Here is a 55,503-nt window from a genome sequence, read left to right as displayed (position 1 = left end):
AACCTGGCCGGGGTGCTGGACGGCTACACCGACGCCGGCGGATTCCACCTCAACGTCAACGTGCTGGACCGCGACACGCTGGTCGACGCGATGGCCCACCCGGAGCGTTACCCGCAGCTCACCGTGCGGGTCTCCGGGTACGCGGTGAACTTCGTCCGGCTCACCCCGGAGCAGCAGCGGGACGTGATCTCGCGGACCTTCCACGGGTCGCTGTGACCGGCCGGCCCTCCTCGGCGCGCCCCGCCGCCACCCCGGCGGCGGGGCCGCGCGAGGCCGCGCCGATCGGGGCGGTGCACTCCTGGGACACCTCGGTCGGGGTGGACGGGCCGGGCACCCGCTTCGTCGTCTTCCTGGCCGGCTGCCCGCTGCGCTGCCGGTACTGCCACAGCCCGGACACCTGGTACCGGCGCAGCGGGCGGACCCGGACGGTGGACGAGGTGCTGGCCGAGGTGGCCCGCTACCGGCGGTTCATCGAGGTGGCCGGCGGCGGCGTCACGATCAGTGGTGGGGAGCCGCTGCTGCAACCCCGGTTCACCGGGGAGGTGCTGCGCCGCTGCCACGCGCTGGGCCTGCACACCGCGCTGGACACCTCCGGCTTCCTCGGCGTGCGCGCCGACGACGCCCTGCTGGACGCCACCGACCTGGTGCTGCTGGACATCAAGGCCGGGAACCCGGTGACGTACCGGCGGGTCACCGGCACCGGCCGGCTGGCGCCGACGCTGCGCTTCGCCCGCCGGCTGGCGGACCGGGGCACCCCGATCTGGATCCGGTACGTGCTGGTGCCGGGGCTGACCGACGACGCCGACGACGTGGCGCGGGTGGCCGACGTGGCGGCCGGGCTGGCCACCGTGGACCGGGTCGAGGTGCTGCCGTTCCACCGGCTGGGCGCGCACAAGTACGCCGAGCTGGGCCTGGCCTTCCCGCTGGCGGACACCGCGCCGCCGAGCCCGGAGCTGCTGGCCCGGGTGCGCGGCCAGTTCGCGGCCCGCGGCCTGACCGTCACCTGAGCGACCGCGGCCGGGCGCGACTACGATCACCGCATGTTCACCGCCCGGCCGCGCCGCCGCCCGACCTCACGGTTCAGGACCCTCGTCGCGAGCGCGACCGGCGCGAAGGCGACCGGCGCAAAGGCCACCGGGGCGCAGGCCACCGGCGCCCGGGCCACCGGCGCGCAGGCGACCGGCGCGGGCGCCGTCGGCGCCGCGGCCACCGGCGCGCTGGCTCTGGGGGCCGCCGCCCTGGGCGCCGCCGCGCTCGGCGCCGCGGCGGTGGGCGCGCTCGCCATCGGCCGGCTGGCCGTGCGCCGCGCGGTGATCCGGGAGCTGCGCATCGGCCGCCTGGAGGTCACCGAACTGGTCGTCCGGCGCGACGCCGGCTCCGGCGACGGCTACAACGACGGCGACAACTCCGACGGCGGCAACGACGGCGACAACTCCGACGGCGGCTGAGCCGGTCGCGGCTCAGCTCGCCGCGGACGTCGGGTAGCCGTACAGGTCCAGCAGCCGGACCCGGGAGGCGTGCAGCCGGTCCACCACCACGCTCATGAAGCGGGTGGTGAGCTGCCGGCCGAGCGCGTCGTCCGACTCCATCAGCCGGCGTACCCCCGCCGCGGTGAACTCGACCGCGGTGCAGCGCTGCACGGCGACCGCGCCGAACTGCCAGCGGTAGGGCGGGAAGAGCCAGGACCAGCCGAGCACCCCGCCCGGGCCGATCGTCTCGATCCCCACGTCACCGCGGCCGGGCACCGGGAAGTCCAGCGCCACCTCGCCGCCGCGGACCAGCCAGAACCGTTCCGCGGGCTGGCCGGTACGGAAGAGCCGCTGCCCGGGGTGCCAGGCCACCGGCCGGGCGTAGCCGGTCAGCCGGGGCAGCCACTCCTGTGGCAGCCCGGCGAGGAACGGGTGCGCCCGAAGCATCTCCAACGGGGTCATCACGCCTCCACGATGGGAAGAGGGACCCGGCGTCGCGGCCGGGCCCCTCGGGTGGGTTCACTTCTTCGTGTCGTGCTCCACGGTGATCGGGATCTCCCGGGTGATCGGCTCGATCGTGCCGACCGACGCGGTGATCTCGAGGATGCCGTCCGCGTAGCGGGCCGTGATCGTCTCCTCCTTCACCTCGGGCGGCAGCGGGATCAGGCGGGAGAACGAGCCGTAGTGGAACTCGGAGTGGACCTTGTCGGTGTGGCTCTCCCGACGGACCACGTCCAGCCGCAGGTTCTCGCCGGTCCGGGTGATCCGCACGTCCTTCGCCGGGTCGATGCCCGGCAGTTCGGCGCGGACGACGTACCGGTCGCCGTCGAGGTAGTCCTCGACCCGAATGGTCGGCGCCAGCATCGGCAGCCAGGACAGGTTCGTCCAGTCGAACGGCGCCAACGCGCCGCCCCGGAACTTGGTGACAGTGGACATTGTCGACCTCCTTGTCGATCGTCCTGACTCCATCCCACCTCGGAAGAACCCGGGCGGGCAGGGCCGATGGTCCCGGCCGCCGGGGCGGACCGGCCCTGCCGGCGCACGGCCGGCGGGCGCAGGCTGGAGGTGGACGAAGGAGGACGTGATGACCGACAGATCCGGTGCCCCCGTCGTGGTGGGCGTGGACGGTTCCCCCTCGGCGCTGCACGCGGTGCGGGTGGCCGCCCGGGAGGCGGCGGCCCGGCACCGGCCGCTGCGGGTGGTGCACGCGTTCCTGTGGCCGATGCTCGGCACCCCGCTCGGCCCGGTCGCGGCCGCGCTGCCCGACTCCGAACTGCGGGACGAGGCCGGCAAGCTGGTCCAGGAGGCCGTCGACGAGGCCCGCAAGGTCGACGCCGAGCTGGTGGTCTCCGGTGACGTGGTGGAGGGCGGCCCGATCCCGGTGCTGCTGCGGGCGGGCCGGGACGCGGCGCTGCTCGTGCTGGGCCACCGCGGCCTGGGCGGTTTCGCCGAGCTGCTGGTCGGCTCGGCCGCGGTGCAGCTCGCCGCGCGGGCCGACTGCCCGGTGCTGGTGGTGCGGGACGAACCGCGCGCCGACGGCCCCGTGGTGGTCGGCGTGGACGGCTCGGCGCTGTCGAACGAGGCGATCGCCTTCGCCTTCGCCGAGGCGGCGCAGCGCGGCACCGACCTGGTCGCCGTGCACGCCTGGCTCTACCCGGCGACCCCGGCGTTCCGGGAGGCGTACGGCGACATCATGCCGCTGGTGTACGACCCGCAGGAGCTGCGCGCCGAGGAGGAGCGGGTGCTCGCCGAGGCGATGGCCGGTTGGGCCGAGCGCTACCCGCAGGTGCGGGTCCGGCAGAAGCTGGTGGCCGCCAACGCGGCCCGGGCACTGGTGGAGGAGTCCACCGGGGCGCAGCTGACCGTGGTCGGCGCGCACGGCCGGGGCAGCCTGGGCGGGCTGCTGCTCGGCTCGATCAGCCACGCCGTGCTGCACCACGCGCGCAGCCCGCTGGCCATCGTGCGGCACCGGCGGGGAGCTGACGCCGACTGATCCCCCACCACCGTTCCGCCGGCCGGCTGCTGCCGACCGGCGGATCCGGCGTCGCACCCCGGCCCGGCGGCAGCCGGCGGGCGTGCCGGCGGGCCGGCCGGAGGTGACGGCGGCCGGGCGGTGCGACGGCGGGCCCTGCGACCGCCGGGCGTTCCGGGCAAAGCCGGGTGCGACGCGGACGGTAGGACGAGAATGACCTGAGCCGACGGGAGGGGAAGGACCGATGGACCGACCTGTCGTGGTGGGTGTCGACGGTTCGCCGACCAGCCTGACCGCCGCCGGGTACGCGGCGGACGTCGCCGTGGCCCGGTCCCGCCCGCTGCTGGTGGTGCACGGCTACCTGCACCCGCTGGGCTACGGCGTGCCGCTGAACCCGTACGACCTCGGGGTGCCGGCACCCACCGAGGAGTCGCGGCAGATGCTCGACCGGGTGGCCGCCGAGCTGGCCGAGGCCCGCCCCGGCCTGCGGGTGGCGGTCCGCCAGGTGGCCGGCGGGCCGGGCGCCACCCTGGTCGAGGAGTCCCGCCGGGCCGACCTGGTCGTGGTGGGCAGCCGGGGCATCGGCGGCTTCACCGGGCTGCTGCTCGGCTCGGTCAGCGGGCAGGTGACCCAGCACGCGCACTGCCCGGTCCTGGTGGTCCGCCCCGCCGAGCAACCGCTTCCCCGGCAGGGACCGGTGCTGGTCGGGGTGGACGGCTCGGCGTCGGCCGCGTTCGCCGTCCAGCTCGCCGCCGAGGAGGCCGGCCGCCGGGACACCGACCTGGTGCTGGTGCACGTCGGGCCGGCGGACCGGGGCCGGGCCGAGCCCGGCGGGGCGTCGGGCGAGGCCGGAGGGCTGCTGGCCGAGGCGGCGGCCCGGGTGCGGTCGGACCACCCGGCGCTGCGGGTGGTCGAGCGGGCGCTCGAGGCGGACTCCCCGGAGCAGGCGTTGATCGGGGCCAGCGGCGAGGCCGCCCTGCTGGTGGTCGGGTCACGCGGGCGGGGCGGCTTCGCCGGTCTGCTGCTCGGCTCGGTCAGCCAGGCCGTGGTGCAGCACGCGCGCTGCCCGGTGCTGGTCGCCCACCCGCACGAGCCGGCGCCGTGACCGGGCGCCGGCCGGCCCGGCTCAGGACGGGTCGCGGCCGGCGAGCAGCTGCTCGAAGCTGGTGGTGAGCGCGAACGGGTCGGCCGGTCCGGTCGCGGCCGGCCGCCGCTCCACCTGCTCGGCCAGCTCGGCGCCGGCCCGGCGGATCCGGGCCCGCAGCGCGCTCTCGTCGCCCTCCCCGGACCAGTCCTCCGGGGCGGCGAAGACCGCCGTGGGCACCACCGCGGCCCGCAGATAGCCGAACATCGGCCGGACCGCGTGTTCCAGGGCGAGCGAGTGCCGGGCGGTGCCGCCGGTGGCGCCGATCAGCACCGGCCGGTCCGCCAGGGCCTCCCGGTCGAGCACGTCGAAGAACGACTTGAACAGCCCGTTGTACGAGGCGTTGAAGATCGGGGTGACCGCGATCAGCCCGTCCGCGCCGGTCACGGTGGCCAGCACCTCGCGCAGCGCGGCCGAGGGGAAGCCGGTGAGCAGGTGGTTCACCACGTCGTGGGCGTGTTCGCGCAGCTCCACCGTACGGACCTCCACCTCGGCGCCGCGCCGGACCAGCTCGTCGCGGGCGGCCGCGGCGAGCTGGTCGGCGAGCAGCCGGGTGGATGAGGGCTGGCCGAGGCCGGCCGAGATCACCACGAGGGTGCGCCGGGTCATCGGGCCTCCTCGGGGGCCTTGCCGGTCACGTCGTCGACGGCGTGCACGGTGGCGTCGGTGCCGCCGCCGGCCGCGGCCAGCAGCGAGGCGTGCGTCGGCGCCTCCGGCACGTGCGCCGGGCGCAGCGTGTCGAACTCCTTGCGCAGCACCGGGATGACCTCCTCGCCGAGCAGGTCGAGCTGCTCCAGCACGGTCTTCAACGGCAGGCCGGCGTGGTCGACCAGGAAGAGCTGGCGCTGGTAGTCGCCGACGTACTCGCGGAAGCTCAGCGTCCGGTCGATGACCTGCTGCGGGCTGCCCACGGTCAGCGGCGTCTCCCGGGTGAACTCCTCCAGCGACGGGCCGTGCCCGTAGACCGGGGCGTTGTCGAAGTACGGCCGGAACTCGCGTACCGCGTCCTGCGAGTTGCGCCGTAGGAAGACCTGCCCGCCCAGGCCGACGATCGCCTGGTCGGCGGAGCCGTGGCCGTAGTGCTCGAAGCGCTGCCGGTAGAGGCCCACCATCCGCTGGGTGTGCTCCTTGGGCCAGAAGATGTGGTTGGCGAAGAAGCCGTCCCCGTAGTACGCGGCCTGCTCGGCGATCTCCGGGCTGCGGATCGAGCCGTGCCAGACGAACGGCGGCACGCCGTCGAGCGGGCGCGGCGTCGAGGTGAACGCCTGCAGCGGGGTGCGGAACCGCCCCTTCCAGTCGACCACGTCCTCACGCCAGAGCCGGCGCAACAGGTCGTAGTTCTCGATCGCGAGCGGGATGCCGTTGCGGATGTCCTGGCCGAACCACGGGTAGACCGGCCCGGTGTTGCCGCGCCCCATCATCAGGTCGACCCGGCCGTCGGCCAGGTGCTGAAGCATCGCGTAGTCCTCGGCGATCTTCACCGGGTCGTTGGTGGTGATCAGCGTGGTCGCGGTGGAGAGCAGCAGCCGCTCGGTGCGGGCCGCGATGTAGCCGAGCATGGTGGTCGGCGACGAGGGCACGAACGGCGGGTTGTGGTGCTCGCCGGTGGCGAAGACGTCGAGCCCGACCTCCTCGGCCTTGAGCGCGATGGCCACCATGGCCTTGATGCGCTCACGCTCGGACGGCATCCGCCCGTTGGTCGGGTCGACCGTGACGTCGCCGACGGTGAAGACTCCGAACTGCATGACCGCTCCTCGCGTGCCGTCCGGGTCGGTCGACCCGGAGTCGTACCGCACAACATATTTGACGAGTCAACTATTCCGCCACGTACCCCACCCCGGGTGGTGCGGCTCACCCGCCCCGCGGCCGAGCGGGGCCGCCGGGCCCGGGACGGCGCCGGGCGCCCCACACCATGCCACGGGGTCAGCGCCGGGCGCGGGGCACGTGCCGGCGGTAGGCGCTCACCGTCGGGTCGCCGGCGAGCCAGAAACGCCAGGGCAGGTCGTGCGCGCCGGTGACACCGACCCGGGGTCCGGCCTCCACCGCCGCCGCCGGCACCGGCGCGACCGGGGGCCGCAGCCGGACCGGGCCGTCGCCGAGCAGGTCCGCGCCGTAGCCGGACCGGTCGATGCCGAGCGCCGCGCAGAGCCGGGCGGGCCCGCGGGCGAGATCCACATCCCGGCGTACGGCCGGCCGGCGGGACCGAGCGAGGTCGAGGCCGTCGACCACCTCACCGGCCCGCAGCAGCACCGCCGAGGCCTCGCCGTCCGCTCCGGTGACCACATTCATGCACCAGTGCATGCCATAGGTGAAGTAGACGTAGGCGTGCCCCGCCGGGCCGAACATCACCGCGTTGCGGGGAGTGCGCCCGCGGTGGGCGTGCGAGGCCGGGTCGCCCGCGGTGCCGGCGTACGCCTCCACCTCGGTGATCCGCACGGTCACCCCGTGACCGGTGAGGCGGCAGCCGAGCAGACCCCGGGCGGCGGGCAGGACCGGCCCGGCGAGCAGATCGGCGAGGCTGGCGAGGTCGCTTGCGGTCACGGACCGACCCTATCCGGCGTCCCGAGGGCCCGCACAATCCGCTTTCAATAGGCTGTTGACAAAAAGTTGTTCAACCGATTCCATGATGGGCATGGTCACGCTGGACAACGACCCGTTCACCGCTCCGGATGCTGCCCAGGCCCGGGCGCACCGCAACTACGCCGCGCTGATGCGGATCGCCGAGCGGCACGCCGGCACCGACGCCGGTCGCCGGCGGTACGCGCACCCCGACGTCCCCGATGCCTACGAGGCGGCCACCCTGGTGATGGCCCTGGCCGGCGGAGCCGAACTGGAGCCGGGCGAGGAGCCGGTCGACCAGGCCGATCTGATGGCCGCGCTGACCCTGATCCCGCACGTGCGAGCCGAGGTCGACGCGCTCGAGGCCGGGCTGCTGCAGGTGGCCCGCGGCCGGGGCCTCACCTGGCAGGCGATCGCCTTCGGGCTGGGGCTGGGCAGCGCCCAGGCCGCCCGGCAGCGCTACGAGCGACTGGCCGTCCGCACCGGCACCGGCGACTGAGCGGTCCGGCCGACGGCGCGGCGGCTGCGGAACGCCGCTTGCCGGGGCATACGCCTGCCGCCGGCACCGGCGGACGCCTGCGGGCGGCACCGCCGCGGCTTGCCAAGGCCGACGGCCGCGGGCGGCGCCGTCGGCGACAGGCCACGGCTTGCCAAGGCCGACGGCCCCGGGCGGCGCCGTCGGCGACAGGCCGCGGCTTGTCAGGGCCGACGGCTGCGAGTGGCGGCCTGCCAGGGGGTCGTGACGGGCGGCGGCCGGTCAGGGGTCGCGGCGGGTCAGGGGGTCGCGGCAGACTGGCCGGCGACCGACAGGGAGGACGCGATGCGGCGCGACGAGATGCGGGCCTACTGCCTGGCCAAGCCGGGTGCCTGGCTGGACCAGCCGTGGGAGGGCGACGAGGTGGTCAAGGTGGGCAGCCGGATCTTCGCGTTCCTCGGCGCGCCCGACGGCGAGGCGCGGGTGGGGGTCAAGTGCGGCCCGACCCGGGAGGTGGCCGACGAGTGGCTGCACCGCTTCCCGGACGACGCCCGCTCCTCCCCCTACATCGGCCGGTCCGGCTGGAACACGCTGCGCCTGGCCGGCGCCATCCCGGACGAGGAGCTGCGCGAGGCGGTCGACGGGTCGTACGACGCGGTGGTGGCGAAGCTGCCCAAGCGCGAGCGACCGACCAGCTAGGGCCTGCCCTGCCCGATCACGGAAGCCAGCTGATGGCGGACGATGATGCAGGGGCACCGGCTGGCGGATCCATGTCATGGACCCGCCAGCCGGTGCGTGCTGGGGTGCTGCGGCCGGCCCGGGTGTCAGCCGACCGACCGGGTCACTTACGAACGCCGAAGCACTTGTCGTGCGCGGATCCCCACTCCTCCCCGTTGGGACCGTAGACGCTGAGGAAGACGTCGTACTCGCCCTCCTGCGCCTCGGTCTCGGTCTCGCGGACACTCCACCAACCGGTGCTCGACGTGTTGACCCAGTTCTGCCAGGTGATCCAGAGCCGGCCGTTGGAGTAGAGCTTGCGGACCACCTTGATCCTGACGTTGTCGTCGCCGCCCACTCCGTCGGCATTGGTCAGGATGGAGGTCCAACCGATCGGGAAGTTGCCAGGCCCGGGGAAGTAGTAGTTGTTGCAGGTGGCGTCCAGGTCGGCGTAGAAGACCCTCGAACTCCAGATGTTCGACGCCTGGCTCTCCCCGGCGAGGCTCGATGCGGTCACCTTGAACTCGTACCGGCTGCCGTACCAGAGGTATGGGACGTAGGTGGCCGACGTGGTGAGCCAGGTCTTCACCAGACTCCAGCCGCCACCCGCGCTGAGGTTACGCATGTAGACGTTGTAGGTGGCCCCCGAGGTCAGCGTGTCCGCCCAGTCGAGGTAGGCCGTGTTTCCTGACCCGATATACCCGATCAGGCCGTAGGGGGTCTTCGGGAACGGCGGCATCGGTCGGGCACTGGCCACGTTCGACGCCGCCGAATCCCCACTGAGGTTCGTCGCTCGCAGCCGGAACTCGTACGTCGTTCCGTTGAACAGCAGGTTCACCGTGTAGGAGCAGCATCCCACCGACACCGGCAACCGCGACCAGTTGCCACCCTGGGCCCGCGACTCGATCCAGTAGGACACGTTCGACGTCGAACTCGCCGTCCACCTCAAGGTCACCTTCCCATCCCCCGCGCTGGCGGTCAGGCCACTCGCGGCCTGCGGGATCGGTGGCATCGGCCGAGCGGTGGCGACATTCGATGCCGCCGAGTCGCCGGCGACGTTCGACGCGGTGACCTTGAACTCGTAGGTGTGCCCGTTGGCCAGGTAGTTGGCCGTCATTGACGTGCCGGTGACCGGCAGTGCCAGCTTCTGCCAGGACTGGCCGTCGGTCTTGTCGCGTTGGTAGATGGTGTAGCTGACCCCGGAGGTCGGGCTCGCCGTCCAGCTCAGGGTCGCCTTCCCGTCGCCGGCGCTCGCGGTCAGGTTGCTCGGCGCGCCGGGAAGCCCACCCTTGGCGGTCACCTGAGCGGTGTTGGAGGCCGGCCCCTGCCCACCCTGGTTCTCTGCGGTCACTTTGAACTCGTACACGTGGTTGTGCACCAGCAGGCCGATCGAGGCATGGGTGTCCTCGGTCGGGTACGGCAGCTTGGCGAACGCCTCCCCGGCGGTCACGTCCCGCCGGTAGATCCAGTAGAGGTAGCTCGCCGACCCGGGGGCGTCCCAGTCCAGGTCGATGCTGCCGTCCCCACCGGCGGACCCGCGCAGGTTGGTCGGCGCGGCGGGCGGGGTGTACCGGGAGGTGGCGCTGGCCACAGCGGATTGAGGTCCGGCACCGGCGGCGTTGGTGGCCGCCACCTTGAACTCGTAGACGTGGTTGTGGGTGAGGTAGCCGGCGGTGAAGGCGCAGCAGGTGGTGACCGGCAGCGGTAGCTTGCTGAAGCTCTGGCCGGCGGTGACGTCCCGCTGGAAGATGTCGTAGAAGAAGTCGCCGCCGGAGGGCGCGGTCCAAGTGATCTTGATCCCGCCGTCGGACTGGGCTGTCGCGGTCAGACCGGTGACCTGGCCGGGTAGCGGTGGCATCGGTTTGGCGCTGGCGGTGTTGGATGGCGCCGACTCGCCACCTTGGCTGGTGGTGACCACTCGGAATTCGTAGCTGTGGCCGTTGGCCAGGTAGCCGGCGGTGAACGTGCAGCAGGTGGTGACCGGCAACTCCAGGGTGGTGAAGGTCGTCTCCCCGTTGGTCACGTCCCGTTGCTGAATCATGTACCACACGTTGCTCGTGGTGCTGGCGGTCCACTTGAGCACCACTTGGGCGTCCCCGGCCGTCGCGGTCAGGCCGGTCGGTGCGGCCGGTTTCGGATAGGTCGAGGTCGCCCTGACCGGGGTCGAGGTCGGCCCCTCCCCGCCCGCGTTGGTCCCGCTGACTGTGAACTCGTACTCGTGCCCATGCAGCAGGTAACCGGCGGTCATCGTGCAGCAGGTGGTGATCGGAATCTCCAGCCGCGTGAAGGCGGTCTCGCCGGTGGTCACGTCCCGCTGGTAGACCCAGTACCAGATGTCCGCCCCGAGGGAGGTCCAGGTGAGTTTGATGGAACCGTCGGTCTGCGGGGCAGCCACCAGCCCGGTCGGCGCCCCGGGGACCGACAGGTGGGTTGTCGCGCTGGCGATGTTCGACTCGGGACCGGTGCCGGCGCTGTTCGCCGCGGCCACCGTGAATTCGTACCGGTGGCCCTCCAGCAGGTTGCGGGCGACGGCGTCGGTGGCGTTGAAGACCGGGGACGGCCAGCGGGTGAAGTTCGGCTCCCCGGCAGTGACGTCCCGCTGGGAGACGAGGTAGTGCACGTTCTGGTCGGCGACCGGCGCCCAGTCCAGGGCGATGGTGCCGTCGTCGTTGGCGGTCGCGGTCAGGTTGCCCGGCGCGACGGTCGGCGGCCGTTCGACGTAGAGCAGCAGGTTCGGCGATGTGCCGATGTTGATCAGCTTGTCCTTGCTGGCCGCCTGCGTCAGCGCTGTCTTCACGTCGGTTGAGCCATATTCGGGGTGCGCGTGGAGCAGCATCGCGGCGGCCCCGGCAACCAATGGGGCTGCCACCGAGGTGCCATAGCTGTACGAGATATCGATGTCGTCACCGATTCCGGCAGCGACGACGTCCGCGCCGGGTGCGAAGAGGTTGACACATGGGCCGATGTTGCTGATCGCGCCCGGGACGGAGAGCCTCGAGTCCTCCAGGTTGCTGGCCCCGACTGTGATGACTGCCGAGTCCTTGCCGGTTCGGGCCGGCGAGTAGTCGCAGGCGTCGCCGCCACTGTTGCCTGCCGCAGCCACCACCACGATGCCGGACCCGGCTGCCGCCCGGGCTGCATGGTCGAGGTCGTCCTCGCCGGCCTGGCTGCTGGGACCGCCGAGGCTGAGGTTCATCACCGCCGGCTTCTTGCTTTCGGCGTCGCCCATCACCCACTCGATGCCGCGCACGACGGTCTGGGTGTCACTGACGGCGTCACCGGCGGCGTCGCAATCCAAAACCTTGACCGGGACGAGCCGTGCCGCCTTGGCCGCGCCGTAGTCGGTACCACCGAGCACACTGGCCACTGCCGTGCCGTGCCCCTTGCCACAGTCTGAGGTGTTCGTACTCCCGTCGAAGGCGTTGAATCCGGTGCTCACCCGGCCACCGAAGTCCTCGTGGCTGGCCCTGATCCCGCTGTCCAGCACGTATGCCTGCACCGCGCCGTCGTTCGGGTAGATGTACTTCTTGTCGAATGGCAGATCCCGCTGGTCGATCCGGTCCAGGTTCTCGTAGGGGTTGAGTTGCTCCCCCGCCGCCCGGTAGGTGACGTTCTGCTCGACGTCCAGCACGTCCGGATGGGCAGCCAGGTTGACCGCTTGCGTTTCGGTGAGGGTGGCGCCAAAGCCACGCAGCGTCCGGGACAGCACTGGGCCAAGGGTCCCACCGACCTGCGCGACGAGCTGTGCCGCGTAACTGGCTACCCGCTCCGGCTGAGCGGCACCTGCCTTGAGCCGAACCAGGTAGCTGCCTGCGATCGCACCGGTCGTGTTGGCGCGCCGGACCGCCTCGGTCACCGGCTTGGTGCTCTGCGGGGTCACCGAGACGGTGGCGCCGGCCGTGCCTTCACCGGCGCTGTTGACCGCGGCCACCTTGAACTCGTACCGGTGTCCCGGAATGAGCAGCCCCGCGCGACGGCTGGTGGTGGTCGCGGCGCTGGCGTGCCGGGCGAAGTGGGTCTGGCCGCCGGTGACATCCCGCTGGTAGACCCGGTAGGAGGTGGCGCCGCTGACTGCCGCCCAGGTCAGGTCGGCGTAGTCGTCCTTCCCCGTCACGGTCAGCCCGGTCGGTGCGGCCGGCAGCCCGCTGCCGGGTGCCGGCAGCGGCCAGGTGATGTCGACGAACCGGGGTCGGTAGAGCCGGGCGTCCGCGAGCGTGTCGGCGTACTCCAGGCTGTTGACGTTGTAGGACATCAGCAGTTTGCCGCTGGTCGCCAGCTCGGGGTGGAGCCGGGCGTCGTAGACGACCTTCTTCGAGCCAGCGGTGATCTCCGGTGCGGTGTAGAGCTGGATCGGCCCGGTCCACGGGCCGGTCGGCGAGGCGGCCGTGTAGGCCACCATCTGCGGGTCGAAGACAAGGTTGTTCTCGTGCGTGACCAGCACGTACTGGCTGCCGACCTGCTGCACCGAATAGCTGGTGCCGACGCCGCTGAGCAGCCGGGCGGCCGCGGTGTGGTCCGCCGACCAGGTGGTGCCGGTCCAGAACTGCCAGGGGCCGTCGATCGCACCGGTGCTGACCCGGGCGACGTGTCCGAACTTCATCCGGCCGGGCGCGGTCGAGGTGCCGTAGATGTAGGTGTACGTCCCGTCCGGCATGATGGCCGCGCCCCAGTTGACGTCCGAGCCGACCGGTAGGTCGGTCACGGCGGTCAAGGTGAGGGCGGGCAGCGCGAACCTGGCCAGTGCCACCCCGGTGAGGGTGAAGTCGAGGACCCCGCTGCCGCTGCGCCGGTAGCGGTTGTAGATGACCCGTAGCTCGCCGGACTCGACGACCGCGTCGCCCACCCAGAGGAACTCACCGGACTGGCTCGGTACGACCAGCGCCTCGGGCTTCGCCGAGGTGCCACCGGTCAGGGTCGCGCCGAGGGTGGTGCCGGTTTGCACGATCCCGGAATTGTTGATCATCGGGGAGCTGGCCGGGCGGCTGCCGTCGGCGTTGACCGTGCCGAGGAAGGTGTCGGAGAAGAGCCAGAGAACCCGGCCGTCGGGCAGGGCGACCGAGGTCGTGCCGTCGCCGCCGGTCCAGTGGTTTCCGGCGTCACCGTAGGAGTTGAAGGTTGAGTTGAGCTGGGCTGCTGTCATCGTGGTGACCGCCGCTCGGGCCGGCTCGGCCTGGTAGACCAGCCCGAGCAGCATCAGGATCGTTACCGTCGCCGCCTGCCAGCGTCTTGTGCGCATGGCGGCAGGCGAACATCCCCCGTGGATATTCATGATCGCGAGTCTGTCAGAGGCGGCGGGGGGCGGGCCAAGGTCATAACAGTCGACACACCTGAACGATCGGACAGTTGACAACTGCCCAGGAGCACCGTCAGTCGATGTACATACGACCGGTCAGCGGCGCACCCGGCCCCACCCAGCGGAGCTGCTGCGAGGTCCAGAGCACCACCTCCTCTCCGGGCCGTCAGGGGACGCTGCGGCCGCCGAACGAGATGCCGCCATGGACGTCACGCGCCTGCACCACCGACCCGCTGACGTCGCCGGACACGGTGTTGGTCACGTCGCCCTGGTTGGCTGCGACGATCGCCTGGACCTTCGCGAAGCGTTCGCGGAGTTCGGCATCGAACGCGGGATCACGAAGCGTCTCCTGTTCGAGGAGCGCGGCGAGGCGCTGAACCGTGTCCGCCGTCGGGTGACGTAGCGCGAGTTCCAGAGTCTGCTCGGCTGCCTGCTCGTGATGGAATCGGTGCCGGAGGAACTCGGTCAGGCCGGACACAGCTGACCGGGCTCCGTGTGCGAGTTCGGTGGTGGCCCAGGCGACCAGCGTCGTCGCCGCCGCGAGCATCAGCGGGTCGTCCACAACCTCACCCCCGAGGATCACCATCCCGGGCGGAGCCGGCACGGATGACTGTAATCCAGCTCTCTCGATGTTACTATCCGTGCTCGAAGCGTGACGGGCTCAGGGAGGTCGGCATGAGTGCACATCGGTGGGAAGCGGACCCGTCCGCCGAGCTCAACCGCCGTTGGGGCAAGTCGTCGCACGAATTGGGCAACACCTCGGGTGACGGCAGTTGTCCCGACATCTGGGAGCTGAGCAACGGCGACGTGGCGGTGATCGGGCAGGATCTCACCGAGACCTACCAGGACCGGCTGCCCGAAGGGGTCTCCGTCGACCCCGGCGAGCGGCTTATCATCATTCCCCGATCGACCATGATCGCGGCGAAGGTGGACATCCCTGATGCGTGACCTCCTGGGCGGAGACCCCGGCGAGCTGCTGGCCCTCGACGACTACTGGGCCGACTTCGAACAACGGTTCTGGAAGACTGGCCCGCCGGGATTCTGGAAACTGGAACGGCAGCAGACGTTCAAGGAGCCGCAGGATGCGGGCTGGCAGGCGTTCGCCGCCGGTCGATGGGAGGAGTCGCTGCGGATTCTCGACGCGCGACGTTCCGAGTTCGCGGACTACTATCGGCGCATCGCCGACAGCGGGTTCGCCACCCGCCGGGTGCGGGTGGTGCAGGAACCACTGACGCCCTACCTGCAGTGGGAGCTGCACGTACTGCGGCTACGCCACGAGTACGGTGGGCTGACCCGAGTGGTGACGCCGGACCACGTCCTCGCGGCGGAGGTGGATGGTCCGCTGCCGGAGATCTACACCCTCGGCACGGACGCCATGTACGAGGCGGTCTACGACGCCGATGGCGTACTCGAAGCCGCGCGGCGCTGGCGGAATCCGGACGTGGTGACGCGGTGCCAGGAGTTCATCGAGTCGCTCTACGACGGCGGCGAGCCGCTGGACGAGTTCTTCGCCCGAGCGGTGGCGCCACTGGAGCCTCCCGGCCCGGGCTGAGCGATGGCTGACGGCGGGGCGGAGCAACAACGACCAGAGCACGTCAACCGGTCGGAGCTGTCCGGCCCCGCCGACCTGGTGCAGGCCCGCGACGTGTACGGCGGGGTGCACTTCCATTCCGGCGACCCCGCTCCGGCCGATCCGCCTCCCCGTCAGCTCCCCGGTGACGTACGTGGCTTTGTCAACCGGGTCAAAGAGCTGCGCGCGCTGGACCGCCTTCTCGGCGATGAGGTCGTCGACGCCACCCTCGTCGTCGTCACCGGCACCGCCGGCGTCGGCAAGACCGCTCTCGCGCTGCGCTGGGCGCACGCCGTGCGGCACCGGTTCCCGGACGGCCAGCTCTACGTCAACCTCCGCGGCTACGACCCGGGCCAACCCAGTCAACCGGAGCAGGTTCTCGACCGTTTCCTGCGGACGCTGGGCGTCCCCGCGTCCGCGATTCCCGCTGACCTCGACGACCGTGAGGCGTTGTACCGCTCCCGACTGGCCGACCGGCGCGTCCTGGCGGTCCTGGACAACGCCGCCACGGTCCGGCAGGTGCGTCCGCTGCTGCCAGGAGCCAGCAGCTGCCTGGTGATCGTCACCAGCCGAAGCATGCTGTCCGGTCTGGTCAGCCGCGACGGCGGCCGGCGGCTGACCCTGCGCATGCTGGCCGAAGAGGACGCGGTGACGCTGCTGCACGACGTGACCGCCGAGTATCGCACCGGCGACGACGCGGTCGAGCTCGCCGAACTGGCACGGTTGTGCGCCAGGCTGCCGCTGGCGCTGCGCATCGCCGCCGAACGGGCGGCGAGCCGGCCGTTCATGCCGCTGTCCGAGTTGATCCAGGACCTGCGCGACGAGTCGGCCCTGTGGGACGCCCTCACCGCGGAGGACGGCGAGGAGGCCGACGCCGTACGGTCCGTCTTCGCCTGGTCCTACCGGGCGTTGAACACGTCGGCGGCCCGGCTGTTCCGGCTGCTCGGCCTGCATCCCGGCCCGGACCTCGGCGCCCCGGCCGCCGCCGCGCTCGCCGGCTCGCCGGTGTCACAGATCCGGCAGCCGCTCGACGCGCTCGTCGGCGCACACCTGCTGGAACAGAGCGCACCCGGCCGCTACCAACTGCACGACTTGTTGCGCGCCTACGCGGTGGACCAGGTCAAGCACCTGGAGAGCGGCGAGGATCGCGAGCGGGCGCTGCGTCGCGTACTCACCTGGTACCTGCACACGGCGGACGCCGCGCTGGCCCGCACACTCCCGTTCAGCCGGACGATGCCGCTGCCCCCACCGACCGAGATCACGCCGCTGGACTTCGCCACCGCGGAGGAGGCGGACGCCTGGTTCACCGTCGAGCAGGACAACCTCGTCGCCGCCACTCGTGCGGCGGCCGGGGCAGCGCTGCCGCGGATCGCCTGGCACCTGGCCGTCCTGCTGCGCAGCGTCTTCATGCACCGCAATGCCTTCGACGCGTGGTTCGCCACCGCGCGGATCGGCCTGGCCGCAGCACGGTCGCTGGACGACCGGCGCGCTGAGGCGGAGGCGCTGGAGAGCCTCGGTAAGGCCCACTTCCAGGCCCGCCAGCTCACCGAGGCGGCGGAGCGCCACCACGCCGCGCTGGCGATCCGGCGGGACATCGGCGACGAGCACGGCACGGCGGTGTCCATCAACGCGCTGGGACTGCTGGCGCTGCGCCACCGCCGCCTCACCGACGCTCTCACACACTTCGGCGAGAGCCTCGACCTCTTCACCCGGCGCGAGGACCAACGCTGGCGGGCCCTGCTGCTGAGCAACCTCGCGGAGACCCGCTACGAACTGGGTGACCTCGCCGACGCCGTGACGCTGCTGGATCAGGCGCTCGAGGTGCAGCGGGAGATCGACGACCGGGGGCAGGAGGGCAACTCGCTGTTCTTCCTCAGCATGACGCTGCGCGAACTCGGGCGCACCGACGACGCCCGGACCTCGATCGAGCGGGCGCTGGCCATCGCCGAACGCGGGAGCCCGGTGTGGTTGGCGCACTGGCTGGTCGAGTACGCGCGCGTGCAGCGCGCCGCCGGCCGACCCGCCGAGGCGCTGGAGGCGACCCACCGGGCAGTCACGATCCAGCGCCAGCTGGGTGACCGCAGCCGGGAGGCGATGGCGTTGGGCGGGGCCGGCGAGGCGTACCGGGAGCTGGGGCAGCCGGATCAGGCGATCGCCTTCCACCTGCGGGCCGCAGCGGTCCACCGGCAGCTCGGGGACGACTGGCAGCTCGCCCTGACGCTGGACCACCTGGCAACGGCGCTGGTCGAGGTCGGGCGCGCCGACGAGGCACACCGCTGGTGGAGCGAGGCGGTCGCGCTGGTGAGCAGCTTCCCGGACCCGCGGGCGGAACGACTGCGACGGCGCATCGAGTCGGTGCTGGAGGAGAGCGCCGGCTGACCGGACCATCGCGAGAGCATCCGCCGAGGCGCTCGGCTGCGGTGTGGTCACTGCGGGATCAGTCCGACGGTGGCGGCCAGGCGGGTCACGTCGGCCGGGGTGGGGCCGGCGCGCAGGACGGCGGTCAGCGCGGTACGGGCGGCGGGCCGGAGGCGTACCTCGGCGGGGGCGATGCCGTCGGCGGTGACCAGGGCGCGGCCGGCGGCGCGGGCATCGCCGAGGTCGAGGTGGGCACGGGTGATGTCGATCAGGTGAGCGGCCCGATGTTCGGCGGGGAGCCGGTGCCAGACGTCGCCGGTGGTGGCGCGACGGTGGGCGGCGACGGCCCGATGGTGGTCGCCGACGCTCATGTCGGTCACGGCGCGGGCGAGTTCCACGGCGGTGGGGCCGAACCCGATGCCGTCGTCGTCACAATGGTGCTGTCCGTCATGAACGGTGGCCAGGTGCGCCGCGTGGTCGGTGAGGTCGGCCGCGGAGGCGTCTGAGCAGGCGGCGGCGGCAAGAGCGGCTTCGATCAGCAGCGTCCCGGTCAGGGCGACATCCTCCGGCGGGCGCTCGTGCGACGGTGCCGGACTGATCTGGTGCACGGCGGTGAGGGCGGCGGTCATCGCCAGCCGGCCCCGGCGCAGGGCACGGAGCGCCTGGGCGAGGGAGATCGCCGCGAGGCCGGCCCGCCGTGGGTCACCGGTGGCGGCGGTCATCGCCCGGTCGGCCGCCAGCCAGGCCAGGTTGGCCTCGCCGAGCTTGACGAGCACCTGGGCGGCGAGCCGGTGCACCCGCACCAGCAGGTCAGCGGCGGACGCGTCCGCCGTCAGGGCGCGGTAGGCCCGGCGGCTATCGCCGAGCAGGTCGGGCAGCATCCGCAACACCTGCGGGTGGTGGCCGTTGCGGTACGCCGTCCACGCGTACCCCGCCTGGTGGTCGAGGTCCCGCACTGACGACGGCGTCCGCTGGCCGTCGCTGCCGGAGCCGGGTAGGTCGTGGCGGGCCAACGCCTCCCGCACCCGCTCCACGGCGTCACCGGCGTCGGTGGCCGGTTCCGGCCTGGCCTTTCCGGCCAGCAGGACGTTCGGGGCGACGCCCAGAGCCCGGGCGACCGTCTCGATCGCCGAGAGCCGGTCGAGGTTTCGCACACCCCGCTCGACCTTGTCCACCCAGCTCTTCGATTTGCCGACCCGGTCGGCGAAGACCTGCTGGGTCATCCCCCGGCGCGCCCGCAACTCGGCCACCCGCCGCCCGATCGGCAGGTCGTTGCGGTGCCGCCGACCCTGGTCGGTCACCGGTCCCGCTTCACCGGCCGCATGGCCTCGGTGGACTCCCCGCAGCGCGGACACCACCGGGACTTAACCCGGAACGCCAGCAGCCCGAGCAGGAAGCCCGGCACGAGACCACCGAACACGATCGGCACGACTTCGGCAATCACGAGCACTTCCCACCTCCCTGCCTGCGGATCTCATCGGCGGGTGCCCGATAGCCAGACTGGCGCATCAAGTGATGCAACACAAGTACTTGTACACGATCAATATCTACAGTGCATCCGATGCGGTACACACGAGCGGGCGGATCTGGTGCAGAATCACGGCATGCCTCGATTCACGCCAGCGACACCGCGCTCTCGGCGGCTCGGCCGGGAGTTGCGCAAACTCCGCGAGATCAAGGGCCTGACCGGCGAGGAGACGGCCAAGCTCGTCCGTTGCTCGTCGTCTCGGATCAGCCGGATCGAGTCCGGCGAGATCAAACCCCGTGCCGGCGACGTGATGGAGCTGCTGGTCACCTACGGCGTCAGCCTCAACGAGGAGCCCGCCACGTCGCTGCTGCAACAGGCGCGCGAGCTGCGCGAGGACGGGTGGTGGCAGCGCCTCGGCGGTCGGTACGCGACGTACATCGCCTACGAGAGCGAGGCCGTCGAACTCAAGAACTTCGAGCCGATGCTGGTGCCGGGGCTGTTGCAGACCGAGCGCTACGCACGCGAGGTCAACACCATCGGGCGCGAGTCCGACCCGGACACGATCAACCAGCGGGTCGCTGCCCGGATGACCCGGCAGGAGGTGTTGCACCGGCAACCGACACCGCTACGGATGCACGCCATCCTCTCCGAGGCGGCCGTGCGGACGGAGGTCGGCGGCCCGGAAATCCTCCGCGAGCAACTCAACCACCTGGTCACGCTGAGCCGAATGCCCAACGTCACGATCCAGGTCCTCCGCTTCGAGGCCGGCGCTCACCTGGCTATCAGCAGCGGCTTCGCCCTGCTCACCTTCGAGGAGGACGAGCCGCCACTTGGCTACATCGAGACCCTGGCCGGCGAGCTGTTCCTCGAATCGAACCGTGACCTGGCGCGACTCTCGGCCGCGTACGACAATCTGAGGACGCTGGCCATGTCGCCGGCCGAGTCCGTCAAGTTCATGAGGGAGCTGAGCAAGCATGCAGCATAACGCCTGGCGTAAGTCGAGCCGTTCGGGCAACAACGGCCAGTGCGTCGAGGTGCGGGACCGGGGCGTCCAGGTCGACGTACGCGACTCCAAGGCCCCGACCGCCGGGATGCTGAGCTTCGAGGCCGCAGCCTGGGACGCGTTCGTCAGCCGCATCAAGGGCGGGCGGCAGTCGATCCCGAGCTGAGGGCGACGGGCACCGCCGTGCCGCCGCTAGGGGGCAGCTGCGGAGGCTGCTAGGGGAAGGTCAGCGCGGCACCACCCGCTCGGCGGCCCACTCCCGCCAGCCGGCCAGCCGGTCCGCGGCGGTCGCGAGCTGGTCGGCCACCGGGCCGGGGCCGGTGGAGCCGGGCGTGATCCGGGCGGCCAGCGCCGACCGCACCGAGAGCACGTCCCGCACCGACGGGCCCAGATGCGCGCTGATCGCGGCCAGGTCGTCATCGGTGACCTCGTCGAGGGCGCAGTCCCGGGCCGCGCAGAGCGCCACCAGCTTGCCGGTGATCTCGTGCGCCTCGCGGAACGGCACGCCGCGCAGCACCAGCCAGTCCGCCACCTCGGTGGCGAGCGAGTAGCCGGTCGGCGCGTCGGCGACCAGCCGGTCGACCCGGACCGTCATCGTGGCGATCATCCCGGCCAGCGCCGGCAGCAGCAGCTCCAGGGTATCGACCGCGTCGAAGGCCGGCTCCTTGTCCTCCTGCATGTCCCGGTCGTACGCCATCGGCAGGCCCTTGAGCATGGTGAGCACGCTCATCAGCCCGCCCACCAGCCGACCCGACTTGCCCCGGGCCAGCTCGGCGATGTCCGCGTTCTTCTTCTGCGGCATGATCGACGATCCGGTGGCGAAGGAGTCGTCCAGCTCCACCCAGCCGAACTGCTGCGAGGTCCAGAGCACCACCTCCTCGCCGAGCCGGGACAGGTGCACCCCGATCATCGCGGTGACGAAGAGGAACTCGGCGACGAAGTCCCGGTCGGCGACCGCGTCCATGGAGTTGGCGAAGGAGGTACGGAAGCCCAGTTCCTTGGCCACCACCACCGGGTCCAGCGGCAGGCCGGAGCCGGCCAGCGCGCCCGCGCCGAGCGGGCTGATCGCGGTGCGGTGGTCCCAGTCGCGCAGCCGCTCCAGGTCCCGCAGCAACGGCTGCACGTGGGCGAGCAGCCAGTGCCCGAAGGTGACCGGCTGGGCGTGCTGGAGGTGGGTCATGCCGGGCGCCGCGGTGTCCACGTGCCGCTCCGCCTGCTCCACCAGCGCCTCGGCCAGCTCGACCAGCCGGGCCGCCACGCCCCGGGCGTGGTCGCGCAGGTAGAGCCGCAGGTCGGTGGCGACCTGGTCGTTGCGGGAGCGGCCGGCGCGCAGCTTGCCGCCCAGGGTGCCGAGCCGCTCCAGCAGGCCCCGCTCCAGAGCGGTGTGCACGTCCTCGTCGTCGACGGTGGGACGGAACTCCCCGGAGGCGCAGGCGGCCTCCAGGTCGTCCAGCGCGGCCAGCATCCGCCCCAGCTCATCGGGGTCGAGCAGGCCCGCGCCGGCCAGGACCCGGGCGTGCGCCCGGGAACCGGCGATGTCGTACGGGGCCAGGCGCCAGTCGAACTGGACGCTCACCGACAGCCGGGCGAGCGCCTCGGCGGGACCGCCGGCGAACCGGCCACCCCAGAGGCTCGTCCGGTTGGTGGCGGCGCTGTTCTCGGTCAGGCTCTTGTCGTCCACCCCACCCATTGTGGCAGCGTTCACCTTTCACTCCCGACTGCGGGGCCCACTCGTTGAGCTCGCTCATTCGTCACGGTCAGCAGCCGCCCAGCCGGGCGTCCCGCGCGGCGGCCATCCTGCTGGGCAGGCCCCAGAGCCGCACGAAACCCTTGGCCAGGGACTGGTCGAAGGTGTCCCCGGTGTCGTAGGTGGCCATGCCGAAGTCGTAGAGGCTGGCCTCGGAACGCCGCCCGGTGACGGTGGCCCGGCCACCGTGCAGGGTGAGCCGGACCTCGCCGCAGACGTGCCGCTGGGCGTCGTCGATGAAGGCGTCGAGGGACCTCTTCAGCGGCGAGAACCAGAGGCCGTCGTAGACCAGCTCGCCCCAGCGCTGCTCGACGCCGCGCTTGAACCGGGCCAGGTCCCGCTCGACGGTGACCGCCTCCAGCTCCCGGTGGGCGGTGATCAGGGCGATCGCGCCGGGCGCCTCGTACACCTCGCGGCTCTTGATCCCGACCAGCCGGTCCTCGACCATGTCGAGCCGGCCCACGCCCTGCGCGCCGGCCCGCCGGTTCAGCTCCAGGATCGCCTGGTACGGGGTGACCGTCTCGCCGTCGATCGCGACCGGCACGCCGGCGTCGAAGGTGATGACCACCTCGTCGGCGTCGCGTTCCTGCGCCGGATCGGCGGTGTACGCGTAGAGCTCCTCGACCGGCCCGTGCCAGATGTCCTCGAGGAAGCCGGTCTCGACGGCCCGCCCCCACAGGTTCTGGTCGATCGAGTACGGCGACCGGGCCGTCACGTCGATCGGCAGGCCCCTCTCCTCGGCGAAGGCGATGGCCTTGTCCCGGGTCCAGGCGAAGTCCCGGGCCGGGGCGATGATCTTCAGGTCGGGGGCGAGCGCGCCCAGCCCGACCTCGGAGCGGACCTGGTCGTTGCCCTTGCCGGTGCAGCCGTGCGACACGATCGTGCCGCCGTGCTGCCGCGCGGCCGCCACCAGGTGCTTCACGATCAGCGGCCGGGACAGCGCGGAGACCAGCGGGTAGCGGTCCATGTAGAGGGCGTTGGCCCGCACGGCCGGCAGGCAGTAGTCGGCGGCGAACTCGTCGCGCGCGTCCACCACCTCGGACTCGACGGCGCCGCAGTCCAGGGCGCGCTGCCGGACGACGGTCAGGTCCTCGCCGCCCTGGCCGAGGTCGACCGCGACCGCGACGACCTCGGCGCCAGTCTGCTCGGCCAGGTACGGGATGGCGACGGAGGTGTCCAGACCCCCGGAATAGGCCAGCACGACCCGCTCGGTCATGGTGTGGTGTTCCCTTCGACGGTTTCTCCCCGGCGGGCCCACCCGGCGAGCTTGTCGCCGAGCGCCGCCCCACCGTCGGCCTCACGGGCCACCACGAGGATGGTGTCGTCGCCGGCGATGGTGCCGACGATCTCGGACAGGCCCGCCCGGTCCAACGCGCTGGCCAGGTACTGGGCCGCGCCCGGCGGGGTGCGCAACACGGCGATGTTGCCGCTGGAGTCGACCCCGTTGAGCAGCTCGTGCAGCAGCCGGACCAGCCGGGCCGGGGCGGCCTCGGCCTCCCGCAGCGGCCGGTGGCCGTCCTCCGGGATCAGGTAGACGCCCCGCCCGTCGCCGCCGCGCGCGGTGACCGCGCCCAACTCCTTGAGGTCCCGGGAGAGGGTGGCCTGGGTGACCTGGATGCCGTCACCGGCGAGCAGGTCGGCCAGCTCGGTCTGCGAGTGGACGGCCTGGTCACGGATCAGCTCGACGATGCGGGCGTGCCGGGCGGCACGGGTCAGCGGGGCGGTCATGGTGTGGATGCCTCCAGGAGAAACGTCAGCAGCGCCTTCTGGGCGTGCAGCCGATTCTCCGCCTGGTCGAAGACCGCGCTCTGCGGCCCGTCCAGCACCCCGTCGGTGATCTCCTCGCCCCGGTGGGCGGGCAGGCAGTGCAGCACGATGGCATCCGGCGCGGCGTGGCCGAGCAGCGCCTCGTTCACCTGGTACGGCAGGAACGGGGTGATCCGATCGAGGCCGTCGGACTCCTGCCCCATCGAGGTCCAGGTGTCGGTGGCCAGCACGTGCGCGCCCCGGGCCGCCTCCGCCGGGTCGGTGAGCGCCCGGACCGAGCCACCCATGCCGGCGGCGATCTTCTCGGCGCGGGCCACGATCTCCGGGTCGGGCTGGAAGCCGGCCGGCCCGGCGACCCGCACGTGCATGCCGGCGCTCGCCCCGGCCAGCAGGTACGAGTGGGCCACGTTGTTCGCCGCGTCCCCCACGTACGCCAGGGTGCGCCCGGCGGTGGCGCCGAACCGCTCGCGGACGGTGAGCAGGTCGGCCAGGAGCTGGCACGGGTGGTAGGTGTCGGTGAGCGCGTTGATCACCGGCACGGTGGCGTGCGAGGCGACCTCGGCGATCCGGTCGTCGCCGTGGGTGCGCAGCACGATGGCCGCGACGTACCGGGAGAGCACCCGGCCGGCGTCCGCGAGGGTCTCGCCCCGCCCGAAGTGGGTGACCTGGGTGTCGACCACCAACGGGTGGCCGCCCAGCTCGGCGATGCCGGCGTCGAAGGAGATCCGGGTGCGCAGGCTCTGCTTGTCGAAGAGCACGGCCACCGACCGCGGCCCGGTGAGCGGCTGGTACGCGAACCGGTCGGCCTTCATCCGGGCGGCCAGGTCGAGCACGGTGGACTGCTCGGCGGGCGACAGGTCGTCGTCGCGCAGGAAGTGGCGGATCATGCGGGAGCCTCCGTCGGGGTCGTAGCGTCGCTGGCGGGCGCCGCGATGCCTGCGGGCACGGCGGTGCCAGCGGGACGGCCGGGCACAGCGGCCCCGGCGGACGCCGTGTCGTCGGTGGGAACAGCGGCGCCCAGCGCCGCCGGCAGGGCGGCGAGGAACGCGTCGGCCTGCGCCATCGTGAGGATCAGCGGTGGGGCGAGCCGGAGCACGTCCGGCTGCACCGGGTTGACCAGGAAACCCGCCTCGCGCAGCGCGGCCGCCGCGGCACCGGACACCGGCTGGTCGAGCACGATGCCGATCAGCAGGCCGGCGCCGCGTACCCCGCTGACCAGCGGGTGGCCCAGCGCCTCGACGCCGCGGCGCAGCCGCTCCCCGATCCGCTTGACGTGGTCGAGCAGCCCTTCGCTGGCGATGGTCGAGATGACCGCGAGGGCCGCGGCGCAGCTGACCGGGTTGCCGCCGAAGGTGGTGCCGTGCGAGCCGGGCGCCAGCAGCTCGGCGGCCCGGCCGAAGGCCAGGCAGGCACCGATCGGCAGGCCGCCGCCGAGCCCCTTGGCCAGGGTGACCACGTCCGGCTCGACGCCCTCGGCCTGGTGGGCGAACCAGTGGCCGGTGCGGCCCACGCCGGTCTGCACCTCGTCGAGCACCAGCAGCGCGCCGTGCGCCGCGGTGATCCGTCGGGCCTCGGCGAGGTAGCCGGGCGGCGGGACGACGACGCCGTTCTCGCCCTGGATCGGCTCCAGGATCACCATGGCGGTGGCGTCCGTGACCGCCTCGACGAGGGCGGCGACGTCGCCGTACGGCACGTGGCTGACGTCGCCGGGCAGCGGGCGGAACGGGTCGGCCTTGGCGGGCTGGCCGGTCAACGCCAGCGCGCCCATGGTCCGGCCGTGGAAGCCGCCCTGGGTGGCCACCACATGCCGGCGCCCGGTGAGCCGGGAGAGCTTGAAGGCGGCCTCGTTCGCCTCGGCGCCGGAGTTGGCGAGGAACACCCGGCCGGGGCGGCCGGCGAGGGCCAGCAGCAGCTCGGCCAGGGCCACCGGCGGCTCGGCAACGAACAGGTTGGACACGTGGCCGAGGGTGGCCACCTGCCGGGAGACAGCGGCCACCACGGCCGGGTGGGCGTGGCCCAGGGCGTTGACCGCGATGCCGCCGAGCAGGTCGACGTACTCCCGGCCGGCCTCGTCGACCACGACGGCGCCGGAGCCGGCGACCAGCGCCAGCGGCGGCGTGCCGTAGTTGTCCATCATGGCCGCGCCCCAGCGCTCGACCAGTGTGCTCATGATCCGACCGTGCCTTCCGTCGTCTCGGCCGGATCGCGCGCGGGCTCGCCGCCCACGACCATCGTGCCGAACCCTTCCGAGGTGAAGACCTCGAGCAGCGTGGAGTGGGCGACCCGGCCGTCGACGACGTGCGCGGCGGGCACTCCCCCGCACACGGCCCGCAGACAGGCCTCCATCTTGGGGACCATCCCCGACTCCAGGGACGGCAGCAGCTTCGCCAGGTCGTCGGTGGTGATCTCGCTGACCAGGCTGGCCGTGTCGGGCCAGTCGGCGTACAGGCCGGCCACGTCGGTGAGCACGACCAGCTTGCGGGCGTCGAGGGCCACGGCGAGCGCGGCGGCGGCGGTGTCCGCGTTGAGGTTGTGCAGCACCCCGTCCGCGTCCGGCGCCACGGTGGAGATCACCGGGATCCGGCCGGCCGCGATCAGGTCGGCCACCGCCGAGACGTCCACCGACTCCACGTCGCCGACCTGCCCGACGTCGACCGGCTCCCCGTCCACGTAGGCCGGGCGACGCACGGCCGTGAACAGGCCGGCGTCCTCGCCGGAGAGGCCGACCGCGAACGGCCCGTACGCGTTGATCAACCCGACCAGTTCCCGGCCGACCTGACCCACCAGGACCATCCGGACCACGTCCATCGCCTCGGGAGTGGTGACCCGCAGGCCGCCCTTGAACTCGCTGGCGATGCCGAGCCGACCGAGCATCGCGGAGATCTGCGGTCCGCCGCCGTGCACGACGACCGGCTTGAGGCCGGCGTACCGGAGGAAGACCATGTCGGCGGCGAAGGCCCGCTGCAACGCGGGGTCGACCATGGCGTTGCCGCCGTACTTGACCACAACGGTGGCCCCGGAGAACCGGGCCAGCCAGGGCAGCGCCTCGATCAGCGTCTCCGCCTTGGCCTGGGCCCGGCTGAGGTCTGCGGTAAGACTCATGTCGAGTACGCCGAGTTCTCGTGCACGTACGCGTGCGACAGGTCGTTGGTCCAGATGGTCGCCGCCGCGTTGCCGGCGTGCAGGTCGATCCGGATGGTCACGTCCCGGCCGGTGAGGTCGACCTTGGCGCGGTCCTCGGCGGCGGTCCCGCCCCGGCAGACCCAGACCCCGTTGACCGCGACGTCCACGCCGTCCGGTTCGAACGCGGCGGCGGTGGTGCCGACCGCGGCGAGGATCCGTCCCCAGTTCGGGTCGTTGCCGAACAGCGCGGTCTTGACCAGGTTGCTGCGGGCCACCGCGCGGCCCACCTCGATGGCGTCGTCCTCGTGGGCCGCGCCGACCACGTCGATGGCGATCTGCTTGGTGGCGCCCTCGGCGTCGGCGATCAGTTGCTGGGCCAGGTCGTGGCAGGCGGCGGTGAGCACGGCGGCCAGTTCCGCCTCGGTCGGCTCGATGCCGGACGCGCCGCTGGCCAGCAGCAGCACCGTGTCGTTGGTGGACATGCAGCCGTCGGAGTCGATCCGGTCGAAGGTGACCCGGGTGGCCGCGCGCAGCGCGGCGTCCAGCAGCTCCGGCCCGGCCACCGCGTCGGTGGTGAGCACGCAGAGCATGGTGGCCAGGGCCGGGGCGAGCATGCCGGCACCCTTGGCCATGCCGCCGACGGTCCAGCCGCTGCCCTGGGCCACGGTGGTCTTCGGCCGGGTGTCGGTGGTCATGATCGCCTCGGCCGCCGGGTGGCCGCCGTCGCGGGACAGGCCGCGCACCGCGCCGCGTACGCCCGGCAGGAGCTTGTCCATCGGGAGGCGCTCGCCGATCAGCCCGGTGGAGCAGACCGCCACGTCGCCCGCGCCGACCATGAGCCGGGGGCTGCCGGCGGTGAGCACGGCGGCGGTGTGTTCGGCGGTGGCGTGGGTGTCCTGGAAGCCGGCCGGCCCGGTGCAGGCGTTCGCGCCGCCGGAGTTGAGTACCACGGCGCGGACCACGCCGCCGTGGACGACCTGCTGGGTCCAGAGCACCGGGGCGGCCTTGACCCGGTTGTCGGTGAAGACGCCGGCAACCCCGGCGTCGGGCCCGTCGTTGACGACCAGGGCCACGTCGCGGGCGCCGCCGGACTTGAGCCCGGCGGCGACGCCGGCGGCCCGGAAGCCGCGGGGGGCGGTGACGGTCACGGTGCGGTCCTTTCGGTCGCGCCGGCGGGGCCACGCCGCGCGGTCACGGTGCGATCCCCCAGCCGGAGAGGCCGGTGGTCTCGGGGAGGCCGGACATCAGGTTGGCGTTCTGCACGGCCTGGCCGGCCGCGCCCTTGCCCAGGTTGTCGAGCGCGCTGACCACGATCACCCGGCCGGAGTCGGCGTCCACGGTGGCCTGGAGGTGGCAGGAGTTGGCGCCGGCGGTGGCGGCCGTGTGCGGCCAGGCGCCCTCGGGGAGCACGTGCACGAACGGCTCGTCGGCGTACGCGCTCGCCAGCACCGCGCGCGGGTCGGCGTCGCCGGTGGGCCGGGCGGTGACGGTGGCCAGGATGCCGCGCGGCATGGGCGCGAGGACCGGGGTGAAGGAGAGGCCGGTCGCCCCGCTGGCCTGCTTGATCTCCGGCACGTGCTGGTGCGCGCCGACCTTGTAGGGGGACAGGTCGCCCATCACCTCGCTGCCGAGCAGGTGCGCCTTGGCGGCCCGGCCGGCGCCGGAGGTGCCGGAGGCGGCGACCACCACCACGTCGGCGGGGTGGACCGCGCCGGCGGCGATCAGCGGGGCGAGGGCCAGGGTGGTGGCGACCGCGTAGCACCCGGTGTTGGCGACCCGGGTGGCGGCGGCGATCGCGGCCCGCTGGCCCGGCAGCTCGGGCAGCCCGTAGGTCCACCTGCCGGCGTGCTCGCCGCCGTAGTAGCGGGCCCAGGCGGCGGCGTCGGCGAGCCGGTGGTCGGCGCCGAGGTCGACCACCTTGACGGTGCCGGGCAGGGCCGCGGCGAGGGCCGCCGACTGGCCGTGCGGCAGGGCCAGGAAGACCAGGTCCGCGTCGGCCAGGGCGGCCGGCTCGGTCGCCCCGAAGACCAGGTCCAGCCCGGTGAGCTGCGGGTGTACGGCAGCGACGGGCTGGCCGGCCGACGCGTGCGCGGTGGCGGCCACCAGGTCGAACTCGGGATGCCCGGCGAGCAGCCGGAGCAACTCGCCGCCGGCGTACCCGCTGGCACCGGCGACCGCGACCCGGATACCCATACCCACCTCCGCATGACTATGCAGAGCAGACTAGCAGCGAAGCCCCACCCCCTGCAAGTTCATGCACCCGACTGCATGAACTTGGCGTCCGGCCCTCACGCCCTGTTGATCAAGGAGTTTGCGTCGGGTCCTGCGCCGCCTCCGACGCAAACTCCTTGGTCAACAAGGGTGGGCGGGGCGGCCGGGTGCCGGGACGATCCATCCGGTTGGTTGGCCTCATTCGCCGGCCGGCGGGCCGGCGCGATCACCGTTGGTGCGGCGGCGCGCCAGGTGACCGGCCAGGGCCGCCAGCACCAGCGCCTCGGCGACCAGGACGGTGATCGCCCAGCCAGGGCTCAGCCAGTGGGCCAGCGTGCCGTACCAGTAGCGCACCAGCAGGGTCAGCACGGTGATCGCGAAGACCAGCGAGGTCAGGCCGTAGAGGGCGTAGACGGCCCGATCCCGGGGCCGGTAGCCGCGCACCGCGCCCGGGCCGCGGCGCAGCAGCCGGCCGTAGAACCGGTAGGTGTCGGTGCGCAGGTCGGCCAGGTTCAACGCGTGACTGAGCATGTAGTAGCCGTCGAGCCGGAGGAAGGGCACCAGGTTCAACGCGGCGGTCGCGGTGCCGAAGAGCAGCATCGTGCCGGCCAGGTCGTACAGGGCGCCGCGCGGCGTACCCCAGATCCGGACGGCGGCGAACGGCACCAGCGCCAGCATGCTCACGAACACCCCGGCGAAGGCGGTGGCGACGCGCCGGCGCGGACTGAACAGCACGATGTCGTCGACCTTGCAGTACGGGGCGAGCAGCGGGAAACGCCACATCACCCCGATCTCGGTGCCACGCCCGCCGAAGTGCCGGCAGGTCAGGCCGTGCGCGCACTCGTGCAGCAGGACGATCAGCCAGGTGATCACCACCGAGGCGAGGATCGCGGCCAGCGGCCGGTCGCCCCGGCCGACCACGCCGGCCAGCTCCGGCAGGTGGGTCGCGACGTAGCCGGCGACGGCCACCACGGCCAGCAGCGCCGGCACGACGAACCACCAGCTGAACAGCGGCGCCAGCCGGGGCAGCAACCGGTCGAAGAGCCGGTCCGGGTCGGCCAGCGGCAGCCGGGCCGACAGCGGGCCGCGGCGGCTGCGCGCCGCCCCCTCGGCGGCGGCCGAGGTGAGCCGGGCCAGGGCCGCCGGGTCGGTCGCGCCGTCGAGCAGTTGCCGCTGGTGCAGCATCCCGAACAGCTGCTGCCAGTTCTCCGGGCCGAGCCGGCGGCGGAACGCCGCGGCGTACTCGCCGGCCAGGTCGTCCAGGGTCCGGCTGCCGTCCATCCGGGACAGCAGGAAGTGCTCCCGCGGCCCGATCCGGTAGAACCAGCCGGTCTCCGGGTCCTTCACGTGGTGCACCAGCTTCTCGCCGCGCCACTGGCCGGGGCCGAGCACGACCCCGGCCCGCAGCCGGGGCCGGGTCCAGGTGGCGTCCACCGTCGTCATCGCGGGCCCGCCGGGGCCAGGTCGTCGCGCAGCGCGGTCCGCATCACGTACGACAGGTAGATCTCGTCGAGGATGCTCACCCCGAGCCGGTTGTTGGTCATGTGCACGTACGAGCTGAGCAGGATGGGCAGCGCGGCGTCGAGCTCCCGGACCGGGGTCGGTTCGGCACCGCCCCGCTGGAACACCAGCTCACCTTGCTCGACCGCCGCGACCACCCGGTCCCGCAGCTCACGGCAGTGCGCCGCCCAGCGCCCCTCCACGCCGGTCGGCCGCACCGCCGCGGCGCCCCGGGCGGCCCCCCGGATCTGCGCCAGCCGATCGCGCAGCGCCGCGTCCATCCGCCGGTAGCTGCCGTCGAAGCTGGCGTGGTAGTCGTCGCTCGGCTCGGCGTAGGAGACCTCCCAGAACCGGCGGTACTCGTCGAGGAAGTCGGCGATCCGCCCGTCGTCGGTCAGGAAGACCGCGCACATCATCATGGTCAGCTGCGCGGAGAGGCCGAGCAGCACCGGCCGGACGTGCACGTTGGTGGTGGCCAGCAGGTCCAGCACCACGTCGCTGGAGTGCTCGAAGTGCCACTCCGCCAGCTCGATCCCGGCCGGGCCGCCGTAGCGGCCGTACTCCCGCTCGTACGGGATGTGGTGGTAACTGTTGTTGGCCCGCATCGGCATCACCCCGTCGGGGCCGTACTCCTCGTCCCACCGCTGCTGGCCGTACTCGGCGAGGAACATCTGCTTGTACAGCTCGCCCAGTCCGTCGCTGTCCACCTCGTAGAGCGCGGGACGGCGGCGCAGGAACGCCTCGATCGCCGCGTCCACCCGGACCCGCACCACGGCCGGGTCCACCCCCGGCGCGGGCAGCACCCGCAGCCGCACGTGCGGACCCTCCATCCAGTACTTGATGAAGAAGTAACGGCTGATCAGTCCCTCGGCCCGCAACTCGTCCACCAGCGGCCGGACCCCCTCGACGAGCATCGGGTTGGCGTTGCTGGCGTAGAAGACGTGGACGCTGAGCCAGTCGTGCGCGACCGGGGAGGGAAAGTCGGTCACGAGGGCACCACCTTTCCGGCGCGCACGCCGTTGAGCTCGACGGTCAGTTCGGTGACGTGGGTGCCGCCCGGCCCGCGCAACACCTGCTCGTCGCGGTCCGGCAGCATCTCGGTGAGCACCAGCCGGCTGCCCGCGCCGCGCCCGGTGGCCTCCAGCAGTTGCAGGCAGAAGTGGCTGTCGAAGTCGACGTAGAGCGGCTTGTGCTCCGGCCGGCCGGCCGGCTGGGCGGGACCGTCGTCGGCCGCCGGGGTGAGCCGGCTGCCCTCCGGGGTGGCGAAGACCCGCCGGGGCAGGCCGTTGTCGCGGCGCCACCGCTGCCAACCCAGGAACCACTCGGCGTCGCCGCAGTCGGGGGTACGCGGCGGCGGCAGGTGGTCCGGGTGCAGCTTCCACATCCGCCGTTGCAGCACCAGGTCGCCGTGCACGATGCGCGGGTACCCGGCGATCCCGTGCCCGGGCAGCGGCACCGTGGTCCCCGCCCACAGGTCCGGCTGCGCCATGCCCAGATAGGCGAAGGTGAGCAGCACCTGCTGCACCTCGGGCAGCGCCATCGGCAGCAGGAAACCCAGGTAGACGGGGATCACCTCGGCGTCGAGCCGACGCGAGCGCAGCAGCAGCCGGTCGGCCACCGGGTCGTGCTCGACGCTGAGGTCGTCCATGTGGATCTGCTCGGCCGCCGGCCGGAAACTGATCTCACCCGGGCAGACCAGCTCGTACGGGGTGACCGCCGGGTGCAGGTTCAGGTTGGTGGCGTCGTAGCCGCCCTTCAGCTCGGCGAGCACCGCGCCCGGCGGCGCGAGCCGGGCCAACTCGGCGCGGAGCGCCCCGGCCAGGTCCTGGTCGGCGAAGAGATGCGCGAACCGGGAGAAGAGCAGGGTCATCCCGGAGTAGATCCGGTTGACCACCACCCGGTGCCGGTCGCCCTGGTCGGCGATCTGCAGGAAGAACGACCGCGGGTCGAGCGTGCCCAGGGTGTCCGGCACCATGGCGGCCACGGCGGTCATGAAGTCGCCGTCCAGGCGCAGCTCCTCGGCGTCGGCCGGCAGCCGGTCGTACGCCTCGTTCATCCGCCGGGCGACCTCGATCCGGGCGTCGTCCAGCGCGGTGATCTCCGGCTGCCGGAACCAGTTCTCCTGCCGCACGTAGCGGTTGTCGGCGTCGAACGCCCGGCGGCGCATCATCCGCCCGCTGTAGTGCTCGAAGAAGTCCTGCTGGAACTCGTGGGCGAAGGTGAGCAGGTCGTCGCAGCGGCCACCGGCGCCGTGCCGGGCCACGAAGAAGCCCTTGGTGGCCAGCCGGCGCGGCAGGTTGATGTCGAACACCGGCATGATCCGGGCCAGCGCCCGCAGGCCGGGCAGCACCTCCCGCTCCCACCGGTCCCGGTCGGCGGTGACCGGTGCCCGGGTCACCAGGGTGGCGTCCTCGTAGAGCAGGGTGCGCGGGGTCGGCACGTCGGCGCGGCCCAGCTCGGTGTGGGCCGCGACCAGCTCCCGGCGGATGTCGGCGAGCGCGGCGCGCCGCCCGGCCAGATCGCGCTCCGGGTAGCCGGTGGCGAGCCGGTTGGCGGTGTCCACCCGCTCGGCGAGCCGGTCGGCCCAGTCGCGGCCGATCTCCCGCAGCGCCCGCCGGTAACCGTCGACCGGGTCGTCGGCGTGGATGTCCAGGTGCAGGTTGGGCACCACGAGCAGGCCCACCCGCAGCAGGTGGTGCAGGTACTGCTCGATCTCGGCGGCCGGCCGGCCGTCGGTGGCCAACTCGGCGACCAGGTCCGCCATCCGGCGCACCCGGCCGCCGGCGAGCGCGGCCAGGATGTCGTGCAGGACCCGGCCGGTGGGCAGCACGAACAGCGACTCGTGGATCGACTCCAGGGTGATCGCCGCCTCGCCGTCCTCCGAGCTGGTGCGGCGCCGGCGCAGGTAGCGCAGCCGGCCGCGCTCGATGCGCCAGCCAGTGGTGACGGTGACCGGCAGGTCCGCGCGGAGCGTCTCGTCGGCGAGGACCACCGCCGACAGCCGGCCCAGCGCGGCCAGGTTGAGCCGGGCCGCCCCCCGCTTCGCGTCCCCGGTGCGGCCGGTGGCCGGCACCACGTGCAGCAGCGGGCCGGCGTGCGGGGCGAAGGTGCCCACGTTGACCGTGGTGAGCCGGCTGAACGGGCTGGTCTTGCAGGCGGTACGCAGCGCGTACTCCAGCAGCGACCGCTCCACCCGCCGGGCCCGCTTGCCGAGCCGGCCGGGCGCGGCCAGGTAGGTGGGCAGGTACTGGTCCAGCGACGGCGAGGCGAGCAGGATGCCGCCGCGCAGGTCCGGGTCGTCGGCCAGGTCGCGCAGCACCTCCCGGCGGTCGGCCAGCTCCGCGGCCAGCACCGCCGCCCCGCCGGCCAACTCCCGGCGGTAGGCCGCGAAGGTGTCCAGCCAGTCCACCAGCAGCCGGTGAGTGCCGTCGCCGAGCGGGCCGGCCGGCCAGGCCGCCGGGTCGGCGGGGTCGGGGCGGCGCAGGTTCCACACGTCCCGGCGCAGCCGGATCAGCCGCCGCCGCAGCCGGTCGTCGTCGAGGTTGCGGGCCACCGCCTCCTGCAACGCGTCGGCCAGCGGCGGCCCGGCCGCCCGCAGCCGATCCTCCAGGTCGAGGGTCCGGCGCGCCCACCCGGCGCTCTGGTCGAAGGCGAGCCGGTCGGCGACCTCCAGTGGCAGGCCGGCGGTACGCAGCATGAACACCTCCGGCATCCGCCAGGACACCTCGGTGACCGCTGGTGCGGGCAGGGACACCGTCACGGGTTGCTCCTTCGTCGATGCGGGCGGTGGGTCGTCGGTGCGGGCGGGGGTCACAGCCGGTAGACGACGTCGGCGACGTCCTCGGGGTGGTGGCCGAGCAGGACGAAGAGCACGGTCCGCTCGTCGCCGCCGGTCAGGCCGAGGGCGTCGTCCATGGCGACGTTGTCGAAGCCGAGCACCGCGCCGCAGCCGACCCGCTGGGCGGCGGCCGCGCAGTACGTCCGCTGCGCGACGGCGCCGATCTCGGCGTTGAGCAGGCGGTAGCCGCGCGGGCCGACCGCGTCGAGCACCGCGTCCAGCCGGCCGGAGATGGCCAGCACGGCACCGACCTGACCCATCGTGTAGTTGGTGAGGAAGTACTGCTGTTGCAGGAAGGCGGACATGCCCCCGGCCGGCTCGCCGGCGGCGGGCAGCAGCGCGTGCCGGCGCGGGCAGTAGGCGTACGTGCCGGTGGGCAGGCCGTCGACGTGGTTGGCGAAGACCCAGAGCCGGGTCAGCGGCGGCGCGTCGGCGGGCAGCCCGACGTCGGCCGGGTGGTGCCGGCCGGCGGTGGCGAAGGCCAGCGTGGTGCCCAACTCGGCGGCGGTCAGCTCGGGTGGCCGGCGGAACCGGCCGAAGCTGCTGGACCGGGTGGCCAGCACCGTCGACAGGGGACGCGCCAGCCGGTCCAGCAGCGGCGCGGGCAGCGCCACCGGCTCGCCCGGCAGGTCGCCGGGCGCCGCGGCGACCAGGGCGTCCGGGTCGGGTACGGCGGGGGCCGCCGCCGCCCGGTGCACCGCGGTCACCGCGGGGAACTCGCGCAGCCGGCGGGACCGTTCGAAGGCCCGGTGCCGGACCCGGGTCTCCGGCGCCGGCGCGGTCGCCCCGGTCGGCTCGGCGTCGGCCCAGCTCAGCGGCACGACGGCGAAGGCGCTCTCCCGCTCGCCGTCGAAGCCGAGCAGCCGGTCCACCGGGGCCGGGTCGAAGCCGAGCAGCCGGGGCAGCGGCACGCCGAGGCCCCGGGCGAGCAGGTCCCAGGAGCCGAGCAGGGCGCCCAGGTCCTGGGTGACCACGTGGTAGCAGAAGCTGTTGTACTTGAACGAGTTCTTCCAGAACCGGATGCTCGCCACCAGGAAGCTGTCCGCCGCGCCCGCCGCGTCGCCGACCGCGGCCCGGACGGTCCCGGCGACGTCGCCCAGCAGCAGGCGTTCCAGCACGTGCTGGCCGGTGTGGTAGTGGTAGACGCCGGGCAGCAGCGGCGCGGAGGCGCCGGCGACCAGGAAGATCTCGACCGGGTACATGCCGCCGCCGGAGGCGGTGCCGCGACCCCAGACGGCGTGCTCGAAGTGGGTCCGTTTCGCCAGGTCCTGGTTCCAGTTCACGGTCAGCCGCCGGTCGAGTACCCCGTAGGAGAGCCGCAGCAGCGTCGCCAGGGCGGGCAGCGTCCAGCCGCCGGCCGGCGGCCGGCCCGCGCCGGTGAACAGGTCGCGCAGCGTGGGCAGCGGCGGCCCGTCCAGCGGCAGCGGCAGCCGCGGGGCGTCCGGGTAGCTGAGGTGCCGGGAGGGCTGGTCGGCCCAGTCGACCTCGTAGTTGAGCGGTTCCATCGGGGTCCGCGCCCGGCGGAACACCGCCTCCGCGTACTCCCGGACGACCGTGCGGGCCTCCTGCTGCATGCGCTGCTCCTACGGGAAGGGGTGCGGGTGGGGGTTGCGGCCGGTGGCACCGAGCCGGTCGGGGCCACGGGCGCCCCGGGCCAGGTGCCGCGCCAGCCGGTCGCTCCAGAGCACCCGCTGGCGCTGCCAGCCGAAGTCGATGGGGACCAGGGCGGGCGCCACCACGGCCATCGTGTGCACGCCGGCCACCTCCTGCTCCGGGCAGGTCTGGTCGACCGCGACCACGTCCCCGCCCAGGCCGGCGATCAGGCCGCACAGGTACTCCATGTCGGCGCGCAGGTCGTCGTGGGTCGGCCGGCTCGCCAGCCAGTCGCCGTACAGGTCGGTCATCGACCGCAGCGGCGGGTCGTCGAAGAGGAACGCGGCGTGCCGGGTCATCTCCGGCAGGCCGTAGAGCAGGGCGTGGTGGCTCAGCTCGGTGACCTTGGTGTAGTCCCGGATCATGTCGCGCAGCTCCGGCTCGCTGGCGGCGACCCGCTCGTCGAAGCCGGGCACGTAGGACGCGGTCTCGCAGACCGCCGCGCGGACCGCGTCGTCGGGGTCGAGGCTGGCGCCGGCGGCGAAGCAGAGCTGGCCGAGTCCGTCGCCGCGCTTGACCGCCACCGCGGTGACCACCGGCACCGGCAGGTCGGCCCGGGTGTCGAAGAGCCGGATGTCGTACCCGAGCAGGTCGACCCGGTCGAGCATGAAGTGCACCCGCTCGTCGCGGCAGGTGGCCGGGTCGATCTCGGCGAGCCGGGCCGACCCGTACCAGGCGAGCAGGAAGGCGTCCCGCTCGACCAGTTCGAGCATGCCGTGCAGCAGCGCCTCCTCCGGGCAGCTGCCGCTGGCGCAGCCGTTGGAGCACTCCTGGACGAACTTGCGGTGGTCGGTGCGCCGGTCCAGGTAGTAGACGAGCTGCTCGGGCACCAGCCGGGGCGCCCGGTCGCGCAGCGACCAGCCCCACACCCAGGGCATCGGCGCGTCCGGCGCGTACGGCTGGTAGTAGAGCCCGTGGCCCTGGTAGAAGGCCGGGTGGTAGCCGAGGCCGACCGGGTCCAGCGCGTCCGGGGCGAGGTTGGCGTAGCTGTCGAAGACCGTGGTCCGGCGCGCCCGGGGGAATTGGCCGGCGTACCGCTCCAACCCCTCCAGCAGCGCGTACGTCTCGCTGCCGCCGTAGCTGTTGGCGTGCCCGCTCCACCACATCTCGTGCAGGTCGTAGCGGCTGCGGATGCGGAAGTAGCCGGTCACCGGCGCGGTCGCCGTGGCGTTGTAGGCGCGCAGCGCGCCGCCGCCCAGCGCCCCGGCGACCGGGTTGGCCAGCGCGGCGACCGGCAGGTCCAGCTCCCCGGCCGAGCGCAGCCGGTACGCGTCGGGGTCGGGCTTGGGCCGGCTGGTGAGCGGAATGACGGCCGCCGCCGCGCTGTCCGGGCGGGGACGCGCGCAGGCCGGGCACTCGGAGTCGGCCAGTACCTCGACGACGGTGGTCTCCAGGGTGTCCATGCGCAGCTGGCGTAGCCGGCCGACGCCGGGCCGGGCCGGCTGGGGCCGGCTGGCGTCCAGCAGGAGCTGCCACAGCGCGTCGATCGCGAACGGCGTCAGGTGCGGCAGGGCGGCGACCGTGCCGACCCGGGCCTGGTGTTCCAGGGCATGCCGCTCCTCGCGGACCCGGATGGCCTGCCAGCGGCGCTGGGTGCAGAGCGGGCACGGCCCGGGCCGCTCACCGTCGGCCTCGGTGCCGGAGTCGGCGGCCCCGGCATCGGTGGCGGCCCCGGAGTCGGTGCCGGTGGCGGTGTTCGTCCACCGTGGCCCGACCAGGGCGGTCGCACCGTGCAGCCAGATCGGCACCACGGTGCCGGTCAGGTCCTCCCCGCCGTCGGCGTACGCGTCGGTGACGCCGAGGGCGGCGATCCGGACCGTGATCCCGTGCAGCGGCCCGTCCGGGTCGGCCGGCTGCCGGGTCCGGTCCTGGAATCGCTCGTGGAACGCCTCGCCGAGCTGTTTGAGGCTGCTGTCCCACCCCGTGGAGGTGGTCCGGACATCGACGATCATGCGGTTCACCTGTCTGCGCTCGCGGACTGGGCGGGTTGCTGGGCTACCGGTGCCCCGCCGGCGTGGCTCGCCGGCGGGGACGGTAAGGCGGTGGGCTGGCTCACCCGCCGCCGCATCCGGTGCTGGTGCTGCTGCTGCAGCAGCTCGAAGTGCTGCAGCTGCAGCAGCTGGAGCAGGAGCAGCTGGAGCTGGACCAGTCCATGACCATCGCGTCGATCGCGTCGACGTCCTCGATCTCGAACGTCTCCGTCTCCAGCGCGCGCAGTTCCTCAGTCAGTTCCGGCATTTCCTTCCACCTCCCCTCTGGTCGGTCAGGGGCCACGGTGCCGGCCGGCCGTCCGGAGCGACCGACGGCGCCGGGCTCAGCTGGTGCTGCTGCAACTCGACGAGGTGCAGCTGCAACAACTGGACGTGCTGCAGCTGGAACAGCTCGACGTGCTCGTGCTGCTGCTGCAGATGTCCATGAGGTCGGCGGACAGATCAGCGATGTCCTCGACCTCGAACGTCTCGGTCTGCAGGTCGCGCAGCTCGCTGCGGACCGAGTCGGACAGCACGCCGGATGTCGGGGGTTGTGTGGGCACAGGCCTCTCCTTGAGCCGCGTTTCGAGCCGGTCGTCGGTGGTCTGCGCGCACCACCACGGTGGTTGCGGAGGCACGCAGGGGCTACTCGCCGGTGTCGGCCGGCGGCGGATGGTGCGGTTCGTGCGCGTCCCACCGGGGACCGGAAATCGTCAGCGTCGGGGGCAACCCCGTCCACCCGGTCAGCCGCAGCTGGAGGTGCTGGTGCTGGTGCTGCAGCAGCTCGAGGTGCTGCAGCTGCAGCAGCTGGAGCAGGAGCAGCTGGAGCTGGTGGCGGCGAGCGCCTCGCCGCCGTCCTCGACCTCCTCGATCTCGAAGGTCTCGGTCTCCAGCTCGCGGAGCTCGTCGTTCAGGGTGATCGGCATGTTTCCACCTCCTCTCGTGGTGCGTGCCTCGCCGAAACCACTGACGTGGTGGCTCAGTCGGCCGCCGGGGCGGGCCGGCGCAGCAGGACGACCCCGCTGCGGAAGGCCCCGGTGGCCCGGACGTCCCGGGTGGTCGTCTCGACCAGCAGCGCGCTCATTCCCCGCCGTGCCAGCGCGGCCAGCACGGCGGCCCGGTCGGTGGCCGCACCGGCCGGGACGGCGGGGCCGGCGGTCGCGGCGAGCGCCGCCGGGTCGAGGTCACGCAGCACCGGGTCGCCGAGGTCGGCGACCGCGTCCTCGAAGTGCCGCACCTGGGCCCGGCCGACCACGTCGCGGACCGCCGCGAGCCGGGTGGCGACCGGGTCGTACCCGCCGGCCAGTGCCCAGTCCGGGTCGTCGCCACCGGGCGAGGCGGCCACCGCGAGCACCGCGTGGGCGGGCTCGGCGCCGGTCAGGGCGTACACCGACAGCCGGCGGCCGAACCGGTGGGCGGCCTTGACCACGAAGGCCGTGTCGTCGTCGGCGACCAGCGCCTCCTCCCCGACCGGCCGGGCCTCGGCCCGGCCGCGCAGGGCGGCGAGCAGCGCGTGGTAGGCGAGCGCGTCGGCCAGTGCCCGGTCAATCATCTCGTCCGGGGAGCCGCCGGCGGCGGCGCCCGCCACGGTCGGCTCGGCCCACCCGTCGGCGTTGTACGCGGAGGTCGGCAGGGCCACGGCCGCCGGCACCAGGACCCGGTCCGCCCCGCCCAGCACGGTCGCCGGCAGCCAGGGGACGCGCCGGGTGTCGGCGTCGGGCGGGGCGGCGGTCGGCACCAGCTCCCGCCAGGGCACCGGGTGTTCGCCCCGCTCGCGCAGCTCGGCCGCTGAGGCGGTCACCGCCGCGGCCGGGTCGGCGTGGCGGGCGGCGTGGTCCCGGACGGCCGCGCGGTAGGCGGCGAGCCGGGCGCCCATCACGGTGTGCACGTCGAAGGCGGTCACCTCGCGGGGGCCGCGCCGGCCGGGCAGCCGGAGCCGGGCGGTCTTCAGTGGCGCCTGCTCCAGCGGGTCGTCGACGAACCGGGTGAACACCCCGGCGTTGGGGGTCACCAGCGCCTCGGCCCGCTGGTAGGTCTCGTCGTCGGAGGCGGGTGGCGGCGCCGGCTCGGTCACCGCCACCTCCCGGCAGACCGGGCACGCCGGGTGCGGCAGCACCCGCTCCCGGGTGGACTCCAGGGTGGCCGGGTCGAGCAGCAGCACCCCGCCGGCGGTGTCCGGCGCGACGGCGCCGGTGAGCGCCCGGAACAGCTCGAAGGCGGCGGCGTTGCCGAGCATCCGGGCGGTCACCTCGGGCAGCGCCGCCGGCGGTCCGCCGAGCGCGAGGTGGCGCCAGAACTCCGCGGCCACGGCCGGGTCCGCGGCGGCCGCCAGCCGCAGCTGGGCGCAGTGCCAGCAGGGGGTACGCCCGGCCGCGACGGTCGGGCCGACCACCGCCCGGTCACCGTCCCAGGTCACCGGCACCAGCAGCGGCCCGTCCCGGTGGGCGGCGCGAGCCAGCTCGGCCAGCCGGGCCAGGCCGTCCGGGCCGGCGCAGCAGAGCACCGCGTCCACGGTGGACAGCTCCGGCGGGCCGCCGGGGAAGCGCACCTGCGCGACCAGCCCGTCGGCGTCCAGTTCCGCGAGCTCGGGGCGCAGCGCCTCGGCGTAGCCGGCCGGCCCGTCGTCGGGGTACAGGTCGAGCTGGACGCAGCCGTTGCGCAGCAGCCCGCTCGCGGCGGCGAGCAGCGCCGGTCCCCCGCCGCAGAGCGCCACCCGGGCGGCGTGGAAGCGGGCGAAGCGCCCGGTGGGGTCGTCGGCGACGTGGTCGATGAACTCGATCTGGGCGGCGAAGCGGCGGGCCAGCGGCTCGGGCAGCGGGCTGCGGTCGCCGGCGTCCTTGGCGAAGCCGCGGGCCAGCAGGGCCTGGACCAGGGTGAGCACGGTGCGCCGCTGACCGGGGTCGAGGGCCGCGGTGAGCTGCGCGAGGGTGTGCTCGCCGGTCAGGTAGGGACTCAGCGACGTCAACCAGCGGAACGCCGATCTGCCCTTGATCAGGAAGGCATTGTCCGGCCCGCGCAGGTACGCCCCGGCCGGCGCGTCCAGAAAGACCACGTCGTGCCGCAGCTTGGGACGCATTTCCAGGTTTGTCGCACCGTCCGGCGGCTGGCTCATCCGACCCCCCATGACAACGACTTCGACCGTCTCGAAAGCGTCTTCATGCTGCCCAAGGTCATGTCATTCGTCAACAGATTGTTTCGAGCCGATCAGCCCCGTAAGCAAATTGATGTGCATTGAGCTGCGGTTAGGACAGAAAACGCGGCGAAGCCCCGACATCGGATCTTCCGCAGTCGATCGACCTCCGATACCCTGTGGGCGTCGACCACGCCACCGCAGGTCAGAGCGGCTGTGCCCGCCTCGGCGACGGCTGGTCGCCGAACGGCTGGCGATGCCGGCGCGATCACCGGGCCGGGGCCGGGACCATCACTTAACGTGTCCTAAAGCGAAGCTGAATTCGGGCCAAGGAAAATAACCCTGTGATGTGGTCGGGAATGCGAAGGGCGCCGAGATGAACGCGAAGGAAAATCCGATCGGTGGGCTCTCGGCGTGGCATCGGACGATTGCGGTGGCACGTTGAGGAATGACCGATTTGCCATTGAAGTTCATGAGGTGACCAAACGCTATCCCGGCGGCGTCACCGCGGTGGACGGCCTTGACCTGCGCGTGCACGAGGGCGAGGTGCTCGGCTTCCTCGGCCCCAACGGGGCCGGCAAGACCACCACGATGCGGATGCTGGTCGGGCTGGTCCGGCCGACGAGCGGCCGGATCCGGGTGCTCGGCCACCCGCCCGGCGCGCCGCGGGCACTCGCCCGGGTGGGCGCCCTGATCGAGTCGCCGGCGTTCTATCCGCACCTGTCCGGCCGGGACAACCTGCGGCTGGCCGCCCGCTACGCCGCCGTGCCGGACACCGCCGCCGACCGGGTGCTCGCCGAGGTGGGCCTGAGCGAGCGGGCCGACTCGCCGTTCCGCACCTACTCGCTGGGCATGAAACAGCGCCTCGGCGTGGCCGCCGCCCTGCTCAAGGAGCCCAGCCTGCTGATCCTCGACGAGCCGACCAACGGACTCGACCCGGCCGGGGTCAGCGACATCCGCGAGCTGCTGCGCGCGCTCGGCCGCGCCGGCCGCACCGTCCTGCTCTCCAGCCACGTGCTGGGCGAGGTGGAGCAGATCTGCGACCGGATCGTGGTCATCGACGAGGGCCGGCTGATCGCCGACGGCACCCCCGACGACCTGCGCGGCACGCTGGGGCAGACGGTGCTGCTGTTCGACGCCGACCCGCTCGACGCGGCCGCGACGTGCCTGCGCGGGCACCCGGGCGTCCGGGCCGTGGAGCCGGTGGACGGACGGCTGCGGGTGGTCACCGACCCGGCGCTGGCCGCCGAACTCAACCGGCGGCTGGTCCAGGCCGGCATCGACGTCCGGGAGCTGCGCCCCCTGCGGCACTCCCTGGAGGAGGCGTTCCTGGAACTGACCGCGCCCAGCCGGCAGCAGCCGGCGGAGCCGGCCACCACCACGGGAGGCACCCGATGATCGCAGCCGTCCGGGCGGCCTGGTTCGCCGACCGCAAACGCCCGGCCGTGTGGACGGTCGGCACGACCTGGCTCCTGCTCGCCCTCGCCTTCGGCATCGGGGTGCCCTACCTGGTGCACCTGGCGCTGGCCGGGGACCCGAAGGAGGCGGAGTCCGCCGAGTCCCTGCTCGCCGCCGTCCTGCCGGGCCAGCTGGTGCCGACCGGGATCGGGCTGTTCCCGCTCTTCGGGGGCGCCATCCTGGTGATCCTCGGCGCGCTGGTGGTGGGCAACGAATACCGCTGGGGGACCTGGAACCTGGTCTTCACCCAGCGCCCCCGGCGGGTGCAGGTGATGCTCGGGCAGGCGGTCGTGCTCTGCGGGCTGACCCTGCTGGTCGCCGTGCTCACCTTCGCGGCCCTGGCGGTCGCCACCGGCTCGCTGGCCGCGGCCGAGGGGCGCGCCGCCGACTGGCCGTCGGCCGGCCGGCTGCTGGCGGCGGTCGCGGCGGCCTGGTTGATCTGCACCGCGCACGCCGCGGTGGGCTGGTTCCTCGCCATCGCGTTCCGGGGCGCCACCACGGCGATCGCCGTCGGTCTGGTCTGGACGCTGGTCCTGGAGAACGCGGTCAGCGCGCTCGCCCTCGCGCTGAGCCCGCTGACCGTGGTGCAGAAGGTGCTGCTGGCCCCGAGTTCCGGCGCGCTCGCCGGCGCGCTGGGGGCCCGCTCCCAGTTCGACGGCGGCACCCCCGGAGTGCTGGAGTCGGCCAGCGCCGTGCTGCCGGTGGTGGTGCTGCTGGGCTACGTTCTGGTCATGTTTGGCGCGGGCAGCTGGCTGGCCGCCCGCCGGGACGTCGGCTGACGGGGCGGAGGGAGGCGTCGAGATGGATTTCCTGCTCGCCTTCGTGGTGACCGGGCTCGCCGCGTCGGGCGGCTGGATCGCCTGGGCCGCCGTGCGGGGCTGGGCGCGGGCCCGCGACCGGCGGCACGAGCTGCGGCTGGCCCGGGAGCGGGCGGCCGCCGAGATCCGGCGGGCCGAGCTGGCCGCCCAGGTCCGCGAGATCGAGCTGGCCAACGAGACCTACCAGGATTTCCGCCGCCGGCACCCGGACCGCTGAGCCGGTGGCGGACCGCCGCGAACGCGCCGGCCCGCCACCGGGGCGAGGTACGACCGTCAGGCGCCGCGCAGGGTGGCGCCGAACCGCTCCGCCGCCCGGGCCACCGCCGCGTCCCGGGCCGCCACCGCCTCCTCGACGGTGAGCGTGCGGTCCGGGGCCCGGAAGGTCAGCTTGTACGCCAGCGACCGGCGGCCCGCGCCGAGCTGCGCGGACGCGTACACGTCGAAGAGCCGGACGTCCTCCAGCAGCGTGCCGGCCCCCTCGACGAGGGCCCGCTCCACCTCGGCGGCCGGGACCGACTCGTCCACCACCAGGGCCACGTCGATGAGGGCGGGCGGGAAGGTGGAGATGGCCGGCCCGGCCACCAGCGGCGCGGCCGGCAGCGCGTCCAGGTTCAGCTCCATGGCGCTGGTCCGCCGGGGCAGCTCCAGCGTGGCCAGCACGTTCGGGTGCAGCTCGCCGGCGTACCCGACGGTGCTGCCGTCCACCAGCAGCTCGGCGCAGCGGCCGGGGTGCCAGGGGGCCCGCTCGGCGGCCCGGACGGTGACCTGCCCGGCGGGGATGCCGGCGGCGGCGAGCACCGCCCGGCCGGCCTCGACGGCGTCCGCCCAGCCGGCCGGGCGGCCCGCGCCCCACCAGCCGGCTGGGTCCAGCTCCCCGGTCAGCGCCACGGCGACGTGCCGCGGCTGGTCGGGCACCACCGCGTCGGCGCGGGCGAACTCCTCGTCCGTGGGGCGCCGGTCGACGCCCATGGCCGGCGGGGCGCCGGCGCCCGGACGCGGGTGGAAGACCACGCCGATCTCGTAGATCGCCACGTCCCGCTGACCCCGGCCGACGTTGCGCTTGAGGATGCCGAGCAGCGGGCCGAGCAGCGTGGTGCGCAGCAGCGGCTCCTCCTCGGACAGCGGGTTGGCCACCCGCACCGCCGGGCGGCGCGGGTCGTCGGCGGGCAGGCCGAGCTGGTCGGCCAGCTCGGTGGCGACGAACGGGTGCGCCAGCACCTCGACGTACCCGCGCTCGGCCAGCGACCGGGCCACCGACCGGCGGCGCTGCTGCTGCCAGGTCAGGCCCCGGCCGGGCGGCGCGGTGGGCAGCACCGACGGCACCCGGTCGTACCCGTCGAGGCGGACCACCTCCTCGACCAGGTCGGCCGGGTCGGTCAGGTCGGGCCGCCAGGTCGGCGGGGTCACGCTCAGCACCTCGGCACCGCCGGCCGCGACCCCGGCCTCACCGGGGTCCTCGCCGAGCCGGTCGCCGCCCCGGGTGACGGTGCAGCCGACGTGCTCCAGCAGCTCGACCACCCGCTCCGGCGGGTACGCCACACCGACCCGGCGCGACGGCAGGTCCACCGGCAGGGTCACCGGGGTACGCGGCCGCACGTGGTCGATGTCGAGAATCTCCGCACCGGCCGTCCCGCCGCCATGGGTGGTGAGCAACTGCACGGCGAACTCCAGCGCGACCAGCGGCAGCGCCGGGTCGACACCCCGCTCCCAGCGCTTCGCGGCCTCGCTGAACAGCTTGTGCCGGCGGGCGGTCCGGCCGACCATGGCCGGGTCCCAGTGCGCCGCCTCGAAGAGCACGTTCGTGGTGGTGGGGACGACCTCGCTGGTCTCGCCCCCCATCACCGCGGCCAGCGAGATCGGCCCGGTGTCGTCGCAGATCACCATGTCCTCGGCGGTCAGCGTGCGGTTCACCCCGTCCAAGGTGGTCAGCTTCTCCCCCGGCTCGGCGCGGCGCACCACCAGCGGACCGCTGATCCGGTCGGCGTCGAAGGCGTGCATCGGCTGGCCGAGGCAGAGCATCACGTAGTTGGTGATGTCGACCGGCAGCGAGATGCTGCGTACGCCCGCGACGGCGAGCCGCCGCACCATCCAGTCCGGCGTGGCCGCGGCCGGGTCGACGCCGCGCACCATCCGGGCCGCGAACCGGTCGCAGCCGACCGTGTCGCGCACCTCGACCGGGTACGCCGGCTCGGCCGTCGCCCCGGGGGCGGACCGCAGGCCGGGGTCCTGGAAGCCGACGTCGAGCGCGTGCGCCAACTCCCGGGCCAGGCCGCGCAGGCTCAGCGCGTACCCCCGGTCGGGGGTGATCTCCAGCTCGACCACCACGTCGTCGAGGCCGATCAGCGGGCGCGCGTCGTCGCCCGGCTTGGCCGGGAGGTGCTCGGGCAGCACGAGGATGCCCGAGTGGTCGTCGCCCAGGCCCAGCTCCCGGGCCGAGCAGATCATCCCGTTGGAGTTGCGCCCGTAGGTCTTGCGGGCGCCGATGTGGAAGTCGCCGGGCAGCACGCCGCCGGGGAGGATCACCACCACCCGGTCGCCCTGGGCGAAGTTGCGCGCCCCGCAGACGATCTCCTGCGGCTCGCCGGTGCCGTTGGCGGCCCCGACGTCCACCCGGCAGAACCGGATCGGCTTCTTGAAGCCGGTCAGCTCCTCGATCTCCAGGACCTCGCCGACCACCAGCGGGCCGGTGACGGACTGCCGCAGGTCCACCACGGACTCGACCTCGATGCCGAGGTCGACCAGCGCCCGCTCCAGGTCGCCGGCGGGCAGGTCGGCCGGGAGGTCCACGTACTCCCGCAGCCAACTGACAGAAACTCGCATGACTGTTAAACCACCGTCTCCGTAACTCGTTCCCGCACCGTCAGACCCCGAACGCGCGGGTGAACCGCACGTCGCCCTCGGCCATGTCCCGCATGTCGCTGACCCCGTGCCGGAACATCACGGTCCGGTCGATGCCCATGCCGAACGCGAATCCGGAGTAGACCTCCGGGTCGATGCCGCAGGCGCGCAGCACCCGCGGGTTGACCATGCCGCAGCCGCCCCACTCGACCCACTGCGGACCGTCCCGGTGCTCGGGGAACCAGACGTCGAACTCGGCGGACGGCTCGGTGAACGGGAAGTAGTGCGGCCGGAACCGGGTCTTCGCGCCCTCGCCGAACATGGCCCGGGCGAAGTGGTCCAGGGTGCCGCGCAGGTGCGCCATGGTGATGCCCTTGTCCACCACCAGGCCCTCGACCTGGTGGAAGACCGGCGCGTGGGTGGCGTCCAGCTCGTCGGTGCGGTAGACCCGGCCGGGCACCACCACGTAGATCGGCGGCTGGCGGGTCAGCATGGTGCGCGCCTGCACCGGCGAGGTGTGGGTCCGGAGAACAAGGCCCGACCCCTCGGGTGCGATGTGGAAGGTGTCCATCAGGCCGCGCGCCGGATGGTCGGCGGGGATGTTCAGCGCGTCGAAGTTGGTCCACTCCAGCTCGACCTCGGGGCCCTCGGCCACCTCGTAGCCCATCCCGATGAACAGGTCGCTGATCTGCTCCATCAGGGTGCTCAGCGGGTGCCGGGCGCCGCGCGGCCGGCGGGCGTAGGGCAGGGTGACGTCGACCCGCTCCTCGACCAGCACCCGCTCGGCCTGCTCGCGGTCCAGGATCTCCTGCCGGGCGGCGTACGCGGACTCGATGGCCCGGCGGGCCTCGTTGACCCGCTTGCCGGCGTCGGCCTTCGCGGCCGGCGGCAGCGCGCCGATCTCCCGGCGCGCCAGGGAGACCGGGGCGCGGTCCCCGAGGTGCGCGGGGCGCAGCGCGGTCAGCGCGTCCGGGTCGGTGGCGGCGGCGAACGCCTTCTCGGCGTCGGCCACGGCCCCGGCCAGGGCGTCCGGGTCGAGCAGGGCGACCTGCTTCGGGTCGTACGGATCGTTGCGGTAGCTCATGGCGTACGGGCACTCCCTCACGGCGGCGCCGGCCCTTTCGGGGCGGCTAGGCGAGTCTACGGACGCGCGGCTTCGCCGCAGCCCGCCGGTGGGAGGTCGTGCAGGGGGAAGGGTCAGGCCCGCCGCCCGCCGACACCGGCGGGCTGGCTAAACGAACGCCGTGGCGCGTTCATCACGTGGACGACTCCCCTGCTGTGTGCCGCGCGACGCGTTCGCGTCAGCGCAGTGCTCTCGCTGAAGCGTACAGGCAGACGGCCGCGGCCGCAGCCAGGTTCAGGCTCTCGGCGCGCCCGTGCAGCGGCACCCGGACCCGGGCGTCGGCGGCGGCGGTCAGCTCTTCGGGCAGCCCGTGCGCCTCCGACCCGAAGAGCCAGGCGGTCGGGGCGGCCAGCCGGCCGGCGTCGGTGAGGTCGTCGAGGTCGCTGTCGCCGTACCCGGTGGTGGCCAGGACGGTGAGCCCGGCGGAGCGCAGCGCCGCGACCACGGCGGCCGGGTCGGTGGCCCGGACCACGTCGACGTGGAACAGGCTGCCGGCGGAGGCCCGCACGCACTTGCCGTTGTAGGGGTCGACCGCGTCGCCGGCGAAGATCACCGCGCCCGCGCCGGCCGCGTCGGCGGTGCGCAGCACGGTGCCCGCGTTGCCCGGGTCGCGGATCTCGGCGAGGACCGCGACCAGGCGCGGCCCGCGCGCCAGGGCGTCGTCCAGGGGTACGTCGAGGTGCCGGCAGACGGCGACCAGGCCCTGCGGGGCGACGGTCTCGGCGAGCGCCGCGAGCGCCTCGTCGGTGACCTCGGAGACCGGCACGTCGGCGCGGGCGGCCGCGGCGGCCAGCTCGGCGTACCGGTCCAGCGCGGCCGGGGTGCCGAAGAGCTCGACCACGGTGCCGGCGCGGGCGAGGGCCTCCCGGACCGCCTGCGGCCCTTCGGCCAGGAACCGGCCGGTGGCCTCGCGGTCCCGGCGGCGCTGCAGCCGACGGGCGGCGACCACCCGCGGGGTACGCGGGGTGAACGGGCCGGGAACAGCGTCGAGGCGCCTCCCGTGCGGTGCTGTCGGCATGGGAGACGCCTCGATCTGCTGGTCCGGGTGGGTCCGCGGGCTGCCGCTGAGCTGGGTCAGGCGGCCTGGGCCGCGGCGCCACCGGTGCCCTCGGCCGCCACGGCGGCGCGGGCCAGCTCGACGATCGCCGCGAAGGCGGCGGCGTCGTTGACGGCCAGGTCGGCCAGGATCTTGCGGTCGACCTCGATGCCGGCCAGGCGCAGGCCCTGGATCAGCCGGTTGTAGGTCAGGCCGTTGGCCCGGGCGCCGGCGTTGATCCGCTGGATCCAGAGCTGCCGGAAGTCGCCCTTGCGGTCGCGACGGTCCCGGTAGGCGTACTGCATCGAGTGCAGCACCTGCTCCTTGGCCTTGCGGTAGAGCCGGGAGCGCTGACCGCGGTAACCGCTCGCGGTCTCCAGCAGGGTACGACGCTTCTTCTGGGCGTTCACAGCCCGCTTGACGCGTGCCATCTCAACTCCTTCTTCGGTTCAGGTGGCGCGCGTCAGCGGCCGAGCAGCTTCTTGATGCGCTTGACGTCGGCCTTGGCCAGCTCGACCGTGCCGGTCAGCCGCCGGGTCCGGCTGGAGGGCTTCAGCTCCAGGTGGTGGCGAAGCCCGGCCTGCTGGGCAACGATCTTGCCCTTGCCGGTCACCTTGACCCGCTTGCCCATACCCGTGTGGCTCTTCATCTTCGGCATTGGAACGTCTTCTCCCCTGTTACTGGCCGCTGGTCTCAGCGGTCGTGCCGGTCTCACCGGCTGCTGCGGTCTCGCCGGCCGCCGGGGCGGCCGTTTCCTCCGCAGCCCGGTCGCGCGGTCCACCGCGGGACGCCGTGGCGGCGACCGCGGAGGCCTTGACGGCCCGGTGCGGAGCGAGAACCATGATCATGTTTCGGCCGTCCTGCTTGGGAGCGGCCTCGACGTATCCCAGGTCCGTGATCTCGGACTCGAGCCGGCGCAGGAGCCGGTAACCCAGCTCCGGGCGGCTCTGCTCGCGACCGCGGAACATGATCGTCACCTTGACCTTGTCGCCCGCCTTGAGGAACCGCACCACGTGACCCTTCTTGGTCTCGTAGTCGTGCGGGTCGATCTTCGGCCGGAGCTTCATCTCCTTGATGACGGTCTGTTGCTGGTTACGCCGCGCTTCGCGCGCCTTGAGTGCGCTCTCGTACTTGAACTTGCCGAAGTCCATGAGCTTGCACACCGGCGGGCGCGCCATCGGCGCAACCTCGACCAGGTCCAGGTCGACGTCCGCGGCCAGCTGCAGGGCGCGCTCCAGCGGGACGATGCCCACCTGCTCACCCTCAGGGCCGACCAGTCGGACCTCACGTGCCCGGATCTGTTCGTTCACGCGTGGTTCGACGCTGATGGGGCCTCCTCGAGTCGAGTCTCCTACGGTGCCGACTCCGTGGGCCCCCGGGCGGGAGCCGACCCGGAAAGCAGAAGGCCCCGGCGCATGCCAGGGCCCACTCGACCGGTCGGCACGATCACAATGATCGCGCATCCGGGACCGGGACGTGCCCGGAACCGGTGACCGGACCCGGCCGCCTACGGGGGCGACTCGGGTGGGAGCAGGCGCTCCGCTTCAACGACTGCCCGCACGTCAGGGACGGGGGCGGTCTGGTCGACTCGGCAACATTACACCCTCGCCGCAGGGGCGCCCAAACCGGGCCCCGGGCTCAGCGCGGCGCGGGATCGTCGGCCCGGACCGCCGGGTGCGCCCCGTGCAGGCGGCGCAGGGCGCGCACCGCCTCCACCGCGTGCTCCTTGTCGGCGGCCTGGAGGGCGACCATCGGCAGCAGGTCGTCGTCGTGCAGCTCGAGGCTGGCCCAGGGGGCGCCCCGGTCGAACCGGACCCCGCGGACGACCTCCCACGGCAGGTCGTACGAGCCGAGGACGTTGCGCACCTGGACGCCTCTCGCGTCGGCGACCACCCGGGGGCGGGTGAAGAGCAGCACCCCGAGGGCGGCGAGGACGCCCAGCCCGACCATGGCGAGCTGGTCGCCGCGCTGGAAGGTGCCGTAGCCGTCACCGGTGGTCCCGGTCAGCGAGGTGGCCAGCCCGGCGAACACCACCAGCAGGGCACCGGCCGACACCCAGCAGACCACCCGCAGCCGGCGCGGCCGCACGGTCACCACTGCATCGCTCACCCGACCAGTCTGCCATCCGGTGCCGGGTCGGGTTCGGCCGCCACTCGGACCGGCGTGCCCCGCCGCCCTCCGGCCACCAGCACCGCCACCCCGGTGAGCACCGCGCCGGCGAGCACCGGCAGCCGCACCCCGGCGCCGCCCGGCAGCGCCACGTCCAGCAGCAGGGCGCCGCCGAGCTGGCCGGCCACCAGGGCCAGGCCGGTGCGCAACACCCCGGCGGCCCGGACGCCGACCAGCAGGGCGAGGACGATGCCCACCCCGAACAGGCCGCCCACGTACAGCCACCACTGGGCCGGCCAGGCGGGGTGCGCGGCCAGCGCGCCGGCCAGCGCGGCCACCGCCGCGATCGCCGCGGTGCTCACCGCGAAGTTGACCGCCAGCCCGGCGGCCGGACCCACCGCGGCGGCGACCCGCCCGTTGAGGGCGGACTGGAACGCCACCGCCAGGCCGCCGCCGACCGAGAGCAGCACCAGCCCGATCGCCAGCTCACCGACCGGCTGGCCGAGCTGGGCGAGGGTCACCGCGGCGATGCCCACCAGTGCTCCGGCGACCCGGGGCGCGGTGAGCGGCAGGCGGCCGGTGGCGGCCAGTCCGGCCCGGTCGACGCCCAGCCCGCCGAGGCTGCCCCCGGCCACCTGGGCGATGGTGAAGACCGCCACCCCGAGCGCCGGTACGACGTACGGACCGATCACCACGATCGCCGCGCCGCCCAGCCCGCCCAGGTAGGCCCACCGGGGCAGCCGCGCCCGGCGCAGCGCGGCCAGGCCGGCGCGCATCGACGGGACCGCGACCAGCCCGAGCAGCACCAGCAGGCTGCCGCCCAGGTTGTTGACCACCGCGCCGAGCAGCGGTTCGCCGGTCCGCTCCCCCAGCTCGGCGTTGACCACGCCCTGCGCGGCCGAGGCCACCCCGCCGAGCACGACCACGGCCAGGGCGGCCGGGACCGGCAGCGGCCTCACAGCCGGCAGGCGTGGATGTTGGTGACCAGGATGGCCCGGGCGCCCAGCTCGTACAGCTCGTCCATGATCCGGTGCACGTCGTCGCGCAGGACCATGGCCTGCACCGCGACCCACCCCTCCCGGTGCAGCGGGGAGACCGTCGGCGACTCGATGCCGGGGGTCAGCGAGCTGGCCCGGTCGAGCAGACCGGCCGGCACGTCGTAGGCGAGCATCACGTACCGGCGGGCGACCAGCACGCCGTGCAGCCGGCGCTGCAGCTGCTCCTGCTGCGGGCCGCCGGGGGCGCCGAGCCGGCGGACCAGCACCGCCGATGAACGCAGCAGCGGCTCGCCGAAGACCACGAGGCCGGCCTGGCGCAGGGTGGCCCCGGTCTCCACCACGTCGGCGACCACGTCGGCCACGCCGAGGCGGATGGCGTTCTCCACCGCGCCGTCCAGCCGGATCACCTCGGCCTTGACGCCCAGCTCGGCCAGGTGCCGCTCGACCAGTCCCGGGTACGCGGTGGCGATCCGGTGCCCGCCGAGCCGCTGGACGGAGTCCACGTCGTCGGGGCGGGCGGCGAACCGGAAGGTGGCCCGGCCGAAGTTGAGGTCGACGATCTCCTCGGCCGGCGCGCCGGAGTCGATCAGCAGGTCGCGGCCGGTGATGCCGACGTCCAGGTCGCCGGAGCCGACGTAGGTGGCGATGTCCTTGGGGCGCAGGTAGAAGAACTCGATGTCGTTGGGCTCGTCCCGGCAGACCAGGTCCTTGGGGTCGGTGCGCTGGCGGTAGCCCGCCTCGCGCAGCATCCCGGCGGCCGACTCGGCCAGGGCGCCCTTGTTGGGTACGGCGACACGCAGCATGGAAAGAGTGCTCCTTCGAATGATCGGCTGATCAGCGGGCGGGGGCACTCAGAGATGTCGGTAGACGTCCTTCAGGTCCAGGCCGGTGGCGAGCATCAGCACCTGGGCCTGGTAGAGCAGCTGGGAGATCTCCTCCGCGGCGCGCTCCGGGCCCTCGTGCTCGGCGGCCATCCACGACTCGGCCGCCTCCTCGACGACCTTCTTGCCGATGAAGTGCACCCCCTTGGCGAGTGCCTCGACCGTGCCCGAGCCCGGGGTGCCGGCGGCGGCCTTGGCCTGCAGCTCGGCGAACAACTCCTCGAACGTCTTCACGGGAGGCGATTCTTCCAGCCCCGGCCGGTCGCGGTACGCGCCGGGTCCGGACCCGGACCACATGCCGGACCGCTAGAAAGAGGTCTTTCGAAAGGGAACCTTCGAAAGGTACGCTTCGACCGTGGAGCAACCGCGAACCCGGAAGATCACCGACGTCGACACCTTGCGCGCCCTCGCGCATCCGCTGCGGCTGCGCATCCTCGACGCGGTCGCCCTGCACGGCCCGCTCACCGCCACGGAGGTCGCCGAGCGGGTCGGCGAGAGCCCGGCCAACTGCTCCTGGCACCTGCGCCAGCTCGCCCGCTACGGCTTCGTCACCGAGGCGGGCGGCGGCACCGGCCGGCAGCGGCCCTGGCGGCTGGTCACCGAGGGACACCGCTGGGGCGAGGGCGCGGAGAGCCCGGCGCTGGCGCAGGCCGGGGACGCCGCCCTGCTGGCCCTGCTCGACCTGGAACACCGCAAGCTGCGGGACTGGCTGGCGGTCCGCCGCCAGCACGCCGCCACCTGGCGCGACGCCGACTTCCTGCACCAGTTCATCGGCTGGTACACCGCCGAGGAACTGCGCGAGCTGAAGGAGGAGCTGGGCGCGCTGCTCGGCCGCCACCTGGACCGGCTGGGCGATCCGGCGGCCCGTCCGCCCGGCTCCCGGCCGGTACGGCTGCTGGCGTGGGCCGCGCCCGACGTCGACGGCGAGCCGGTCGCCGGCGGCGAGCCCGTCGCCGGCGGCGCGGGCACCGAGGACGGACCGGTCGTCGGCGACACCGACGCGGAGCGGAACGGGGACCGATGAGAAGCCTGCTGCGCCGGCCGGGCTTCCGGCTGTTCTTCGTCGCGCTGACCATGAGCATGATCGCCGAGTCGGTCCTGCTGCTGGCCCTGGCCATCTGGGTCAAGGAGCTGACCGGCTCCGACGGGCTGGCCGGCGCCACCTTCCTGGCGCTGACCGCGCCCATGGTGCTCGCCCCGCTGGCCGGCTGGGTGGTCGACCGGGTGCCACGCCGGACCTTGTTCGTGGTCCTCAACGCGGCCACCGCCGGGCTGCTGCTGCCGTTGCTGGCCGTGCACGACGCCGGCCGGCTCTGGGTCGTCTACGCCGTCGCCGCCGGCTACGGCCTGTCCTACATCGCGCTCGGCGCGACCGTCACCGCCCTCGTGCAGGAACTGGTCCCCGCCGGCCTGCTGCCCGACGCCAACGGCGTCACCCAGACCGTCAAACAGGGGCTGCGGCTGGTCGGCCCGCTGCTCGGCGCCGGGCTCTACGTGCTGCTCGGCGGCCCCGCGATGGCCGCCGTCTGCGCGCTCGGGTTCCTGGCGGCGGCCGCCGTCGGGCTGGCCGTACGCCCGGCTCCGGCACCCGTGGCGACGCCGACGCCGGGCGGGCCTACCGGGGCGGCGGCGGCCGGCGGGCCCACCGGGGCGGCGGCGGGGACCGCCGGGGGTTGGCGGGCCGAGGTGGTCGCCGGCGTGCGGCACCTGGTACGCGAGCCGGCGCTGCGGCGGGCCCTGCTCGCCGTGGTCGCCGCGACCGTCGGCCTCGGGTTCGGCGAGACGCTCTGGTACGCCTACGTCGACCAGGGACTCGGGCGGGAGCCGGCCTTCCTCGGGGTGCTGGTCTCGCTGCAGGGCATCGGCGGGCTGCTCGGCGGGCTGGCCTCGGCGGCCCTGGTGCGCCGGCTCGGCGAGCTGGGCGGCATGGCGCTCGGCGTGTCCGCCGTCGCCGTGGGTTTCCTGGCCCCGGTCTGGCCGGTGCTCGGGCTCGCCGTGACCGCCGCCGTGCTGATCGGGCTGGGGCTGCCGGTCGCCCTGGTGGGCACCATGACCCTGCTGCAACGGCAGACCCCGCCGGACCTGCTCGGTCGCGCCTCGGCCGCGCTGGACGCGCTCGCCAGCGGACCCCAGTCGCTGGCCATCGGGCTGGGCGCGCTGCTGGTCGGGCTGGTCGACTACCGCCTGTTGTTCGCGGCGATCGGGGCGCTGCTGCTGGCCGCCGGCGGCTACCTGCTCACCGGCCGCCACCTCTCGGCGCCGTCCGCCGGGACGCCGATCGAGACAGCCGCCGTACCCACTGGTCACGTGTGACGGCATCGTACGAGCGCGTGACCGGGCCGGACGGGGGCCCGACGGCCGCCTCGCCCGCCAACCCACCGAGAGGTTCGCAGACGCTACCAACTTGATGACCCAGACGACTCGGCGCGGGCTGGCGCGAGACAGGCGGGGGGTGGTCAGGCGAAGCCGACGCGGCGGCCGTTGGCCGCGTCGAGGCCCCGGACGGCCAGGGCGGCGTCCAGGGCCGCCACGGTCGCCGCCCAGCCCTTGTCCTCGGCCGAGCCGGGCAGGCCGGCCCGGTCCCGGGCCTGCTCGAGGGTGTCCACGGTCAACACGCCGTGCGCCACCGGCTTGCTCTCGTCCAGCGCCACCCGGGTCAGCCCCTCGGTCACCGACTGGCAGACGTAGTCGAAATGGGCGGTGGCGCCGCGCACCACGACGCCGAGAGCGACCACCACGTCGTACCGGCGGGCCATCGCCTGCGCCACCACCGGCAGCTCCACCGAGCCGGCCACCCGGGCCACCACCGGCCGGGCGCCGCACGCCTCGGCGGCGGCCACCGCCCGGTCGACCATGTGGTCGGTGAGGTCGCCGTGCCAGCGCGCCGCCACGATCCCGACGGTCAGCCCGGCCGCGTCCACCGCGCTCGCGCCCGGTTCCCCGAAACCCGCCATTCCTACGCTCCGATCTCGTCACCGGCCACCGGACGCCCCATCGGCGCCTCGGTCACCTCGTCCAGCCCCTCCAGGAGGTGGCCCATCCGGTCCCGCTTGGTGCGCAGGTAGCGCACGTTCTCCGGGTTCGACCGCACGGGCAGCCCCTCCCGGCCGCTCACCGTGAGCCCGTACCCCTCCAGGCCGGCCCGCTTGGCCGGGTTGTTGGTCAGCAGCCGCATCGAGCGGACACCCAGGTCGTAGAGGATCTGCGCGCCGGTGCCGTAGTCGCGGGCGTCGGCCGGCAGGCCCAGGTCGAGGTTCGCGTCCACGGTGTCCCGG

General features: G+C 73.6%; 55 protein-coding genes (2 of these 55 cut by a window edge). 17 read left to right on the top strand and 38 right to left on the bottom strand.

Going from position 1 to position 55,503, the window contains the following annotated elements; translation table 11 throughout:
- The 3 genes in view from pflB to LQ51_RS33370 are tightly spaced (at most 33 nt apart) and all read left to right on the top strand, a layout consistent with a single transcriptional unit that may run on beyond the window.
- Positions 1 to 216, top strand: partial view of a formate C-acetyltransferase gene (pflB, locus tag LQ51_RS11075; protein WP_046564787.1) — the end only. Its footprint begins 2,028 nt before the window's first position; the window shows 216 of its 2,244 coding nt (coding positions 2,029–2,244); its start codon lies off the left edge, out of view; it ends in the stop codon at positions 214 to 216.
- Positions 213 to 1,007, top strand: coding sequence for a pyruvate formate-lyase-activating protein (pflA, locus tag LQ51_RS11070; protein ID WP_082159360.1), 795 nt, complete (start codon positions 213 to 215; stop codon positions 1,005 to 1,007). Before pflB ends, pflA begins: the two co-directional genes overlap by 4 nt.
- Positions 1,008 to 1,040: 33 nt before the next feature.
- Entirely contained in the window at positions 1,041 to 1,448 is a 408-nt protein-coding gene (locus LQ51_RS33370) for a hypothetical protein (protein ID WP_197087653.1), read from the top strand.
- 12 nt (positions 1,449 to 1,460) lie between these two features.
- Here LQ51_RS33370 and LQ51_RS11060 read toward each other — a convergent pair whose 3' ends face one another.
- Complete coding sequence (locus LQ51_RS11060) at positions 1,461 to 1,931, bottom strand: cyclic nucleotide-binding domain-containing protein (protein WP_046564846.1); 471 nt, start codon at positions 1,929 to 1,931, stop codon at positions 1,461 to 1,463.
- A gap of 57 nt (positions 1,932 to 1,988) precedes the next feature.
- The gene (locus tag LQ51_RS11055) at positions 1,989 to 2,405 is read right to left on the bottom strand and encodes an Hsp20/alpha crystallin family protein (protein ID WP_046564785.1); all 417 of its coding nucleotides are present in this window, start codon (positions 2,403 to 2,405) and stop codon (positions 1,989 to 1,991) included.
- A 148-nt stretch (positions 2,406 to 2,553) separates the two neighbouring features.
- Between LQ51_RS11055 and LQ51_RS11050 the strand changes: the two genes are divergently transcribed.
- Positions 2,554 to 3,462, top strand: a complete 909-nt coding sequence (locus LQ51_RS11050) for a universal stress protein (RefSeq protein ID WP_046564778.1) — start codon at positions 2,554 to 2,556, stop codon at positions 3,460 to 3,462.
- Between the two features lie 223 nt (positions 3,463 to 3,685).
- Positions 3,686 to 4,546, top strand: coding sequence for a universal stress protein (locus LQ51_RS11045; RefSeq protein WP_046564776.1), 861 nt, complete (start codon positions 3,686 to 3,688; stop codon positions 4,544 to 4,546).
- 21 nt (positions 4,547 to 4,567) lie between these two features.
- Here the strand turns inward: LQ51_RS11045 and LQ51_RS11040 are convergent, their stop codons facing one another.
- The 3 genes from LQ51_RS11040 to LQ51_RS11030 form a co-directional block, all read right to left on the bottom strand.
- The gene (locus LQ51_RS11040; RefSeq protein WP_046564774.1) at positions 4,568 to 5,194 is read right to left on the bottom strand and encodes an FMN reductase; all 627 of its coding nucleotides are present in this window, start codon (positions 5,192 to 5,194) and stop codon (positions 4,568 to 4,570) included.
- On the bottom strand, positions 5,191 to 6,330 hold the full coding sequence (locus LQ51_RS11035; RefSeq protein ID WP_046564845.1) for an LLM class flavin-dependent oxidoreductase: 1,140 nt from the start codon (positions 6,328 to 6,330) through the stop codon (positions 5,191 to 5,193). The genes LQ51_RS11040 and LQ51_RS11035 overlap by 4 nt, the downstream gene beginning before the upstream one ends.
- Before the next feature lie 178 nt (positions 6,331 to 6,508).
- Positions 6,509 to 7,126: a DNA-3-methyladenine glycosylase gene (locus LQ51_RS11030; RefSeq protein WP_046564763.1), complete on the bottom strand. Its 618-nt coding sequence runs from the start codon at positions 7,124 to 7,126 to the stop codon at positions 6,509 to 6,511.
- 91 nt (positions 7,127 to 7,217) lie between these two features.
- On the opposite strand from LQ51_RS11030, the gene LQ51_RS11025 reads away from it, so the two are divergent.
- Positions 7,218 to 7,643, top strand: coding sequence for a hypothetical protein (locus LQ51_RS11025; RefSeq protein ID WP_046564843.1), 426 nt, complete (start codon positions 7,218 to 7,220; stop codon positions 7,641 to 7,643).
- A gap of 321 nt (positions 7,644 to 7,964) precedes the next feature.
- Complete coding sequence (locus tag LQ51_RS11020) at positions 7,965 to 8,318, top strand: MmcQ/YjbR family DNA-binding protein (protein WP_046564760.1); 354 nt, start codon at positions 7,965 to 7,967, stop codon at positions 8,316 to 8,318.
- Positions 8,319 to 8,460: 142 nt separating this feature from the next.
- Here LQ51_RS11020 and LQ51_RS31175 read toward each other — a convergent pair whose 3' ends face one another.
- Both LQ51_RS31175 and LQ51_RS11005 read right to left on the bottom strand, forming a co-directional pair.
- Positions 8,461 to 13,572 carry a fibronectin type III domain-containing protein gene (locus LQ51_RS31175; protein WP_197087651.1) on the bottom strand — a complete coding sequence of 1,704 codons (5,112 nt, stop codon included), beginning with the start codon at positions 13,570 to 13,572 and terminating at the stop codon, positions 8,461 to 8,463.
- A gap of 223 nt (positions 13,573 to 13,795) precedes the next feature.
- Positions 13,796 to 14,191 (bottom strand): hypothetical protein, encoded by a 396-nt coding sequence (locus LQ51_RS11005; RefSeq protein ID WP_156313035.1) that lies wholly within the window; start codon positions 14,189 to 14,191, stop codon positions 13,796 to 13,798.
- 113 nt (positions 14,192 to 14,304) lie between these two features.
- Between LQ51_RS11005 and LQ51_RS11000 the strand changes: the two genes are divergently transcribed.
- The 3 genes from LQ51_RS11000 to LQ51_RS10990 are packed head-to-tail and all read left to right on the top strand — an operon-like array spanning position 14,305 to position 17,578.
- Entirely contained in the window at positions 14,305 to 14,577 is a 273-nt protein-coding gene (locus tag LQ51_RS11000; protein ID WP_046564757.1) for a hypothetical protein, read from the top strand.
- Positions 14,570 to 15,181: a DUF6879 family protein gene (locus LQ51_RS10995; RefSeq protein ID WP_046564755.1), complete on the top strand. Its 612-nt coding sequence runs from the start codon at positions 14,570 to 14,572 to the stop codon at positions 15,179 to 15,181. The genes LQ51_RS11000 and LQ51_RS10995 overlap by 8 nt, the downstream gene beginning before the upstream one ends.
- 3 nt (positions 15,182 to 15,184) lie before the next feature.
- A complete protein-coding gene (locus LQ51_RS10990; RefSeq protein WP_046564749.1) occupies positions 15,185 to 17,578 on the top strand; it encodes an ATP-binding protein in 2,394 nt (797 codons plus the stop codon).
- Positions 17,579 to 17,625: 47 nt separating this feature from the next.
- Here LQ51_RS10990 and LQ51_RS10985 read toward each other — a convergent pair whose 3' ends face one another.
- Entirely contained in the window at positions 17,626 to 18,858 is a 1,233-nt protein-coding gene (locus tag LQ51_RS10985) for a helix-turn-helix domain-containing protein (protein WP_052744816.1), read from the bottom strand.
- Positions 18,855 to 19,001 (bottom strand): hypothetical protein, encoded by a 147-nt coding sequence (locus tag LQ51_RS33365; protein ID WP_197087658.1) that lies wholly within the window; start codon positions 18,999 to 19,001, stop codon positions 18,855 to 18,857. The genes LQ51_RS10985 and LQ51_RS33365 overlap by 4 nt, the downstream gene beginning before the upstream one ends.
- A 160-nt stretch (positions 19,002 to 19,161) precedes the next feature.
- On the opposite strand from LQ51_RS33365, the gene LQ51_RS10980 reads away from it, so the two are divergent.
- A complete protein-coding gene (locus LQ51_RS10980; protein WP_046564834.1) occupies positions 19,162 to 20,010 on the top strand; it encodes a DUF5753 domain-containing protein in 849 nt (282 codons plus the stop codon).
- Positions 20,000 to 20,194, top strand: coding sequence for a DUF397 domain-containing protein (locus tag LQ51_RS10975; RefSeq protein WP_046564747.1), 195 nt, complete (start codon positions 20,000 to 20,002; stop codon positions 20,192 to 20,194). The genes LQ51_RS10980 and LQ51_RS10975 overlap by 11 nt, the downstream gene beginning before the upstream one ends.
- 60 nt (positions 20,195 to 20,254) lie before the next feature.
- On the opposite strand, the gene argH is transcribed toward LQ51_RS10975, so the two are convergent.
- From argH to LQ51_RS10890, 17 genes are all read right to left on the bottom strand, one after another.
- Positions 20,255 to 21,718 (bottom strand): argininosuccinate lyase, encoded by a 1,464-nt coding sequence (gene argH / locus LQ51_RS10970; protein WP_046564742.1) that lies wholly within the window; start codon positions 21,716 to 21,718, stop codon positions 20,255 to 20,257.
- 67 nt (positions 21,719 to 21,785) lie between these two features.
- Complete coding sequence (locus tag LQ51_RS10965; protein ID WP_046564738.1) at positions 21,786 to 22,991, bottom strand: argininosuccinate synthase; 1,206 nt, start codon at positions 22,989 to 22,991, stop codon at positions 21,786 to 21,788.
- Positions 22,988 to 23,503: an arginine repressor gene (locus LQ51_RS10960; RefSeq protein WP_046564736.1), complete on the bottom strand. Its 516-nt coding sequence runs from the start codon at positions 23,501 to 23,503 to the stop codon at positions 22,988 to 22,990. The genes LQ51_RS10965 and LQ51_RS10960 overlap by 4 nt, the downstream gene beginning before the upstream one ends.
- A complete protein-coding gene (gene argF / locus LQ51_RS10955; protein ID WP_046564734.1) occupies positions 23,500 to 24,429 on the bottom strand; it encodes an ornithine carbamoyltransferase in 930 nt (309 codons plus the stop codon). The genes LQ51_RS10960 and argF overlap by 4 nt, the downstream gene beginning before the upstream one ends.
- Entirely contained in the window at positions 24,426 to 25,712 is a 1,287-nt protein-coding gene (locus LQ51_RS10950; RefSeq protein ID WP_046564732.1) for an acetylornithine transaminase, read from the bottom strand. Before LQ51_RS10950 ends, argF begins: the two co-directional genes overlap by 4 nt.
- Positions 25,709 to 26,644, bottom strand: coding sequence for an acetylglutamate kinase (argB, locus tag LQ51_RS10945; protein ID WP_046564730.1), 936 nt, complete (start codon positions 26,642 to 26,644; stop codon positions 25,709 to 25,711). The genes LQ51_RS10950 and argB overlap by 4 nt, the downstream gene beginning before the upstream one ends.
- Complete coding sequence (gene argJ, locus LQ51_RS10940; RefSeq protein ID WP_046564728.1) at positions 26,641 to 27,813, bottom strand: bifunctional glutamate N-acetyltransferase/amino-acid acetyltransferase ArgJ; 1,173 nt, start codon at positions 27,811 to 27,813, stop codon at positions 26,641 to 26,643. Before argJ ends, argB begins: the two co-directional genes overlap by 4 nt.
- Before the next feature lie 43 nt (positions 27,814 to 27,856).
- Complete coding sequence (gene argC / locus LQ51_RS10935) at positions 27,857 to 28,858, bottom strand: N-acetyl-gamma-glutamyl-phosphate reductase (protein ID WP_046564726.1); 1,002 nt, start codon at positions 28,856 to 28,858, stop codon at positions 27,857 to 27,859.
- Between the two features lie 216 nt (positions 28,859 to 29,074).
- Positions 29,075 to 30,319 carry a M50 family metallopeptidase gene (locus LQ51_RS10930; protein ID WP_052744814.1) on the bottom strand — a complete coding sequence of 415 codons (1,245 nt, stop codon included), beginning with the start codon at positions 30,317 to 30,319 and terminating at the stop codon, positions 29,075 to 29,077.
- The gene (locus LQ51_RS10925) at positions 30,316 to 31,365 is read right to left on the bottom strand and encodes a thiopeptide-type bacteriocin biosynthesis protein (RefSeq protein WP_046564724.1); all 1,050 of its coding nucleotides are present in this window, start codon (positions 31,363 to 31,365) and stop codon (positions 30,316 to 30,318) included. Before LQ51_RS10925 ends, LQ51_RS10930 begins: the two co-directional genes overlap by 4 nt.
- On the bottom strand, positions 31,362 to 34,136 hold the full coding sequence (locus tag LQ51_RS10920) for a lantibiotic dehydratase (protein WP_052744813.1): 2,775 nt from the start codon (positions 34,134 to 34,136) through the stop codon (positions 31,362 to 31,364). Before LQ51_RS10920 ends, LQ51_RS10925 begins: the two co-directional genes overlap by 4 nt.
- A gap of 50 nt (positions 34,137 to 34,186) precedes the next feature.
- Complete coding sequence (locus LQ51_RS10915) at positions 34,187 to 35,788, bottom strand: SagB family peptide dehydrogenase (RefSeq protein WP_046564721.1); 1,602 nt, start codon at positions 35,786 to 35,788, stop codon at positions 34,187 to 34,189.
- 9 nt (positions 35,789 to 35,797) lie between these two features.
- Positions 35,798 to 37,819 (bottom strand): TOMM precursor leader peptide-binding protein, encoded by a 2,022-nt coding sequence (locus tag LQ51_RS10910; RefSeq protein ID WP_156313034.1) that lies wholly within the window; start codon positions 37,817 to 37,819, stop codon positions 35,798 to 35,800.
- A gap of 100 nt (positions 37,820 to 37,919) precedes the next feature.
- Entirely contained in the window at positions 37,920 to 38,105 is a 186-nt protein-coding gene (locus LQ51_RS10905; RefSeq protein ID WP_046564718.1) for a thiazolylpeptide-type bacteriocin, read from the bottom strand.
- A 76-nt stretch (positions 38,106 to 38,181) separates the two neighbouring features.
- Positions 38,182 to 38,400: a thiazolylpeptide-type bacteriocin gene (locus LQ51_RS10900; RefSeq protein ID WP_231605700.1), complete on the bottom strand. Its 219-nt coding sequence runs from the start codon at positions 38,398 to 38,400 to the stop codon at positions 38,182 to 38,184.
- A 180-nt stretch (positions 38,401 to 38,580) separates the two neighbouring features.
- Positions 38,581 to 38,763: a hypothetical protein gene (locus LQ51_RS10895; RefSeq protein ID WP_046564715.1), complete on the bottom strand. Its 183-nt coding sequence runs from the start codon at positions 38,761 to 38,763 to the stop codon at positions 38,581 to 38,583.
- Positions 38,764 to 38,816: 53 nt separating this feature from the next.
- The gene (locus LQ51_RS10890) at positions 38,817 to 40,913 is read right to left on the bottom strand and encodes a TOMM precursor leader peptide-binding protein (protein WP_046564713.1); all 2,097 of its coding nucleotides are present in this window, start codon (positions 40,911 to 40,913) and stop codon (positions 38,817 to 38,819) included.
- Between the two features lie 531 nt (positions 40,914 to 41,444).
- On the opposite strand from LQ51_RS10890, the gene LQ51_RS10885 reads away from it, so the two are divergent.
- From LQ51_RS10885 to LQ51_RS10875, 3 genes are read left to right on the top strand one after another with little or no spacing between them, the layout of a single operon-like run.
- Positions 41,445 to 42,365, top strand: coding sequence for an ABC transporter ATP-binding protein (locus LQ51_RS10885; RefSeq protein WP_231605699.1), 921 nt, complete (start codon positions 41,445 to 41,447; stop codon positions 42,363 to 42,365).
- Complete coding sequence (locus tag LQ51_RS31170) at positions 42,362 to 43,204, top strand: ABC transporter permease subunit (RefSeq protein WP_052744811.1); 843 nt, start codon at positions 42,362 to 42,364, stop codon at positions 43,202 to 43,204. The genes LQ51_RS10885 and LQ51_RS31170 overlap by 4 nt, the downstream gene beginning before the upstream one ends.
- A 22-nt stretch (positions 43,205 to 43,226) precedes the next feature.
- A complete protein-coding gene (locus LQ51_RS10875; RefSeq protein ID WP_046564703.1) occupies positions 43,227 to 43,460 on the top strand; it encodes a hypothetical protein in 234 nt (77 codons plus the stop codon).
- 56 nt (positions 43,461 to 43,516) lie between these two features.
- Here LQ51_RS10875 and pheT read toward each other — a convergent pair whose 3' ends face one another.
- From pheT to LQ51_RS10825, 10 genes are all read right to left on the bottom strand, one after another.
- Positions 43,517 to 46,063 carry a phenylalanine--tRNA ligase subunit beta gene (gene pheT / locus LQ51_RS10870; RefSeq protein WP_046564695.1) on the bottom strand — a complete coding sequence of 849 codons (2,547 nt, stop codon included), beginning with the start codon at positions 46,061 to 46,063 and terminating at the stop codon, positions 43,517 to 43,519.
- A 40-nt stretch (positions 46,064 to 46,103) separates the two neighbouring features.
- A complete protein-coding gene (pheS, locus tag LQ51_RS10865) occupies positions 46,104 to 47,165 on the bottom strand; it encodes a phenylalanine--tRNA ligase subunit alpha (RefSeq protein WP_046564693.1) in 1,062 nt (353 codons plus the stop codon).
- Between the two features lie 217 nt (positions 47,166 to 47,382).
- Complete coding sequence (locus LQ51_RS10860) at positions 47,383 to 48,222, bottom strand: TrmH family RNA methyltransferase (RefSeq protein WP_046564691.1); 840 nt, start codon at positions 48,220 to 48,222, stop codon at positions 47,383 to 47,385.
- A gap of 56 nt (positions 48,223 to 48,278) precedes the next feature.
- Positions 48,279 to 48,671 (bottom strand): 50S ribosomal protein L20, encoded by a 393-nt coding sequence (gene rplT / locus LQ51_RS10855; RefSeq protein WP_046564689.1) that lies wholly within the window; start codon positions 48,669 to 48,671, stop codon positions 48,279 to 48,281.
- A 32-nt stretch (positions 48,672 to 48,703) separates the two neighbouring features.
- Entirely contained in the window at positions 48,704 to 48,898 is a 195-nt protein-coding gene (rpmI, locus tag LQ51_RS10850) for a 50S ribosomal protein L35 (RefSeq protein WP_046564686.1), read from the bottom strand.
- A 19-nt stretch (positions 48,899 to 48,917) separates the two neighbouring features.
- Positions 48,918 to 49,550, bottom strand: coding sequence for a translation initiation factor IF-3 (gene infC / locus LQ51_RS10845; RefSeq protein WP_046564684.1), 633 nt, complete (start codon positions 49,548 to 49,550; stop codon positions 48,918 to 48,920).
- 328 nt (positions 49,551 to 49,878) lie between these two features.
- Positions 49,879 to 50,349 carry a PH domain-containing protein gene (locus LQ51_RS10840; RefSeq protein ID WP_197087644.1) on the bottom strand — a complete coding sequence of 157 codons (471 nt, stop codon included), beginning with the start codon at positions 50,347 to 50,349 and terminating at the stop codon, positions 49,879 to 49,881.
- Positions 50,346 to 51,308, bottom strand: coding sequence for a DMT family transporter (locus LQ51_RS10835; protein WP_046564680.1), 963 nt, complete (start codon positions 51,306 to 51,308; stop codon positions 50,346 to 50,348). Before LQ51_RS10835 ends, LQ51_RS10840 begins: the two co-directional genes overlap by 4 nt.
- Entirely contained in the window at positions 51,305 to 52,150 is an 846-nt protein-coding gene (gene hisG, locus LQ51_RS10830) for an ATP phosphoribosyltransferase (protein ID WP_046564678.1), read from the bottom strand. The genes LQ51_RS10835 and hisG overlap by 4 nt, the downstream gene beginning before the upstream one ends.
- Before the next feature lie 48 nt (positions 52,151 to 52,198).
- Complete coding sequence (locus LQ51_RS10825) at positions 52,199 to 52,462, bottom strand: phosphoribosyl-ATP diphosphatase (RefSeq protein ID WP_046564676.1); 264 nt, start codon at positions 52,460 to 52,462, stop codon at positions 52,199 to 52,201.
- A 121-nt stretch (positions 52,463 to 52,583) separates the two neighbouring features.
- Between LQ51_RS10825 and LQ51_RS10820 the strand changes: the two genes are divergently transcribed.
- Both LQ51_RS10820 and LQ51_RS10815 read left to right on the top strand, forming a co-directional pair.
- Positions 52,584 to 53,252 carry a winged helix-turn-helix domain-containing protein gene (locus tag LQ51_RS10820; protein WP_052744810.1) on the top strand — a complete coding sequence of 223 codons (669 nt, stop codon included), beginning with the start codon at positions 52,584 to 52,586 and terminating at the stop codon, positions 53,250 to 53,252.
- On the top strand, positions 53,249 to 54,541 hold the full coding sequence (locus tag LQ51_RS10815; protein ID WP_046564674.1) for an MFS transporter: 1,293 nt from the start codon (positions 53,249 to 53,251) through the stop codon (positions 54,539 to 54,541). The genes LQ51_RS10820 and LQ51_RS10815 overlap by 4 nt, the downstream gene beginning before the upstream one ends.
- A 143-nt stretch (positions 54,542 to 54,684) precedes the next feature.
- On the opposite strand, the gene ribH is transcribed toward LQ51_RS10815, so the two are convergent.
- Both ribH and LQ51_RS10805 read right to left on the bottom strand, forming a co-directional pair.
- On the bottom strand, positions 54,685 to 55,182 hold the full coding sequence (gene ribH, locus LQ51_RS10810; RefSeq protein ID WP_046564671.1) for a 6,7-dimethyl-8-ribityllumazine synthase: 498 nt from the start codon (positions 55,180 to 55,182) through the stop codon (positions 54,685 to 54,687).
- A gap of 2 nt (positions 55,183 to 55,184) precedes the next feature.
- A protein-coding gene (locus LQ51_RS10805) for a bifunctional 3,4-dihydroxy-2-butanone-4-phosphate synthase/GTP cyclohydrolase II (protein WP_046564669.1) crosses the window boundary here: on the bottom strand, positions 55,185 to 55,503 show its final stretch. It continues 950 nt past the right edge of the window; only the last 319 of its 1,269 coding nucleotides appear in the window; the start codon falls outside the window, past its right edge; it ends in the stop codon at positions 55,185 to 55,187.

The sequence above is a fragment of the Micromonospora sp. HK10 genome, assembly GCF_000982955.1.
Taxonomy (GTDB): domain Bacteria; phylum Actinomycetota; class Actinomycetes; order Mycobacteriales; family Micromonosporaceae; genus Micromonospora.
This window is presented reverse-complemented; position numbering and strand designations above follow the sequence as displayed.

Bases quoted from the DNA above. Each gene is read 5' to 3' on its own strand.
- LQ51_RS33370 (WP_197087653.1), top strand. From the start codon at position 1,041: ATGTTCACCGCCCGGCCGCGCCGCCGCCCGACCTCACGGTTCAGGACC.
- LQ51_RS11060 (WP_046564846.1), bottom strand. From the start codon at position 1,931: ATGACCCCGTTGGAGATGCTTCGGGCGCACCCGTTCCTCGCCGGGCTG.
- LQ51_RS11055 (WP_046564785.1), bottom strand. From the start codon at position 2,405: ATGTCCACTGTCACCAAGTTCCGGGGCGGCGCGTTGGCGCCGTTCGAC.
- LQ51_RS11050 (WP_046564778.1), top strand. From the start codon at position 2,554: ATGACCGACAGATCCGGTGCCCCCGTCGTGGTGGGCGTGGACGGTTCC.
- LQ51_RS11045 (WP_046564776.1), top strand. From the start codon at position 3,686: ATGGACCGACCTGTCGTGGTGGGTGTCGACGGTTCGCCGACCAGCCTG.
- LQ51_RS11040 (WP_046564774.1), bottom strand. From the start codon at position 5,194: ATGACCCGGCGCACCCTCGTGGTGATCTCGGCCGGCCTCGGCCAGCCC.
- LQ51_RS11035 (WP_046564845.1), bottom strand. From the start codon at position 6,330: ATGCAGTTCGGAGTCTTCACCGTCGGCGACGTCACGGTCGACCCGACC.
- LQ51_RS11025 (WP_046564843.1), top strand. From the start codon at position 7,218: ATGGTCACGCTGGACAACGACCCGTTCACCGCTCCGGATGCTGCCCAG.
- LQ51_RS11020 (WP_046564760.1), top strand. From the start codon at position 7,965: ATGCGGCGCGACGAGATGCGGGCCTACTGCCTGGCCAAGCCGGGTGCC.
- LQ51_RS31175 (WP_197087651.1), bottom strand. From the start codon at position 13,572: ATGCGCACAAGACGCTGGCAGGCGGCGACGGTAACGATCCTGATGCTG.
- LQ51_RS11000 (WP_046564757.1), top strand. From the start codon at position 14,305: ATGAGTGCACATCGGTGGGAAGCGGACCCGTCCGCCGAGCTCAACCGC.
- LQ51_RS10995 (WP_046564755.1), top strand. From the start codon at position 14,570: ATGCGTGACCTCCTGGGCGGAGACCCCGGCGAGCTGCTGGCCCTCGAC.
- LQ51_RS10990 (WP_046564749.1), top strand. From the start codon at position 15,185: ATGGCTGACGGCGGGGCGGAGCAACAACGACCAGAGCACGTCAACCGG.
- LQ51_RS10980 (WP_046564834.1), top strand. From the start codon at position 19,162: ATGCCTCGATTCACGCCAGCGACACCGCGCTCTCGGCGGCTCGGCCGG.
- LQ51_RS10975 (WP_046564747.1), top strand. From the start codon at position 20,000: ATGCAGCATAACGCCTGGCGTAAGTCGAGCCGTTCGGGCAACAACGGC.
- argH (WP_046564742.1), bottom strand. From the start codon at position 21,718: ATGGGTGGGGTGGACGACAAGAGCCTGACCGAGAACAGCGCCGCCACC.
- LQ51_RS10965 (WP_046564738.1), bottom strand. From the start codon at position 22,991: ATGACCGAGCGGGTCGTGCTGGCCTATTCCGGGGGTCTGGACACCTCC.
- LQ51_RS10960 (WP_046564736.1), bottom strand. From the start codon at position 23,503: ATGACCGCCCCGCTGACCCGTGCCGCCCGGCACGCCCGCATCGTCGAG.
- argF (WP_046564734.1), bottom strand. From the start codon at position 24,429: ATGATCCGCCACTTCCTGCGCGACGACGACCTGTCGCCCGCCGAGCAG.
- LQ51_RS10950 (WP_046564732.1), bottom strand. From the start codon at position 25,712: ATGAGCACACTGGTCGAGCGCTGGGGCGCGGCCATGATGGACAACTAC.
- argB (WP_046564730.1), bottom strand. From the start codon at position 26,644: ATGAGTCTTACCGCAGACCTCAGCCGGGCCCAGGCCAAGGCGGAGACG.
- argC (WP_046564726.1), bottom strand. From the start codon at position 28,858: ATGGGTATCCGGGTCGCGGTCGCCGGTGCCAGCGGGTACGCCGGCGGC.
- LQ51_RS10930 (WP_052744814.1), bottom strand. From the start codon at position 30,319: ATGACGACGGTGGACGCCACCTGGACCCGGCCCCGGCTGCGGGCCGGG.
- LQ51_RS10915 (WP_046564721.1), bottom strand. From the start codon at position 35,788: ATGCAGCAGGAGGCCCGCACGGTCGTCCGGGAGTACGCGGAGGCGGTG.
- LQ51_RS10910 (WP_156313034.1), bottom strand. From the start codon at position 37,819: ATGATCGTCGATGTCCGGACCACCTCCACGGGGTGGGACAGCAGCCTC.
- LQ51_RS10905 (WP_046564718.1), bottom strand. From the start codon at position 38,105: ATGCCGGAACTGACTGAGGAACTGCGCGCGCTGGAGACGGAGACGTTC.
- LQ51_RS10895 (WP_046564715.1), bottom strand. From the start codon at position 38,763: ATGCCGATCACCCTGAACGACGAGCTCCGCGAGCTGGAGACCGAGACC.
- LQ51_RS10890 (WP_046564713.1), bottom strand. From the start codon at position 40,913: ATGCGTCCCAAGCTGCGGCACGACGTGGTCTTTCTGGACGCGCCGGCC.
- LQ51_RS31170 (WP_052744811.1), top strand. From the start codon at position 42,362: ATGATCGCAGCCGTCCGGGCGGCCTGGTTCGCCGACCGCAAACGCCCG.
- LQ51_RS10875 (WP_046564703.1), top strand. From the start codon at position 43,227: ATGGATTTCCTGCTCGCCTTCGTGGTGACCGGGCTCGCCGCGTCGGGC.
- pheT (WP_046564695.1), bottom strand. From the start codon at position 46,063: ATGCGAGTTTCTGTCAGTTGGCTGCGGGAGTACGTGGACCTCCCGGCC.
- pheS (WP_046564693.1), bottom strand. From the start codon at position 47,165: ATGAGCTACCGCAACGATCCGTACGACCCGAAGCAGGTCGCCCTGCTC.
- LQ51_RS10860 (WP_046564691.1), bottom strand. From the start codon at position 48,222: ATGCCGACAGCACCGCACGGGAGGCGCCTCGACGCTGTTCCCGGCCCG.
- rplT (WP_046564689.1), bottom strand. From the start codon at position 48,671: ATGGCACGCGTCAAGCGGGCTGTGAACGCCCAGAAGAAGCGTCGTACC.
- rpmI (WP_046564686.1), bottom strand. From the start codon at position 48,898: ATGCCGAAGATGAAGAGCCACACGGGTATGGGCAAGCGGGTCAAGGTG.
- hisG (WP_046564678.1), bottom strand. From the start codon at position 52,150: ATGCTGCGTGTCGCCGTACCCAACAAGGGCGCCCTGGCCGAGTCGGCC.
- LQ51_RS10815 (WP_046564674.1), top strand. From the start codon at position 53,249: ATGAGAAGCCTGCTGCGCCGGCCGGGCTTCCGGCTGTTCTTCGTCGCG.
- ribH (WP_046564671.1), bottom strand. From the start codon at position 55,182: ATGGCGGGTTTCGGGGAACCGGGCGCGAGCGCGGTGGACGCGGCCGGG.